The organism is Vibrio sp. YQ_11 (genome assembly GCF_043103065.1).
Taxonomy (GTDB): Bacteria; Pseudomonadota; Gammaproteobacteria; order Enterobacterales; family Vibrionaceae; genus Vibrio; species Vibrio parahaemolyticus.
Map to the genome: position 1 here is coordinate 171910 of NZ_JBICJM010000011.1, position 57671 is coordinate 229580.

General features: G+C 44.2%; 58 protein-coding genes (2 of these 58 only partly in view). 31 read left to right on the top strand and 27 right to left on the bottom strand.

The genetic code is table 11. The features are described from left to right. The 3 genes from ACF8EG_RS09140 to ACF8EG_RS09150 form a co-directional block, all read right to left on the bottom strand. Positions 1–111: the start of a Wzz/FepE/Etk N-terminal domain-containing protein gene (locus ACF8EG_RS09140; RefSeq protein WP_140278276.1), read on the bottom strand. Its footprint begins 864 nt before the window's first position; the window shows 111 of its 975 coding nt (coding positions 1–111); its start codon is at positions 109–111; its stop codon lies off the left edge, out of view. A gap of 446 nt (positions 112–557) precedes the next feature. Continuing rightward, positions 558–3326 carry an SLBB domain-containing protein gene (locus ACF8EG_RS09145; RefSeq protein WP_140278277.1) on the bottom strand — a complete coding sequence of 923 codons (2769 nt, stop codon included), beginning with the start codon at positions 3324–3326 and terminating at the stop codon, positions 558–560. A 65-nt stretch (positions 3327–3391) separates the two neighbouring features. Further along, a complete protein-coding gene (locus ACF8EG_RS09150) occupies positions 3392–3910 on the bottom strand; it encodes a porin family protein (RefSeq protein ID WP_025503632.1) in 519 nt (172 codons plus the stop codon). A 395-nt stretch (positions 3911–4305) separates the two neighbouring features. Between ACF8EG_RS09150 and ACF8EG_RS09155 the strand changes: the two genes are divergently transcribed. The 10 genes from ACF8EG_RS09155 (at position 4306) to ACF8EG_RS09200 (ending at position 14636) form a co-directional block, all read left to right on the top strand. Continuing rightward, a complete protein-coding gene (locus tag ACF8EG_RS09155) occupies positions 4306–4530 on the top strand; it encodes a hypothetical protein (RefSeq protein WP_025503633.1) in 225 nt (74 codons plus the stop codon). A 69-nt stretch (positions 4531–4599) separates the two neighbouring features. Continuing rightward, entirely contained in the window at positions 4600–5280 is a 681-nt protein-coding gene (locus tag ACF8EG_RS09160) for a YjbF family lipoprotein (RefSeq protein ID WP_140278278.1), read from the top strand. Next, entirely contained in the window at positions 5277–6035 is a 759-nt protein-coding gene (locus ACF8EG_RS09165) for a capsule biosynthesis GfcC family protein (RefSeq protein WP_140278279.1), read from the top strand. Before ACF8EG_RS09160 ends, ACF8EG_RS09165 begins: the two co-directional genes overlap by 4 nt. Then, complete coding sequence (locus ACF8EG_RS09170) at positions 6032–8224, top strand: YjbH domain-containing protein (RefSeq protein WP_276419634.1); 2193 nt, start codon at positions 6032–6034, stop codon at positions 8222–8224. Before ACF8EG_RS09165 ends, ACF8EG_RS09170 begins: the two co-directional genes overlap by 4 nt. Positions 8225–8371: 147 nt before the next feature. Continuing rightward, entirely contained in the window at positions 8372–9313 is a 942-nt protein-coding gene (gene rfaD / locus ACF8EG_RS09175) for an ADP-glyceromanno-heptose 6-epimerase (RefSeq protein ID WP_025501525.1), read from the top strand. Between the two features lie 126 nt (positions 9314–9439). Continuing rightward, the gene (lpxM, locus tag ACF8EG_RS09180; protein WP_029832234.1) at positions 9440–10429 is read left to right on the top strand and encodes a lauroyl-Kdo(2)-lipid IV(A) myristoyltransferase; all 990 of its coding nucleotides are present in this window, start codon (positions 9440–9442) and stop codon (positions 10427–10429) included. After that, on the top strand, positions 10426–11484 hold the full coding sequence (gene waaF, locus ACF8EG_RS09185; RefSeq protein ID WP_140278282.1) for a lipopolysaccharide heptosyltransferase II: 1059 nt from the start codon (positions 10426–10428) through the stop codon (positions 11482–11484). The genes lpxM and waaF overlap by 4 nt, the downstream gene beginning before the upstream one ends. After that, a complete protein-coding gene (gene waaA / locus ACF8EG_RS09190; protein WP_140278283.1) occupies positions 11478–12749 on the top strand; it encodes a lipid IV(A) 3-deoxy-D-manno-octulosonic acid transferase in 1272 nt (423 codons plus the stop codon). The genes waaF and waaA overlap by 7 nt, the downstream gene beginning before the upstream one ends. A gap of 14 nt (positions 12750–12763) precedes the next feature. Beyond that, a complete protein-coding gene (locus ACF8EG_RS09195) occupies positions 12764–13480 on the top strand; it encodes a glycosyltransferase family 25 protein (protein WP_020904338.1) in 717 nt (238 codons plus the stop codon). Between the two features lie 52 nt (positions 13481–13532). Beyond that, positions 13533–14636 carry a glycosyltransferase gene (locus ACF8EG_RS09200; protein ID WP_276419630.1) on the top strand — a complete coding sequence of 368 codons (1104 nt, stop codon included), beginning with the start codon at positions 13533–13535 and terminating at the stop codon, positions 14634–14636. On the opposite strand, the gene ACF8EG_RS09205 is transcribed toward ACF8EG_RS09200, so the two are convergent. The 10 genes from ACF8EG_RS09205 to ACF8EG_RS09250 form a co-directional block, all read right to left on the bottom strand. After that, positions 14633–15238, bottom strand: a complete 606-nt coding sequence (locus ACF8EG_RS09205; RefSeq protein ID WP_020839971.1) for a DapH/DapD/GlmU-related protein — start codon at positions 15236–15238, stop codon at positions 14633–14635. The genes ACF8EG_RS09200 and ACF8EG_RS09205 overlap by 4 nt on opposite strands. A 50-nt stretch (positions 15239–15288) precedes the next feature. Further along, positions 15289–16233, bottom strand: a complete 945-nt coding sequence (locus ACF8EG_RS09210; protein ID WP_276419627.1) for a glycosyltransferase — start codon at positions 16231–16233, stop codon at positions 15289–15291. A gap of 9 nt (positions 16234–16242) precedes the next feature. Then, positions 16243–17340 carry a DegT/DnrJ/EryC1/StrS aminotransferase family protein gene (locus ACF8EG_RS09215; RefSeq protein WP_025507485.1) on the bottom strand — a complete coding sequence of 366 codons (1098 nt, stop codon included), beginning with the start codon at positions 17338–17340 and terminating at the stop codon, positions 16243–16245. 1 nt (position 17341) lies between these two features. Then, positions 17342–17752 carry a MaoC family dehydratase gene (locus ACF8EG_RS09220; protein ID WP_020839968.1) on the bottom strand — a complete coding sequence of 137 codons (411 nt, stop codon included), beginning with the start codon at positions 17750–17752 and terminating at the stop codon, positions 17342–17344. After that, positions 17745–18497 carry an N-acetyltransferase gene (locus tag ACF8EG_RS09225; RefSeq protein ID WP_020904340.1) on the bottom strand — a complete coding sequence of 251 codons (753 nt, stop codon included), beginning with the start codon at positions 18495–18497 and terminating at the stop codon, positions 17745–17747. The genes ACF8EG_RS09220 and ACF8EG_RS09225 overlap by 8 nt, the downstream gene beginning before the upstream one ends. Next, on the bottom strand, positions 18466–18894 hold the full coding sequence (locus ACF8EG_RS09230; protein WP_020839966.1) for an FdtA/QdtA family cupin domain-containing protein: 429 nt from the start codon (positions 18892–18894) through the stop codon (positions 18466–18468). The genes ACF8EG_RS09225 and ACF8EG_RS09230 overlap by 32 nt, the downstream gene beginning before the upstream one ends. A gap of 3 nt (positions 18895–18897) precedes the next feature. Continuing rightward, a complete protein-coding gene (rfbA, locus tag ACF8EG_RS09235) occupies positions 18898–19764 on the bottom strand; it encodes a glucose-1-phosphate thymidylyltransferase RfbA (protein ID WP_025573493.1) in 867 nt (288 codons plus the stop codon). After that, entirely contained in the window at positions 19764–20828 is a 1065-nt protein-coding gene (gene rfbB / locus ACF8EG_RS09240; protein WP_047707739.1) for a dTDP-glucose 4,6-dehydratase, read from the bottom strand. Before rfbB ends, rfbA begins: the two co-directional genes overlap by 1 nt. 92 nt (positions 20829–20920) lie before the next feature. After that, positions 20921–21631, bottom strand: a complete 711-nt coding sequence (locus tag ACF8EG_RS09245; protein ID WP_276419625.1) for a 3-deoxy-D-manno-octulosonic acid kinase — start codon at positions 21629–21631, stop codon at positions 20921–20923. Positions 21632–21641: 10 nt separating this feature from the next. Then, entirely contained in the window at positions 21642–22049 is a 408-nt protein-coding gene (locus ACF8EG_RS09250; protein WP_276419624.1) for a diacylglycerol kinase, read from the bottom strand. A 107-nt stretch (positions 22050–22156) separates the two neighbouring features. On the opposite strand from ACF8EG_RS09250, the gene ACF8EG_RS09255 reads away from it, so the two are divergent. Genes ACF8EG_RS09255 through ACF8EG_RS09275 form a run of 5 tightly spaced genes read left to right on the top strand, consistent with a single transcriptional unit; the run spans position 22157 to position 26459 of the window. Continuing rightward, the gene (locus tag ACF8EG_RS09255; protein WP_276419621.1) at positions 22157–23212 is read left to right on the top strand and encodes a glycosyltransferase family 9 protein; all 1056 of its coding nucleotides are present in this window, start codon (positions 22157–22159) and stop codon (positions 23210–23212) included. A gap of 35 nt (positions 23213–23247) precedes the next feature. Further along, positions 23248–24030, top strand: coding sequence for a glycosyltransferase family 2 protein (locus ACF8EG_RS09260; RefSeq protein WP_029829998.1), 783 nt, complete (start codon positions 23248–23250; stop codon positions 24028–24030). Position 24031: 1 nt separating this feature from the next. After that, positions 24032–25063 (top strand): glycosyltransferase family 4 protein, encoded by a 1032-nt coding sequence (locus ACF8EG_RS09265; RefSeq protein WP_025499279.1) that lies wholly within the window; start codon positions 24032–24034, stop codon positions 25061–25063. Then, positions 25060–25539, top strand: coding sequence for a pantetheine-phosphate adenylyltransferase (gene coaD, locus ACF8EG_RS09270; protein WP_029829996.1), 480 nt, complete (start codon positions 25060–25062; stop codon positions 25537–25539). The genes ACF8EG_RS09265 and coaD overlap by 4 nt, the downstream gene beginning before the upstream one ends. Then, the gene (locus tag ACF8EG_RS09275; RefSeq protein ID WP_140277868.1) at positions 25536–26459 is read left to right on the top strand and encodes a glycosyl transferase family 90; all 924 of its coding nucleotides are present in this window, start codon (positions 25536–25538) and stop codon (positions 26457–26459) included. Before coaD ends, ACF8EG_RS09275 begins: the two co-directional genes overlap by 4 nt. Positions 26460–26477: 18 nt before the next feature. Here ACF8EG_RS09275 and mutM read toward each other — a convergent pair whose 3' ends face one another. The 6 genes from mutM to ACF8EG_RS09305 form a co-directional block, all read right to left on the bottom strand. After that, positions 26478–27287, bottom strand: a complete 810-nt coding sequence (gene mutM / locus ACF8EG_RS09280) for a bifunctional DNA-formamidopyrimidine glycosylase/DNA-(apurinic or apyrimidinic site) lyase (protein ID WP_276419620.1) — start codon at positions 27285–27287, stop codon at positions 26478–26480. Between the two features lie 102 nt (positions 27288–27389). After that, positions 27390–27866: a hypothetical protein gene (locus tag ACF8EG_RS09285; RefSeq protein ID WP_021486880.1), complete on the bottom strand. Its 477-nt coding sequence runs from the start codon at positions 27864–27866 to the stop codon at positions 27390–27392. A 175-nt stretch (positions 27867–28041) separates the two neighbouring features. Continuing rightward, positions 28042–28212 (bottom strand): 50S ribosomal protein L33, encoded by a 171-nt coding sequence (gene rpmG, locus ACF8EG_RS09290; protein ID WP_004410866.1) that lies wholly within the window; start codon positions 28210–28212, stop codon positions 28042–28044. A gap of 13 nt (positions 28213–28225) precedes the next feature. Then, positions 28226–28462: a 50S ribosomal protein L28 gene (rpmB, locus tag ACF8EG_RS09295; RefSeq protein WP_005467944.1), complete on the bottom strand. Its 237-nt coding sequence runs from the start codon at positions 28460–28462 to the stop codon at positions 28226–28228. A gap of 303 nt (positions 28463–28765) precedes the next feature. After that, a complete protein-coding gene (radC, locus tag ACF8EG_RS09300) occupies positions 28766–29440 on the bottom strand; it encodes a DNA repair protein RadC (protein ID WP_005482037.1) in 675 nt (224 codons plus the stop codon). A gap of 113 nt (positions 29441–29553) precedes the next feature. After that, positions 29554–31227, bottom strand: coding sequence for a methyl-accepting chemotaxis protein (locus ACF8EG_RS09305; RefSeq protein WP_276419619.1), 1674 nt, complete (start codon positions 31225–31227; stop codon positions 29554–29556). Between the two features lie 184 nt (positions 31228–31411). Here ACF8EG_RS09305 and coaBC point away from each other — a divergent pair, with 184 nt between their 5' ends. The 3 genes from coaBC (at position 31412) to ACF8EG_RS09320 (ending at position 34318) form a co-directional block, all read left to right on the top strand. Further along, positions 31412–32611, top strand: coding sequence for a bifunctional phosphopantothenoylcysteine decarboxylase/phosphopantothenate--cysteine ligase CoaBC (coaBC, locus tag ACF8EG_RS09310; protein ID WP_020839956.1), 1200 nt, complete (start codon positions 31412–31414; stop codon positions 32609–32611). Between the two features lie 160 nt (positions 32612–32771). After that, a complete protein-coding gene (slmA, locus tag ACF8EG_RS09315; RefSeq protein ID WP_005478760.1) occupies positions 32772–33362 on the top strand; it encodes a nucleoid occlusion factor SlmA in 591 nt (196 codons plus the stop codon). 5 nt (positions 33363–33367) lie between these two features. After that, complete coding sequence (locus tag ACF8EG_RS09320; protein ID WP_069506365.1) at positions 33368–34318, top strand: Kdo(2)-lipid IV(A) acyltransferase; 951 nt, start codon at positions 33368–33370, stop codon at positions 34316–34318. A gap of 60 nt (positions 34319–34378) precedes the next feature. Here the strand turns inward: ACF8EG_RS09320 and pyrE are convergent, their stop codons facing one another. Further along, positions 34379–35020 carry an orotate phosphoribosyltransferase gene (pyrE, locus tag ACF8EG_RS09325; RefSeq protein WP_005458955.1) on the bottom strand — a complete coding sequence of 214 codons (642 nt, stop codon included), beginning with the start codon at positions 35018–35020 and terminating at the stop codon, positions 34379–34381. Between the two features lie 104 nt (positions 35021–35124). Continuing rightward, complete coding sequence (gene rph, locus ACF8EG_RS09330) at positions 35125–35841, bottom strand: ribonuclease PH (protein ID WP_005459025.1); 717 nt, start codon at positions 35839–35841, stop codon at positions 35125–35127. A 214-nt stretch (positions 35842–36055) separates the two neighbouring features. Here rph and ACF8EG_RS09335 point away from each other — a divergent pair, with 214 nt between their 5' ends. Next, complete coding sequence (locus ACF8EG_RS09335) at positions 36056–36922, top strand: YicC/YloC family endoribonuclease (protein ID WP_015296114.1); 867 nt, start codon at positions 36056–36058, stop codon at positions 36920–36922. Between the two features lie 54 nt (positions 36923–36976). Here ACF8EG_RS09335 and ACF8EG_RS09340 read toward each other — a convergent pair whose 3' ends face one another. The 6 genes from ACF8EG_RS09340 to ACF8EG_RS09365 all read right to left on the bottom strand — a co-directional run bounded on the left by ACF8EG_RS09340 (position 36977) and on the right by ACF8EG_RS09365 (position 43210). Next, positions 36977–37402 carry a phosphate-starvation-inducible protein PsiE gene (locus ACF8EG_RS09340; RefSeq protein WP_005458957.1) on the bottom strand — a complete coding sequence of 142 codons (426 nt, stop codon included), beginning with the start codon at positions 37400–37402 and terminating at the stop codon, positions 36977–36979. Between the two features lie 129 nt (positions 37403–37531). Beyond that, entirely contained in the window at positions 37532–38371 is an 840-nt protein-coding gene (locus tag ACF8EG_RS09345; protein WP_005458953.1) for an ABC transporter ATP-binding protein, read from the bottom strand. Between the two features lie 36 nt (positions 38372–38407). After that, the gene (locus ACF8EG_RS09350; protein ID WP_005496771.1) at positions 38408–39265 is read right to left on the bottom strand and encodes an ABC transporter ATP-binding protein; all 858 of its coding nucleotides are present in this window, start codon (positions 39263–39265) and stop codon (positions 38408–38410) included. Between the two features lie 9 nt (positions 39266–39274). Continuing rightward, positions 39275–41101 (bottom strand): extracellular solute-binding protein, encoded by a 1827-nt coding sequence (locus tag ACF8EG_RS09355; protein WP_031818734.1) that lies wholly within the window; start codon positions 41099–41101, stop codon positions 39275–39277. Between the two features lie 38 nt (positions 41102–41139). Continuing rightward, on the bottom strand, positions 41140–42183 hold the full coding sequence (locus ACF8EG_RS09360) for an ABC transporter permease (RefSeq protein ID WP_005459031.1): 1044 nt from the start codon (positions 42181–42183) through the stop codon (positions 41140–41142). Between the two features lies 1 nt (position 42184). Then, positions 42185–43210, bottom strand: coding sequence for an ABC transporter permease subunit (locus ACF8EG_RS09365; protein WP_069506363.1), 1026 nt, complete (start codon positions 43208–43210; stop codon positions 42185–42187). A gap of 820 nt (positions 43211–44030) precedes the next feature. Between ACF8EG_RS09365 and ACF8EG_RS09370 the strand changes: the two genes are divergently transcribed. From ACF8EG_RS09370 to recG, 12 genes are all read left to right on the top strand, one after another. Beyond that, positions 44031–46631 (top strand): TonB-dependent siderophore receptor, encoded by a 2601-nt coding sequence (locus ACF8EG_RS09370; protein WP_045605495.1) that lies wholly within the window; start codon positions 44031–44033, stop codon positions 46629–46631. A gap of 62 nt (positions 46632–46693) precedes the next feature. Then, complete coding sequence (locus ACF8EG_RS09375) at positions 46694–47458, top strand: DUF3450 domain-containing protein (RefSeq protein ID WP_017449072.1); 765 nt, start codon at positions 46694–46696, stop codon at positions 47456–47458. 3 nt (positions 47459–47461) lie between these two features. Then, positions 47462–48823, top strand: a complete 1362-nt coding sequence (locus ACF8EG_RS09380; protein ID WP_069506360.1) for a MotA/TolQ/ExbB proton channel family protein — start codon at positions 47462–47464, stop codon at positions 48821–48823. Positions 48824–48832: 9 nt separating this feature from the next. After that, complete coding sequence (locus ACF8EG_RS09385; protein WP_005458945.1) at positions 48833–49360, top strand: MotA/TolQ/ExbB proton channel family protein; 528 nt, start codon at positions 48833–48835, stop codon at positions 49358–49360. A gap of 25 nt (positions 49361–49385) precedes the next feature. Next, entirely contained in the window at positions 49386–49793 is a 408-nt protein-coding gene (locus ACF8EG_RS09390) for a biopolymer transporter ExbD (RefSeq protein ID WP_005458951.1), read from the top strand. Between the two features lie 4 nt (positions 49794–49797). Then, complete coding sequence (locus tag ACF8EG_RS09395) at positions 49798–50430, top strand: energy transducer TonB (RefSeq protein ID WP_024700318.1); 633 nt, start codon at positions 49798–49800, stop codon at positions 50428–50430. 9 nt (positions 50431–50439) lie between these two features. After that, the gene (locus tag ACF8EG_RS09400; RefSeq protein ID WP_021448982.1) at positions 50440–51663 is read left to right on the top strand and encodes a lipopolysaccharide assembly protein LapB; all 1224 of its coding nucleotides are present in this window, start codon (positions 50440–50442) and stop codon (positions 51661–51663) included. A 305-nt stretch (positions 51664–51968) separates the two neighbouring features. Then, positions 51969–52592: a guanylate kinase gene (gene gmk / locus ACF8EG_RS09405; protein WP_005496750.1), complete on the top strand. Its 624-nt coding sequence runs from the start codon at positions 51969–51971 to the stop codon at positions 52590–52592. A 181-nt stretch (positions 52593–52773) separates the two neighbouring features. Next, positions 52774–53046, top strand: coding sequence for a DNA-directed RNA polymerase subunit omega (gene rpoZ / locus ACF8EG_RS09410; protein ID WP_005379346.1), 273 nt, complete (start codon positions 52774–52776; stop codon positions 53044–53046). 39 nt (positions 53047–53085) lie between these two features. After that, on the top strand, positions 53086–55206 hold the full coding sequence (gene spoT, locus ACF8EG_RS09415; protein ID WP_005459012.1) for a bifunctional GTP diphosphokinase/guanosine-3',5'-bis pyrophosphate 3'-pyrophosphohydrolase: 2121 nt from the start codon (positions 53086–53088) through the stop codon (positions 55204–55206). Between the two features lie 57 nt (positions 55207–55263). Continuing rightward, complete coding sequence (gene trmH, locus ACF8EG_RS09420) at positions 55264–55947, top strand: tRNA (guanosine(18)-2'-O)-methyltransferase TrmH (RefSeq protein WP_005478720.1); 684 nt, start codon at positions 55264–55266, stop codon at positions 55945–55947. Positions 55948–56065: 118 nt separating this feature from the next. Next, a protein-coding gene (recG, locus tag ACF8EG_RS09425; RefSeq protein ID WP_025533997.1) for an ATP-dependent DNA helicase RecG crosses the window boundary here: on the top strand, positions 56066–57671 show its 5' portion. 476 nt of this gene lie beyond the right edge of the window; only the first 1606 of its 2082 coding nucleotides appear in the window; it begins with the start codon at positions 56066–56068; its stop codon lies off the right edge, out of view.

Here is a 57671-nt window from a genome sequence, read left to right on the forward strand (position 1 = left end):
TTTCCATAACACCCTAAACAGTTCTCGTAAATCAACCTCATCATCATAATATTCAGGAGAGTGAGGAGAATAAGGCAAGTAATTTGAGTTTGATTTTTTTTGGGATTCCATTGAGTTTAAAACTCCAAGTATGTATAAGTATCCTTAGAGAGGACACCTTTGGAAACTATGTAATATGTATCGAAGTCAAGGCAAGTTTTAATACCGAGAATCAACAAATAGATAGATTACGAAAAATGGGGGTTGCTCGCAGCTAAGGTAACATTAATTTTCGAGTTATTTAAGTTGACTGCTTCACCTCTTAAGTGAATTGCCAAAATGACATTAGATTTTGGTATCTCATTAGGAAGCGTTAAAAGAGGTTAACTGACTTTAATATTGCAAGTGGTTATATATGCAATATATACCTCCATAGTATGTATATGCTGAAGACTACAGAAATCCGTACCTACCGATGATTCTAAATAATACTTTAACACAGTAAGTGATGCCTCAATCACCTATTTAACCAATAGTAGGAAAGCCTAGTAACCTTCATTACTAGGCTAACAATGGTGTTATTTAAGCGCGTTAATCGCAACACCAGTCTGGTAAAGGATCTGCGTTGCAGCTGTCCAGGTACTTAATGCGTCGCGATAATCCGTATCTATCGGCACAACAATCGTGTCACCTGCTTTTAGCCCTTCTTGGTTGTTTCCGAACCAATATCCGGAAGAAGGTTTGTAAACAGAACCGTCTGCACGAACTACAAAAATGCGGTCTTCGTCCGCTTGTTTTTTAGCTCCACCCGCTTTATTTAGGTAATCGTCAACATCGAGTTTGTTGTCCAATAAGTAGGTAATAGGAACCTGAACTTCACCCATGATTGAAACTGTGTTGCGGAAGGTCGGAACAAAGAGGAAGTCGCCGTCTTCTAACATAAAATCTGCTGAGCGATCGCCTTTGAAAATACGGTTTAGCTGCACTACCATTCGTCCAAGCGCCTTACTGCGACTTGCTTCTTCAACAAATGCTAGTGTTTTCTGTGGATCGGTAATTACGGAACCAATATTGCTGTCGGCTCTGAATGTTTTCTTCGCAGTTTCTTTGCGCATATCAGCGGCGTATTGATTTAAGAGCTTCTGCTCTTGTAAGCGCAATGCTTCACGCGTGAATATTGCTCCTTGAGGGTGAGCAAATTCTGTCAGACCGCCAGCTCGGCCCAATAACTCACTTATGGTTTCACCTTGGCGCACTGTATAGGTTCCAGGGAAGCGAACTTCACCCTGTAAAGTTACTGTGCTTTGTAGCTTCACATTTGGCTTTTCTAAGATGTTCAAACGGTCTCGGCCCACGATAACTGCATCGTCTGAGGTACCGCCTTGTATTGCTTTACGTAAATCAATCCGTTCAACATCAATATAAGCACGCTCATCTGCACTATTAATCGCGGTTCGTGCTAACTCTGCACTAATTGTGAATGCGTTATAAGTCAAACCACCAGCGGCTTCAATCAGCGTTGATACCGTCATTCTTGGAGTAATCGGGTAGCGCCCAGGGTGCTTCACTTCACCAAATACTTCTGCAATTTGAGGGGCTAGCCCCAAACGAGACTGTTGTTGGAGTTGTAACAATACTGGTGCAAGCAAAGTGCGACGAGTATTTTGCTTCAGCTTTTCAAAGTCTTCCTCTGTAATCTCTTTACCGCGGAAAATAATTTTTCTTTCTTCTTTTGCTTGCTGGTTCCAGCCAACATAATTCTGTTGGTTATTGAAATTAGTTTGTTGCGGATTATTGCTAGTCATCGCATTGTTACCTGCGATTATCGAACCTGCAGGGTTATTAACCATAGCAGCAGACGAGCTCATCTGTTGCTGTTCTTTCTGTTGCTCCATCTCCGCCTGTTTTTGAGCTTGCTCGAGTGTTTTCGCTTTTGTAATTTCTTCATCATTAGCGAGTGTATCTAAATCTTCGTTATTGAACCGGTTGAAGACTAGAACTCGATCACGAGAACGTAGAGACATATTGTCTTTGCTGTTAGGAGATAAAATCGCGTTCGCGAGGTTTATCTGAAATACTTCGATATCACGTTGAGTATTAACTTCTCGAACAACAACGGCGTAGTTAACATCAGCAGTGGCATTAAATGCAGAGTCGACAGATTTAAACAAATCAGCAATACGCAAACTTTGATGCCACTCTACATAACCAGGGTGTCTTACATCCCCTTCGATTTGAACATATCGAGTAAGCTCTTCGCTTTTTTTCAAGATTTTAATAGCATCGCCATTTTTTACTTTGCTTTGCTTATCTTGGCTCTTACTAAAATCGAGAGTGACCGCTTCACGAGTCCCATGCGTTGCATAGCGTTTGATTTCTAGCTGTTCTTTATACGCGTTGGCAGTAAAACCACCAGCTATTTGAATAAGTTGTTGGTAGGTTTCACCCGGCTTAACCTCATAAATTGCAGGACGATTAATCTCGCCTTCTATAGAGACCGTATCTTTAACAGAGCCGATTAAAACAACATCATCCGGTAGTAAGCGCACATCATCACTCGCATCACCTTTTAGTAACAGATCATACATGTCCAACTTACGAATAATTTTTCCGTCACGCTTTAGCTGAATATCTCTTAGTGCCCCACTTTCACCAAAACCACCGCTGTAGTAGATAGCCTGTGATATTGTCGTTAATGCGCTAACCGTGTACGCTCCTGGCTTATATGCATCGCCCATGACAAATACTTGCATGGTACGTAGTTCACCTAATGAAATATCGCTACGAACACCTATCATTTGCTCTTTTACACGTTGCGTTAGAGAGTCTCTAACATCAGAAAAGTGCATACCTGCAACATTTACTGGCCCAAGAGAAGGAAAGTTGATTGTTCCTGCGCGATTTACACGTAAGCGATGTGTTTCGTTCTCCTTACCAAATAACTGCACGATGATTTCATCGCCTGCACCCACAGTGTAATTAGCCGGAACTGGAACATCACTTATCGGAGCAAAGGTGCTTGGAGAGCCAGCAAAGAGTTCAAGGCCAAAGCGTTGTAACTCATCATCTTCTTTTTTAGTATCCCATATTTTTTCTACTTCAGTAGAACTCGCCCCACTCAATTGAGTTCTAGGTTGAATAACTTGCGGATTTGAGTATGACGTAGACTGGGAAGAAGAGCCTGAAGGGATACTAAAGCCATACTTACTCGCCAGTGCTTGCTGCTGATCTGCTGGTAAGTTCTGAAACATTTTGATTTGTTCTGGAGTAGGTGTTTGCGCAGTCGAGTAAGACGCAAACATGCTTGCCAAGACACAAACGGCAATGGAGAGATATCCTTTAAACATGATATGCCACTATAATAATTGGATAAAAGGTCCTAGCGCTCAAGTTTGAGTTCTAGGTATTTAAATTAGAATCTGTGCTGGAAACCCAGTGTAATCGAGTTAAGGCGAACTTGGTTTTCTGAAACGTTATCAACGAACTCAAACACAACTGCGCTTTGTTTGTTCAAAGCGTAATGCATACCTAACCCAAAACTGAATCCTTGCTCTTTGTCGGAGCCTACATTTTGTAAGTCAAGTTGAACGCTCGAGTACCCTGCTAAACCGTAAAGTGCAACTCGCTCTGAAACAGGCATATTTAGCTTAAAAAAGCCACTCATTGCACTATCAACGGCAAGCCCACTATCACGCTGAACTGACGTTCCATAGCGTCCTTCTAAACCAATATAATCGTTAAAGAAGTACCCTGCTTGCGCACTAAGAAGAAAGGGGCTTCCCTCTTTCACGGACTCAGAAGGCGAGCTTTTCAATTCGGCATTTGAGTAACTCACTAGTGCACCAGCGTAAAAATCGGCAGATGCTGAAAAAGAACTCAGGCTTAAGCCCAGTACACTAAGTATTCCTAAACAATGCTGTTTTCTTATCACGTAAAAGTTCCTAGTACTGGTAATAATGAGTGCTACGGACTTCAACGTACGCCTCGAAGACTCATTAATTATTGATTTTTGGCACGCTACCGCCCGGCGGCGTTGAGCGTTAGCCACTGTATCGCTTTCTTTATATTCAAGCGCCCAGCTCCCTCCAAACACTTAAGCCGTACTGAAGGAACAGGCCGCCAAATTATGCACGCTTGATGGTTTATCAGCAAGTAAGGGAATAAGATAACCGCGCTATGTCACGTTGGTGTTAGGAATGAGATCGGAAGCCTGGCAAAATAAGAAACTATTTACATGCTAACGTTTTTTTATCTAGAATATAGTTTGGAGCATTTTTTATGCTACCAAACATCGATGTTTTTATACCGGATATACAAGGATTAATAATGAAGAATACAGCTCTAGCTATTCTTATGGCTCTAAGCGCATCAACTGCATTTGCAGCAGAAGAAGCAGGTTCAGCAGGCGCAGCTTCTGCATCTGCAACAGGTACAACAGCCGTAGCAGTAGGTGCAGCAGCAGCTGTAACTGTAGTGGCAGTTGCAGCGTCAGATAGTGACTCGTCTACAGCAACAAACTCTAATTCTGGCTCTGGCTCAGTAGCTAAATAATTTAGCTCTAGTATAGTCCAGCTGATCGCCCTGAAATAATCAGGGCGATTTTATTTGCAAGAGGGAACAATGAATATCTTCAAAGCGTCTAAATGGATACGCCCACTTCTCACTCTTCCGTTATTCTTTATAATTCAGGGTTGTACACAAAAATTCAATGATGTTTCAGCAACCGTCCAAGAAGCATATGGTAACTACATCGATGTAGAGATGTCCTCAGACGAAATAAACGCAGTTCCTTATGCCAGTGCCTATTTGAGACTGGGGAATCAAAAACAGGTCTTTGTTGTTTTAGCTTTTGCAGAGCAAAATCCTCTCAATGGAAAAATACAACTGAAATGGGTAAGTGCTGACAAAGCTATGATCGTTACGGAGAATGGGCATATCGTCAAAACGATAGGTCTACAGAATGGGGACTTAGCGGGTGTTTATGGTGATGTGCCAGATTTTTCCTCTGATTCAGCCTCTGTTAACTACGCACTCTCATACGACTGGGCAACACAATATCGTTATGGCTTTCCAGCAAGTGTGACTCGTTCTTACTCAGGTCAAGAAACGTTGACGACACCAATGTCTAGCGCTACGACCAATGTATATAAAGAAACTGTTGAGTTTAGTAGTCTTTCCCACGGTATCGAAAATATTTATTGGGTTGATGAACTAGGTCAGGTTGTTAAAACCTTACAATATTTAGGACCTAACATGATCCCGGTTGAGTTGACCATTTTAAAGGGGTATAGCAAATCATGAGCAAGCAACTAATCACATTATTATGTTTGGTCATGCCACTTTTGAGCTCATATAGTTTAGCTCAAACAGAAACCTCTACAACACAGTCATTAAATGTTGAGTTGCTTCAGGTGGGTAAACAGCTACAATTCCAAGTACCTGCTCGTTTAGAAAGTGTGCTAGCACTCGCTTCAGAACACAACGTCTCACTACAATACCCTCTTGGTACGACTTTGTTTGATAAATCGGATCGTGCTGAGAAAACGTCTACCGCTTTAAAGAACTCGGTACTCAATCAAATGATCCAGCACAATTTGGTTGCACATCCATTCTATAAATTCATTAAGAAGCAAAGCTTTGCGCCACGAGCACTGTCTGCAATTGATGTTGATAAAATTCGACTAAATAAATTCGATAATCCTCTTTTGCACGGTACCTACGCTCTAGCGACTCCTCTACGCGAAGAGAAAGTGTATTACGTAGGAAACCTAAATAATGTGTATTCCGTTAAGGATCAGGCAGGCATCCCTTTACAAAGACAAATAGAGAACTTGGAAAGTAACATTGATACATTATCAAAGGCGCCAGTGTTGATTTACCCAGATGGACACGTAGTTAAGCCGCATCATGGAGCTTGGTTGACAACACAATATTACTTACCACCTCTGACATTGGTATATGTCCCGTTTGGTGATTTTGAAAACTCCGAAATGGATCAAGATATTGTCCGCCTACTCACTCAACTGATACCAAACTCCACAAAGAGACCGCAATGATGCCAATTAGAAAAAGCTTACCCCTTTCTTTAATGGGCCCAGCATTGGTTTGGGCTCAAGACATGCCGTTTGAAGCTCCCTCTTTACAACCTTCCCAATCTGATTTTGGTGGTGTTGGTTTAATGCAGATGCCAACAGGACGTATGGCACCAGAAGGTGAGTTCAACTTTTCTGTCACCGGAAGTGATGAATACCTTTTTTATAATGCAACATTACAAGTTATGCCTTGGTTGGAGACGACTATTCGTTATACGAGAGTAGCATCAATACCCTACGATCCAACTTTTCCTAATGTTGATAATGAGTACACCGATAAAGGTATAGACTTCAAAGTTCGATTGCTAAAAGAGTCTCAGTATATTCCTGAGGTCTCTCTCGGTGTCCGAGACTTTGCTGGAACAGGACTATTTGATGGTGAATTCATCGCAGCAACAAAACGTTGGTCCAATGGCAATATTGGAACATTCGATTTTACACTGGGGATAGGTTGGGGGTATTTAGGAACTAGAAATAACATATCTAATCCAACATGTAAGCTTTCTGAGAGTTTCTGCGAACGCCCTTCAGACACACTTGCCAGTGGAGGCACCACGAACCTAGATCGTGCTTTTAAAGGCTCAGCAGCTTTGTTCGGTGGGATAGAATATCAAACTCTACATTCCCCTCTTCGTTTGAAATTAGAATATGATAGCAACGACTATAGCGAAGACTTTCCAGCTGTAATGGCTGGTGTAGACATGTCCCCGCACACACCGTGGAACTTTGGAGTGCTCTACCGCCTAGGAATGGCCGATTTTCGTTTAAGCTATGAACGTGGAGACACGTTGGTCGCGGGCTTAACGCTAAACACTAATTTCAATGATATGCCATCATTCTGGCGAGACACACCAACCCCTGAAGTGAAAGATAACAAGCCTGAAGAACTATCTGATGTTGACTGGGAACGTGTAACAGAAGATTTAGATAAAATTGCTGGTTACCAAAACACGCGCATTTATGTCGATGATAATACAGTAACTGTCGTTGGTGAGCAGAAGAAATATCGTGACCGTAACGAAGCACACGAAAAAGCCGCAGCTGTACTCCATAATGAAATGCCTGACGGTATTGATATCTATGCGATCAATGAACGTAACCGAGGCTTAATCAGTGAGCAAACTATTATTTCTAAAGAGAAATATCGCGACTTTGCTCAAGTCAATTATATCAACCCGAAAATAGAAGATACCACCTCCATAGCTACTACTAAGCCAACAGGAGAGTCTGTCTATGATGGATTTGAGCGCTTTGATTGGGGCTTTGCACCAAAGTTAGTTCAAACACTGGGAAGCGCAGAAGACTTTTATTTGTTTAGTATTGGCTTGAGTGGCAGTGCTTCTTATTGGTTAGCTGACAACCTAGAGATCGGTGGCTCACTGTACTGGGATTGGTATAACAACTACGATAAGTTTATCTATGTCACTCCACCTGATGGCACTACCGTTCCTCGTGTTCGCACCATGTTCCGAGCTTACCAAAATGAACATGCTGTAACCATGTCAAACCTACAATTAACTTGGTTCCAAGAGTATTCCAATACGATGGATCAGCAATTCTACGCTGGCTATCTGGAGAGCATGTTTGCTGGAGTCGGTACTGAGTTTCTTTACCGACCACATGGAGCTAACTGGGCGCTTGGCGCTGACATCAACTTGATTTCTCAACGTGATCCACAAAGTTACTTCGGTGTTTACGATGAGAAATGGCAAAATGTACCGGAATATGGGCATCCGTTCCCAGTTATTGATAAAGGCTTCACTGGTTTTGTATCTGGTTACTACTACCCTCAATGGGATTTCCTACAAGATTTGATGATCCAAGTCGATGTTGGTCAGTTCCTAGCTGGTGATGTAGGTACACAAATCAATGTATCTAAGCAGTTCAAGAGTGGTGTCATTGCTGGCGCCTTTGCCTCATTTACAGACTTGTCTGCGGATGAATTTGGTGAAGGTAGCTTTACCAAAGGCTTCTACTTGTCTATTCCGTTTGACATCATGACCGTTAAGCCAAGTAACAATCGTGCGAACTTTAGTTGGCAGCCTCTTACTCGTGACGGAGGGCAGAAGCTCGGCCGTAAATACAGCTTAATTGAGTTAACCGACGAACGAAATCCTTGGTACCAAAGACCTAACCGTTCGGATGTGGAATAATAAAGTAATCAAGGGAGCTGCGGCTCCCTTTTCATATCCGGATACTGAGTCATAGAAGACTAAAACCTATCTTCCTGCTTCCAATAGCGCTACTTTTCGTTTCTTGCTAGAATTCCTGAGAAAATTTTAATCTATGGTGGAAGTTCTATGATCATCGTAACTGGTGGAGCTGGCATGATCGGCAGCAACATTGTTAAAGCACTAAACGAAGCTGGTATTAACGATATCCTGGTTGTCGACAACCTAAAAAATGGCAAAAAGTTTAAGAACTTAGTTGATCTGGACATCACAGATTACATGGATCGTGACGACTTTCTGACCCAAATTATGGCTGGTGACGATTTCGGTCCAATCGAAGCAATTTTCCACGAAGGCGCTTGCTCTGCAACGACAGAGTGGGATGGTAAATACATGATGCTAAACAATTACGAGTACTCTAAAGAGCTGCTTCATTACTGTTTAGATCGTGAAATTCCATTTCTATACGCCTCTTCCGCAGCCACTTACGGCGATACAGATACTTTCGTTGAAGAACGCGAATATGAAGGCGCACTGAATGTATACGGTTACTCGAAACAACAGTTTGACAACTACGTTCGTCGTCTATGGCAAGACGCTGAAGAACATGGTGAAACCCTTTCTCAAATCACCGGCTTCCGTTACTTCAACGTATATGGCCCACGTGAAGATCACAAAGGCAGCATGGCATCTGTTGCGTTCCATCTGAACAACCAACTAAACGCAGGTGAAAATCCAAAACTGTTTGCAGGTAGCGAGTCTTTTAAGCGTGATTTCGTTTACGTTGGTGATGTATGTAAAGTAAACCTGTGGTTCCTTGAAAATGGAGTTTCTGGCATCTTCAACTGTGGTACTGGTCGTGCAGAGTCTTTTGAAGAAGTAGCAAAAGCGGTCATTGCCCATCATGGAAAAGGCGAGATTGAAACTATTCCTTTCCCAGAGCATCTAAAAGGTGCCTATCAAGAGTTCACGCAAGCAGACCTTACCAAGCTACGCGCTGCCGGTTGCGATGTTGAGTTCAAGACGGTTGCAGAAGGCGTTGCCGAATACTTAACTATCCAAAACGGTTAAGCACCACAAGGTGGTAGAACCATAACCTGCCACCTTTACTCAAGTGCAATAGCCTGTATCATTCCTAACTATCTTTTTCTCATTTAAACCACTTCGCCAGTACACGAATAGGTAACTAGACACGCCATGACCATTAAACGTGATGACTTCGACCCTAAAGCATATAACCCTGAGTTTAAGCGCCACTTTCTGTCGCCTAAGTACTGGGGCACGTGGTTAGGTGTTATCTTATTTTTACCTTTATCATTAATGCCACTGGGTTTACAAAAGTGGTTGGCGAAAACCATAGCTAAAAAACTGTCTAAATCCCACAAAGGTCCAGCTCACCGAGCTAGGGTTAACTTTGAGCTTTGTTTTCCGGAAAAGTCGTTCCAAGAACGTGAAGCTTTGATAGAAAAAACACTCTACACAGCAGCCATGTTCTTTTTTCGCTTCGGGTTACTAAGTTTACGCTCACCAAAGTGGCTTCAGAACCGTTGCCAAATTCGCGGCCTAGACATTTTACGACAGCACATTGATAACAACGAAAATGTGATTTTAATGGTTCCCCACTCTTGGGCTATTGATGTGCCTGCTATCTTGCTCGCTTCAATGGGAATGCCAGTTTCTGCAATGGCGAAGAAACAAAAGAATGATGTTGCTGACTGGTTAATGCACAAGCAAAGAGTTCAGTATGGCGGCCGAGTTTACGAGCGCTCTGGTGGAATTAAGCCTTTTCTAAAATCTATTCGAGACGGCTACATTGGGTATTACCTACCCGATCAAGATCATGGCCCTGAACACAGCGTATTTGTCGACTTTTTCGCCACACGTAAAGCAACGCTCCCTGGATTGGGTAAAATTGCTAAACTATCACGTTCCAAAGTATTACCTCTGTTCGCTTCAATGAACACCGAAGATGGCACATTCGATATCGAAATTTTGCCTGCATTTGATTTAGACAAAGGTGAAGAACAAGACGCCCGCACCTGTAACGAAGCTATTGAATACTTCGTCGGTGATAAACCAGAACAATATATGTGGGTGCTACAGCTATTGCATTCACAAGAAGACGGCAACAATTATTACAATCTCTTTAAGCCGAGATACAACACTGACTGGCAAGTTGAAAAATGAAAAAAATTCTAATTATTGGCCCAGCATGGGTTGGTGATATGGTGATGTCCCAATCTCTTTACATCACACTAAAGCAACTGCACCCGGAAAGCCAAATTGATGTTATTGCACCCGGCTGGTGTAAGCCTATTCTTGAGCGTATGCCAGAAATTCACCAAGCAATCGAGATGCCGATAGGCCATGGTGAGTTTAATTTATTAGGCCGCAGAGAGATTGGTAAATCATTACGTGAAAAGCAATACGACCACGCTTATATTCTGCCAAAATCAGCGAAATCAGCGCTGATTCCTTGGTTTGCGAATATACCTCTGCGTACAGGATGGAAAGGAGAGATTCGCTACGGTCTTCTCAATGACCTGCGTCCAAATATGAAATCCTTCCAATACATGGTTGAGCGTTATGTGGCTCTCGCTTACTCTAAATCAGAAATGGTTGATTCATCTTCTCTTGGAGGATTGGGTACACTGCCTCGCCCTAGCCTGTCGATCAATAAAGAAGAACAGCAAACAACCATCAATAAATTCAATTTAGATCAAAAACGACCAGCTGTTGGTCTATGTCCTGGTGCAGAATTTGGCCCAGCGAAAAAGTGGCCGGAAACACACTATGCCGAAGTTGCTACACAGATGTGCAAAGCCGGCCATCAAGTATGGCTGTTTGGCTCTCAAAAAGACCTAGAGACTTGTAACAATATCCGTACACTTGTTCCAACACAGTTCCATGAACACATTCATGTTCTAGCAGGGCAAACCAGTTTAATTGAAGCGGTCGATCTTCTTGCTGCATGTAAAACGGTGGTCGCAAATGACTCAGGCTTAATGCATGTAGCAGCCGCTGTAGGTTGTAATGTCGTTGCTGTTTATGGCTCAACATCACCAAAGTACACACCACCACTGGCTGAAAAAGTTGAAATGGTTCATACCGATATCGACTGCCGACCATGTTTCAAGCGTGAGTGCCAATACCAACATTTGAAATGCTTGACTGAGCTATCGCCAAAACAAGTCCTAGATAGCATCCAGAAGCTCGAAGCCATTGCGACTAGTTCATGTTAATTCGAATTATTTATACGGCACTGTTAGCGCTTGCCTCACCATTTCTTTTATTGGGCTTATATAAAAGCAAGCCCAATAAACCCAAATTTGGAGGGCGATGGAAAGAACACTTTGGAATAACCCCACAGTTAAAAACGCATCAGCGTCCAATTTGGATTCATGCTGTTTCTGTAGGCGAAAGCATCGCGGCAACACCTCTAATCAAGGAACTCAAACAGCAATATCCAGAGCAACCTATCGTTGTCACAACAACCACGAGCACTGGTGCGGAACAAATAGCCAAGTTGGGTGATTTAGTTGAACACCGCTATATGCCAATAGACTTTGGCTTTGCTGTAAAAAGCTTCCTAAAGGCAATACAACCAAAGAAAATGCTAATTATAGAGACAGAACTGTGGCCAAATACGCTCAACGTCGTCAAACAAGCCAATGTTCCGATCACCGTAGTTAACGCTAGGCTATCAGAAAAATCCTGTCAAAATTACGCAAAAGTCCAATGGCTTTTTAACCAACTTCATCCATGCTTGACGCAAGTACTTTGTCAAACGGATTCTGATGCAGAGCGATTTGAACGCTTAGGCGTCAATAAAGAGAAGCTATCGGTCACGGGCTCGATTAAATTTGATATTCAAATTTCAGATCACGTGAAGCAACAAGGCAAAGCACTTCGAGCGCAACTTGGAAAAGACCGCCCAGTATGGATTGCAGCGAGTACGCATAAAGGCGAGGATGAACAGGTATTAGAGGCACATAAACAGATTTTAGAATCTCATCCCCATACTCTACTCATTTTAGTACCTCGGCATCCGGAACGATTTGACGATGTTTTCGCTCTTTGTAAAAAACAAGGTTTTGAAACTGTCCGTCGCACAGAAAAGCAACCTGCAGAAAACACGACTCAGATTTACCTAGGCGATACAATGGGTGAAATGCTCGTATTGATTGGTGCAGCAGACATCTGCTTTATGGGTGGTAGCCTAGTTGGAAATAAGGTCGGTGGGCACAACGTTTTAGAGCCAGCCGCTTTAGGCATACCTGTTGTTATCGGTTCAAGTTACTATAACTTCACAGAAATCGTGAAAGCAATGCGCCACCAAGATGCAATCATGCTCATCGAGAACAGCCAGCAGCTTTCTTTGTTCATCACCTCGCTACTCCGTGACGATAACCACCGTTTTGCTATCAGTAAAAAAACAACCGCGTTTGTTGCCGGTAACGCGGGAGCTTTGAACAAGACTCTAAAAGGGATAGAAGAGCACTCATAACCATGTCCATAACCATGAAAACATACGTAATAAATCTCAAAGAATCTGTTGAGCGTCGAGAGCATATGACCCAAGTGCTATCATCTATTAACTTTGAGTTTTTTGACGCCGAAAACATAAAGAAAGATCCGAACCACTTTATATACACCCTTTACGATGCGCAGAAAACGCGCAAGTACAAAGGCTATCAGCTAACCGTTCCGGAGTTAGGTTGCTGGGCAAGCCATATTGCTCTTTGGCGACATTGTGTAAAAATACAAGAACCAATTTTAATTCTTGAAGATAATATTGAACTACTTGGTCACCTGCATGAGCAGCTGGAAAACATAGAAAAGCTTACAGAGCAATATGGTTTAGTGAAGCTTGGTAATATTTTTGAGCGAAAACACGTAGATATAGCCAAGATAGATGGAAAATACAAACTAATAGCAAACCTGAAAGGTGCTTGTGGAACCTCTGCTTACGCTATAACGCCCACAACAGCAGAAAGATACCTCAAACAGATCGATGGTTTTTTCGAACCGGTTGATGACTTCATGGATAATGAGTGGCGAACAAATCAAACCATTTACAGTTACTTTCCTCCTTTAGTATCACGCAGCAATACGGCTTCGACTATAGGTAAGAGAAAAGTTAAATCAAATATAAGCTGGATAAACAAAATATATATCGAATGGTATAGGGTTTTCAAACAATGGAAACAAAAAGAATACAATCAACGAGCCAAATAATTTCAATATATACATTTTTCCACTTTAACATTTTACTCGTTATGGAACGGTTATGAGAAAAAAAACCATCATATCTATCATGCCACACTTAAAAGGCGGTGGTGTTGAAAAAGTAGTGTGCCAATTAAGCGATGGCTTGAGTCAATATGATGACTGTGATGTACATATCATTACAATCAAACCGTACGAAAGCCTTATACCAATTTCAAATAGTGTTAAGATACACCATGTAGACACAACTATTAGAAACTCTTTAAACCTTCGAATTAGCGAAAAGTCAAAATCAAAACTGATTGTTGATTATATTAAAAACAACATAACCACGTCTGAACCAGAACTGATACTGTGTCATCAAGATACAGTATCAAAGATCATGAGACACAGTGAATTTAATAATACTTTTCATGTCATTCACAGTACTCTATCCCACGATAAGCTTAGCAACTCAACGGGTTTAAAGCGTTTACTTAGAAGAAATAAGCTGCGCTCTCTGTACAAAGGTTTAAATATTATCTGTGTATCAAAAGGGGTTGAAGAAGACTTAAAAACAAACTTTAAGCTAACCAACACAAGTGTGATCTATAATGCGGTATGCCAACAGGCGCTTGAGCGTTACGCACAGGAACCCACTCAATTGCCAAGTAAAAAATACTTCATCAATGTGGGCAACTTTAGCCGTGCAAAACGACAAGATCGTTTAGTACGCGCATACTTGGAGGCAAACATCAAAGACGTAGATTTGGTTCTACTCGGTGAGTATTCGCACCGAACTAATGAAATACACGATCTGATGGCGCAGATGGAAGGTGCCGACAAGCGAATCCATATACCCGGCTTTGTGAGCAACCCTTATCCATGGATAGCAAACTCGAGTGGTTTTATCCTATCATCAGATTATGAGGGGCTACCGACAGTATTATTAGAATCCATCGCCTTAGGAACGCCGGTGATTTCAACCGATTGTAATAGCGGCCCCAGAGAGATCTTCGGAGAAAATTTTAAACACTGCCTCAGTGAAGTAAGCACATCAAGTCTGAGAGATAAAATCCTTGAGCTTTATAACTCTCCCAAGGATTTTACCATCCCGCTACGAGAAGAATTTTCTCTTAATTTTATGAGCCGCCAATACTATAAACTAATTAAACAACACCGCTAATCAATATTAAGAGTTTCTATTATGGGGGCATTTGCCCTCACTATTTTGTTCTTTTCAACATTCTGTGATATCAAACAACCAGCGCCAATAACACTGTTATCTCCGATCTCAACGCCTTGCAGAATAGTCACATTTGCACCAATGAAAACATTTCGACCGATTATGATTGGCTTACATGTGTAATCTGATGTCTTTCTTTTATCAGGAGAAAGTGGATGAAAATTACTCCCCAAACACATAAAACCGGGACCAATTAATGTTTCATCACCTATATGTATAGAGGATTTATCGGCAATAACGGCACTACCATTGTTAATCATCACATTTCGACCGATTTCAATAGTACTTTCTTCGCCTCGGGCTTCTATATATACTTCTGAAAGTCGCAATTGTGGAGATGTGTCATAACCCAAACAAACACCATCACCAATACTAACCCTTCCTTTACCCACAATCTTGACAGGCTGACTAATAGAAATATCCCTCCCAATTTCTGTCTGACCTTCCCTAAATAACGCATAAAATAAGAACTTTCTCCGGTATATACACAAAGCAAACTTTCTGTATTTGGCTATTATTTTTTTAATAATTAGATATCTCATACCAACATTACCACCTAAAGCTCAATGACAGAAGTAACTAGCAATCCCGCTCAACAACTAGAGTTTCTGAAATACTTCTTTACTCTTCTATTGAATTTAAACAATCGACTTAACTTAACACCTCGGGAAAAGTAAGCCTTCCATGCTTGAGCTTTACTATCAAATTCTCCACTAAAGAGAGCTCTTAATATTTCCACAAACAGATGTTTTTCATCTAGAGCTTTAACTACCTCTGTATTTCCTACAGTCTTAGCATCTTTTATATTCATCCGTAAATCAATTAACTCTCTTTCATACATCACTTTCCATTTATTGATGAATTCTTCTTTTGTTCTTTGTTTTAAGGCACTAATTCCAACATCATATCGATAGTCAATTAATGACTCCATTAACTTAATGCTTTTTCCTTTTAATCGGCTTCTGAAGATAAATACTCGATCTTCGTTAATAACTTCTTTATCAATTTCCGGAAAATCATTAAACAATGATGAGTCAATCGCTGCGGTACAGCCTGCTGGTAAAACTTGACGCTCGATAATTGATTGATAAGAGTCATCAAAAACTTCACCTTCATCTCTGCCAGAAACAAAGTTGCCATGTTCATCAATCTTGTCAAACTGCGACAAAATGAGCTTAACATCTCTCTGCTCTTTCCAGGCTTGATACTGTTTTTCAAGTCGTTGTGGCTTAGACATATCATCACCGGCCTGAACAACTATCAGCGTATCATTAAACATCCCTTTCAATTTATTAAATTGAGAGACGAGGCCAACATTACATTCATTTTTAATAAACTCAATATTAAGCCCTTCTGGCTTTTCCATGAGTGTTTTTTCAATCACCGTCTCGGTATCATCGGGGGAACAATCATCAAAAATGTACAACTTTTTAGGCCAAACCGTCTGATTAAATATAGATTTGATAGCACCTTCAATATACGCAGATTGCTTATAGCAAAATATTGCCACAATCATATCATCAATAATTTTCTTCATTTAATTATCCTAATATTGATTAATAATCCGAACAATTTTTTCTGCGTCTTCAACCGAAAGAGTTGGTCCCATTGGCAGGCTTAGCACTTCTTGGTGAATTCTCTCCGTCAAGGGCAATGTGTTTTCCGATAAACAGCGATAAGCCTCTTGTTGATGAGGAGGGGTTGGGTAATGTACCAGCGTTTGCACCCCCTCTTGGTGTAGATAACGAGCCAAATCTTCTCTATGCTCTGTTCTCACCACAAATAGGTGCCACACATGCTCTTCAGCCGAGTCAACTGTTGGTAAAATAATTTTGGAATTCGATATATTCTGTAAATATACGTTTGCGATCATTCGGCGGCGATCAGTTTCCTCATCCAGATGCTTTAGTTTTACTCTTAACATTGCCGCTTGAATTTCGTCCAAACGCGAATTAACACCCTGGTATTTGTTCTCATACTTTTTATGAGAACCATAATTTCTTAACGCTATCAGCGTCTCAAATAGCTCTTTGTCATCAGTCGTAATAGCGCCGGCATCACCAAGTGCACCCAGGTTTTTTCCAGGGTAGAAGCTAAATCCAGCAGCATGCCCCCAGGCGCCACATTTTTTCTTGTCGATTAACGCACCATGAGATTGCGCGCAGTCTTCCAGAACCAATAGTTGGTTCTTCTCAGCAATCCCCATAATTTCACGCATTGGTGATATTTGACCATAGAGGTGAACAGGCAATATGGCTTTTGTCTTCGAAGTGATTGCCGCCTCAATATTTGCCGCACTTAAGTTAAAAGAGTGTTCATCAGGTTCAACCAAAACCGGGACCAAACCATTTTCAGTAATCGCTAAAACAGATGCAATATAAGTATTTGCGGGCACAATTACTTCATCGCCGAGCTCAAGCTTCCCTAGCTCCTTCCATGCTCTTAAAGTCAGGGTCAAGGCATCTAGGCCATTTGCTACACCGATGCAGTACTTAGTTCCACAGTAAGCGGCAAAATCTGTTTCAAATTGACCCAGCTCCTTACCCATAATATACCAGCCAGAATCAATAACTCGGGCACAAGCTTCTTTCAGCTCAGCTTGATATTGCTGATTAATGCTTTTTAAATCTAAAAATGGAATCATTTTATTTCTCTGGGATATAAATCTCGGCGTCGCCTGTTATAACTTTCTTACGACCCACTTTACAGTATGTCTTAAAATAAACTCTTCGTTTATCTTTATCTATTTTTTCAATAATTACCGTCGCTGTTACTGTATCGTTGATATAAACTGGCATTCTGAACTTAAGAGATTGTGAAACATATACACATCCCTTACCCGGTAATTTAGTGCCAAAAAGTGCGGAAAAAAAACTAGCACTATTCATTCCGTGAGCAATTCTTTTTCCATACCTTGATTGACTTGCATATTCTTCATCTAGATGCACTGGGTTTCTATCTCCAGAGATCCCCGCAAATTGCTTGATATCAGCATCAGTGATTGTCTGTGAATATGACGCAGACATACCTACTTCCAGCTCCTCAATGTCATACATTTTCGATTTGCTCCTTATTCCAAGTTGCTACAACATCCTCTGGATAACCTCTGTGAAAATGCTTACGCCATGGATAAGCTGGCTTTCTGGAGCCATCTTTAAGTTTTATCTTTGATGTTGGACAGATTTTTTTTGCTGGAGAACCGGAATAAAGCATATCCTTTTCAGTTCGCCCACCAACGCAAGAATGAGCACCAACAAACACCCCTTCGGAAATTATTGAACCCGGCAATATAACTGACATCGTAGCCAGAACTGCAAAATCTTCAATTGTAGCACCCTGCATCACATTGCTAGGCGGGTGCGGATCGTTTGTAATGACAACATATGGAAAGATCCAAACAAAATTACCAATATGACTATGTTGACCTATATGTACATTACTGTGAGTTCTAACGTAATCACCTATAGTACAGTGTCCTTGAATATCACTTAAAGTACCAAGCTGAAAGTTTTCACCTACTATTGTTTTTTCTCGAACCGTAACATTGTGCCCTGTCGTCAACTTCGCACCAAATGTAGACCCTTCATAGAAAGTGCTCCGAGAGCGAATATATGAATCCGGACCAATAACCAACTTTTCACCGCCTGAAAGGTGATTGGATACACCTAACTCACAGTACGATTCAACGATCGTATTGTCACCAATTACAACATTCTCATGAATAATTGAATAAGCACCAATGGTAACGTTTTTACCTAACTCTGCGTTCTCAGAAACAATCGCTGTTGGATGTATGTTCATTTTTCATCTCTTCAAGGAATTTGCTATAATCACGAATATAATCTGCTTCATTATATACATCGCTTGCCAATACCAGCAGTACACAGTCTTCAGAAAAGTCTCTCATTTCATGCCACTGCATCACATCAATCATCAATCCCTTTTCCGGTGAATCTAATGTCACGGTCTCTTTATTTTTACCGTCATCCATTAAAATATCACAACGTCCTTTTAAACAGACTGCCAGTTGTACCAGCTCTTTGTGTGCATGAAAGCCACGGGGTAAGTCAGGCTGCATACCAAATAAGTAATAAACACGCTTAATATCAAACGGAATATTAATACTTCCCTCTAACGCAACAAGACTACCTCGTTCATCTCCAATAACTGGAAAATCAACCCATTTTATTAGTGCCAAAACTTATTCTTCCAATAATGCTAATAGATACTGACCATATTCGTTCTTTGCCAATGCGTCACCAGCCTGAAGTAATTGTTCTTTAGACAACCATCCTTGACGGTAAGCAATCTCTTCAAGGCAAGCAACTTTAAGACCTTGTACATTCTCAATGGTTTGAACAAATGAAGATGCTTCATGCAGACTCTCGTGCGTACCTGTATCTAGCCAAGCAAAACCACGCCCTAGTAGCTCGACATTAAGGTGACCTTGATCTAGGTACATCTGATTCAGAGTAGAGATTTCTAATTCCCCTCGTTCTGATGGCTGTACTTGTTTTGCCAACTTAACGACTTGATTATCATAAAAATACAGACCTGTAACCGCGTAGTTAGACTTAGGCGCCACCGGTTTCTCTTCAATAGAAACAGCATGCATATCAGAATCAAATTCCACCACACCAAAACGCTCAGGATCTTTCACTTTATAACCAAAGACCGTCGCACCTTCTGTTAATGCTGCGGCTTGCTGTAGCTTCGGCGAAAAACCTTGCCCATAAAAGATGTTGTCACCCAGCACCAAACATACTGAATCATCGCCAATGAATTCTTCACCAATGATGAAGGCTTGAGCTAAGCCATCTGGACTTGGTTGAATCGCGTATTGCAACTCAATACCAAACTCTGAGCCATCACCCAATAGACGCTGAAATCCTTCCTGGTCTTCTGGCGTGGTGATGATCAAGATTTCACGAATGCCAGCAAGCATGAGTACCGACAACGGGTAGTAAATCATTGGTTTGTCATACACCGGCAGTAACTGCTTAGAGACACCGCGTGTAATAGGGTAAAGGCGAGTACCCGAGCCACCTGCTAAAATAATGCCTTTCATTATTCGCCCGCTCCTAATCGCTCTAAACTGTATGAACCATCAAGCACGCGTTGCCACCATTGCGGATTATTGAGGTACCATTCCACGGTTTTGCGAATGCCGCTTTCAAAGGTTTCTTCTGGCGTCCAGTTAAGCTCTTGAGCAATCTTGGTCGCATCAATTGCGTAGCGCACATCATGACCTGGGCGGTCTTTGACATAAGTGATCAAAGATTCATAAGACTCAACACCTGCCGGCTTGTCTGGTCGCAGCTCTTCAAGCAAAGCACAAATGGTTTTCACTACTTCGATGTTTGCTTTTTCGTTATGGCCACCGATGTTGTAGGTCTCACCGATTTCACCTTCCGTCACGACTTTGTAAAGCGCGCGAGCATGGTCTTCCACAAACAGCCAATCTCGGATTTGCATGCCATCACCATACACAGGTAAAGGCTTGCCATCGAGGGCATTCAGAATCATCAGTGGGATCAACTTCTCTGGGAAGTGGTATGGGCCATAGTTGTTTGAGCAATTGGTTACGAGTGTTGGGAGACCATAAGTACGCTGCCAAGCGCGTACAAGGTGATCGCTCGACGCTTTAGACGCCGAGTATGGGCTACTCGGCGCGTATGAGGTGGTTTCGGTGAACAAATCATCCGTCCCCTCTAAATCGCCATACACTTCATCCGTAGAAATATGATGAAAACGAAACGCCGATTTGTTCGCTTCCTTAAGGCTTGACCAATATTGACGCGCCGCTTCAAGAAGATGGTAAGTGCCCATGACGTTGGTCTCAATAAAAGCAGCAGGACCATCAATAGAGCGATCGACATGCGACTCAGCCGCTAAATGCATCACCATATCGGGTTGATGCTCTGAAAACACGCGGTCTAGTTCAGTTCGGTCACAGATATCCACTTGCTCGAAGTAATAACGGTCACTGTCCGCGACATCTACCAACGACTCCAAGTTTCCTGCGTAGGTGAGCTTGTCTAAATTAACGACGCTATCTTGGGTGTCACGAATAATGTGTCGAACGACAGCTGAGCCAATGAAGCCTGCCCCGCCTGTTACTAGTATTTTCATTGCAAATGTTACCTACTTTAATGGGTACTTTTAGTGGGTGTACCGAAATGCGCTATTGGATTGTCTCACGAATAACTGACAAAAAGCTCACTTTACGTATTTTCAGTATAACCTTTTTGTACATGATCAAAATCGGACGCTTGCCAAATGATTTGGCGTTTGAGCAGTTCTTTTTTGAATGAGCGAAGAAGCCTTTCTAAGTTTTGCTTTTTCCAGTCGCCATGCTCTTGTTTGCGGCACTTATCAAAATCAATAATCCACACTTTATCTTTGTCATCGATCAAGATGTTGTGGATATTCAGGTCTGTGTGATTAACGCCAGCGTTGTGCATTTTGGCAATTTCTTGCCCTATTTTTTGATACATTCCTTCCGGTAACGGTTTTTCCTGCAAGATACTGACCAGGTCTCTTGCGTTAGGAATGCGCTCACTCAATAAATCGGCCTGATATGTCAATCCAGATTTCACAGCTCTCGCAGCAATTGGCCTTGGCACATGAACGCCAGCATTAATCAGTGTAAGTAATAGTTGGAACTCTTGCGCACAACGCGTTTGCTCCCAACCTGAAAACCAATAATTGTCTTTAACTAACTTACCAAATAAACCCCCGCGTCGATAATGACGCAGAGCGGCTTGCATCGTATCAAGCTGAACAAACCAAGTCGTACCACGCCCTGAAGCACTGCCAGTTACTTTGTTGGTGGATTGCCAATACTCGGCATCAAAAATAGGCTGACTAGGATCCTCAATAAGCTCCTCATCAAACCAAATGACTTGGTTGCTATCTCGATACTGATGAATCATGTTGTAACCTCTAGCCTAGGTAGCGACTGGCCAATATGTATAGCCAAGTAAAAGCTGCGAACGCTAACGCAACCATAACGGCTGCCGATCCTATATCTTTAGCGCGACCACTTAATTCATGGAGTTCAACACCAATGCGATCCACCACTGCTTCTATCGCAGAGTTAATCAGTTCGACAATCAGAACTAATACCACAACACCGATCAATAAGATGCGCTCAATCATCCCGACATCAACCATGCACGCTAAAATCACAGCAATGCTTAGCAAAGCGAGCTCTTGTCGAACAGCAGCTTCATGTTTAAAAGCGGCTTTTAATCCCTGTATAGAATAACCTGTCGCTTTGATAATGCGCTTTACCCCAGTATTGCCTGGCTTTCCAGATTCTTGCGATTGATGCGGTGTTGTCTTTGACATTGCAGAACACTTATCGGTACTTCGTTATATTGGAGCCGTGTATTTTACATTTATTCGGGATGTCTGCATAATTTACCTGCCTCTATTCATCTAGTCAGACAATAATTATGTTCACTTCTGCCCCATCGTCATTATGCATCTTGCGTTTATCCGCTATTGGAGATGTGTGTAATACCATCGCTACTGTGCAAGCAATCCAGAAACAGTGGCCAACCACGCAAATAACTTGGATTACTGGCAAGTTAGAAGCTCAGTTGCTAGCAGCTATTGAGGGGGTCGAAGTCATTGTATTCGATAAAAAAGCTGGTTTAGATGGCTATAAAGCCTTGTGGAAACAGTTAAAGGGCCGAGAATTTGATGCTCTGTTACATATGCAATATGCGATTCGAGCGAGCGTCGCGACTTTGGGCATTAAGGCAAAATACAAACTTGGTTTTTCGTCTGACAGAAGCCAAGATTTTCAAACACTATTCACTAATGTCAAAGTTCCCTCACCACAATCTCTGCACGTGGCGGATGGTTTGATGGCTTTTGCTCATCAAATTGGTATCCCTAACAATGAGTTAGACTGGGCACTTTCCTACTCCACACAAGACCAAGAGTGGGCAGAGAGTCATATTTCTTGCGACAAACTCAACCTACTGATTGTGCCAGGAGCCAGTAAAGCATATAAAAACTGGAATGCTGAAGGGTACATAGACGTCATCCACCATGCGAGAGCACAAGGTTGGAATGTAATTCTGGCTGGCAGCCCAGCTCAAGTCGAACTGGATTTGGCAGATGCCATTCAATCTCGACTGGAAGAGCCATGTCTAAATTTAGTTGGGCAAAGCTCAATCCTGCAAATGCTGGCTCTGATTGACAAAGTAGACATGGTCATCGCGCCTGATACCGGACCAGCTCACATGGCAAGCGCCATGAACACACCGATCATTGGTTTATACGCCCACCATAATCCAGTTCGAGTGGGCCCATATCGCTATCTACAGTATGCCGTCTCAGTTTATGAGGAAGTCATCTTGGCTGAAACAGGCAAAACCAGCCAACAACTAAGCTGGAGAACTCGTGCGAAAGATGAAAAAGCAATGAATCGCATCACAAGCAAGCAAGTGATTACAATGTTCAATCAAGTCGTAGAAGATTTGTACCCGCAATACCAGTAAACTCCCTGTATAGATTTGTTAAGAAGGAAGTCAATTTGTCCAAGCCAACTTTAGCCGTTGCCTTAATCGTCAAAAATGAAGAGAAGCATTTAAAAGCTTGTCTAGACACCGTAAAAGGTTGGGTTGATGAGATTGTCATCCTCGACTCGGGCAGTACCGACCGCACTGAAGAAATTGCCCGACAATACACCGATAAGTTCTATACCAACTTAGACTGGCCGGGGTTTGGAAAACAACGCCAACTTGCGCAAACTTATATCGAGTCCGATTTCGTTCTTTGGCTAGATGCCGATGAACGCGTGACTGACGAACTGCGCCAAGACATTCTGAATGCTATTAGTCAGCACAACGACGCAAATGTCTACCAAGTGAATCGCCTAACCACCGCTTTTGCCAAAGAGATTCGTCACTCGGGCTGGTCTCCTGACTGGGTAGTCCGTTTGTATAAAACTTCACAAACTCAATACAATGATGCATTAGTGCACGAAAGCGTGGTAATTCCAGATGGATTTAACATCGTGTCATTGAACGGACGCCTCAAGCACTTTACCTATGAAAGACTGGGTGAATACACACGAAAAACTCAACTGTATATGCAGTCTTGGGCTGACCAGCGAGAAGGAAAGAAATCCGCTTCTCTATCGAGTGCGTTTACGCACGGTTTTTTCCGATTCTTTAAGATGTATATCATCAAGCGTGGTTTCTTAGATGGACGACACGGCTTTTTGTTAGCAGTGTTAAGCGCAAACACCACTTTTACCCGTTATGCCGATCTGTGGCTGCGTGACTATGTGAAAAAACACAACAAAGAGCAATAATATGAATATTTGCCATGTGAATTTGGCTTCTGGCTACCATGGAGGAGAAAACCAAACCCTTCAACTCATCCAGCAACAAGTCAAATTGGGTTATAACCTTACGGTAGTCGCTAACCCTAAAAGCCCTTTTGCCGATGCCATCCGTAAACTGAACGTTAAGCTAGTGCTGGCGACTCACTTTACCAAGGCACACTCTAAAGCTGTAACTCAAAATTGTTCACTCATTCATGTTCATGAAGGACGCGCAATTTATTGGGCTCTTATTCAACACATGCTTTATGATAAGCCCTATATCATAACGCGCCGTATCGATAACCCTTTGAAGAAAAAATGGTTAGCAAATTTAGCCTACTCTAAAGCAAGTGCGGTGGTTGGCCTGAGCACAGCCATTGTTCAGAGAGTCAAAGACGCTTACCCAACGTCTACCACTTACAAAATACCAAGCTCCCCAGTGGTATACTCTGTAGATAAACAAGCAGTTAAAGTCCTAAGAGAGCGCTTTGCGGGTAAGTTTTTGGTGATTCATGCCGCAAACATGCTCAAACATAAAGGCTTCAATGTCACTATCGAAGCGGCAAGGCTACTAAAAGACATTGCGCCCTCTGTTCACATCTGTTTATTGGGCGATGGTCCAGAGCGACAAGCGCTTGAAGCACAAGCAGAAGGTCTAACTAACATTAGCTTTGAAGGTAAACAGAACAACATGGGTGATTGGTTTGAGGCAGCAGACTTACAAGTACACCCATCGTATACCGAAGGGCTTGGCTCTGTCATTTTGGAAGGTATGGGCTCTGGTTTACCTGTTATTGGTACCAACGCAGGAGGTATTCCTGACATCATCGACCACAACTCAAATGGATTATTGGTTGAGCCAGGTAATTCACAAGAACTGGCAGATGCAATAGTGAAGGTTTCCCAAGATGATGAATTGAAGCAACACTTCATCGCTCAGGGGCAAGAGAAATTGAAATTGTTTGATATCAACTACACTGCTAATCAATATGTAGACATTTACGAGACAGTTTTACGATGAAAAAAGTCATATACCCAGGTACTTTCGATCCAATCACAAATGGTCACCTTGATATCATCACTCGTGCTGCAGACATGTTTGACCAAATTATCATCGGTGTCGCAGCTAGCCCTTCCAAAAACACGCTTTTTAGCTTAGAAGAACGCGTAAAACTAGTCGAAGAATCAACGGCACATTTAAGTAATGTATCGACAGCTGGTTTTAGTGGGCTACTAGTTGATTTTGCCAGAGAGCAAAAAGCGAATGTGTTGGTCCGCGGCCTTAGAACAACGGTAGACTTTGAATACGAGTTCGGCCTTACCAGCATGTACCGCAAGCTGCTACCGGGAATGGAAAGCGTGTTCCTTACCCCAGCCGATGAATATGCTTTTCTCTCTTCCACCATTGTTCGTGAGGTTGCCATTCATGGTGGAGATGTAAAACAGTTTGTACCTGAATGTGTTTATACCGCTATCAATAAAAAGGTAGCACAATGAGTTTCAGGAAATTTAAGTATTACGCTGCAAATGGTCTGCAAGTCTTAGTTCCTAACGCTATTAGAAGTAAGTCAGCTCGTCATCTTATCGATAAATACCCGATGGATTCCTATATCCAAGAGCGAGTTGACTACTACAACAAGGTTAACGAGTCATTTGAACTTCCTGAAAACGAGTCGACACGTGTTGGCGAATACAAAAAGACAGGCGGTACAACATACTACTTCGACCTACACAAAGTGGTTAAGTCCTTCCCAGCTCAATACTTTTTCCAGTTTTTGAACGGTGATATTCGTTATGTCCCAGAATATCCATGCTTTCTTAAAAGTCGACCGATTGGGGAAAACAATCACAACTCCGTCTTACTAAAGTTAAATGAGATTCGTCACTTCCAGTTTATTTCTGATAAACAGTCATTTAGAAACAAGAAAGACATGGCAGCGTGGCGTGGTGTTGGATACCAACCACACCGTAAAAAAGTGATAGAGCAGTACTATAACCACCCACAATGTAACATTGGTCAGACACAGCCAAGCAACGGCGATCCTTGGGAAAAAGGATTTATGTCGATTGAAGAACAGCTTAATTACAAATTTTTGCTCGCCATTGAAGGTAATGATGTTGCAACTAACCTCAAATGGGCGATGTCATCAAACTCGCTGGTGATCATGTCTAAGCCTAGATATGAAACTTGGTTTATGGAGGGTCGCTTGCAAGCAGGTATTCACTATGTAGAGGTGAAAACTGATTACTCTGACTTGATAGAGAAAATGGAGTACTACATCGCTCATCCTGAAGAGGCAGAAGCCATCATCCAAAATGCACACGAATGGGTAGAACAGTTTAAAAACCCTCAACGAGAAAAATTAATCTCTCTGTTAGTAGCAAAGAAGTACTTTGAAAAATCAGGGCAAATATAATTTGCCCTGATCCATATTTCACTTCTGACACTCATTGCAGAAGAAGGTATTACGTTGGCCAATTTTTAGCTCTTGAAGCGGCTCTCCACATTCTGGGCAAGGCTCACCCGCTTTTCCATACACTAAAAGTTCTTGAGCAAAATAACCCGGCTTGCCATCGGCTTGAGTGAAGTCTTTTAAAGTCGTACCACCTTGGTTAATGGCAATTTTTAGCGTGGCTTTGATGTTTTCCACTAACAGCACCCACTCTTGGGGTGTCACTTGACCTGCTTGTCGGGTTGGGAGAATACGAGACTTAAACAGAGATTCATTGGCGTAAATATTCCCCACACCGACCACGACTTTGTTGTCCATGATGAACTGCTTTACCGCGACACGCTTACCTTGCGCTTTATCGGCAATGTACTCGCTATTAAACGAATCAGTTAGAGGCTCTGGTCCCATATGATCAAGTACCGCATGGGACTCACCAGGAGCGCACCATAGCCAAGCACCAAAGCGTCGAGGATCGTTATAACGCAGCACTTTACCATTTGTAAGTTTGAGATCGACATGATCGTGCTTAGCCGCAGGAAAATCAGCATCCAACACACGTAACGAGCCGGACATTCCAAGGTGCACAATAGCAGTTCCTGCATCCGTTTCTATGAGCAAATACTTTGCGCGACGATGAATGGCTCGAATCACTTGCCCTTCAAGCAATTTCAGCTCTTGCGGGATATCCCAGCGCAGTTTGGGGGTGCGAAAAACAAATGCCTTAATCGTTTGTCCAACCATATGTGGACTAATACCCATCCGGCTTACTTCAACTTCTGGTAGTTCAGGCATTTATTTCTCCTTAGAACACTCAAAGCCTTACTGAAAGGCAGTTAGAATAATCGAAAAGTACAAGCGTAAACACTGCTTACCTACGAGGTTATTGACCACCTCTCACTTAGGCATGATGTAATTGCTATCAACAGAAATCGCGATCCACTTGTCTTGCCAATTCTTGAACAACCAAAAATCATGAAGACGATAAAGAGTAATTCGCTGCGGTTCTTCGACGCCTTGATACCAGACTTCGATGGTTTCTGGTGTGCCTAACTTATCTTTAAGAGTGTCGTATTGCTGCGCAGATAACTCCGTACCTTCGAGCGCTTGCCAGCGAGCAATAAGTTCAGATAGAGGGAGAGGAACATCTGCATTCGCATGCCATCGCCCATCGCGAAACTCCAATTCAAGACTATTGGAATAAATAGCGCTAACCGAATGATCAGTTCGAAGTAAATGCGGATAAGGATCAACGTTCTCTGACAACAAGTACGTTTTGATCCACATCGGTGCATTTAAGATCACGATAAACGCGATAATGCCCAATATTAGAATATTGTTCCAACGGCGACGGCGAGTCGGACTAATACGCATAACGGTTCCTACTATCTTAGTTCTAGTGACAAACTAACAAAGGTTACAGGAATTGACTAGAGCATCAGCATGTAAACATGGTGAAGGTGGATTTGAAGGAATAGTGAGGATTTCAGATAATAAAAAACCCAACTCGAAAGTTGGGTTTTTCAAATCGTCAAAGAGACAAAACCAATTATTTGATTTTAGCTTCTTTGTACATAACGTGCTGGCGTACAACTGGATCAAATTTCTTGATCTCAAATTTGCCTGGCATGTTACGCTTGTTCTTATCAGTTGTGTAGAAGTGGCCTGTACCTGCTGAAGATACTAGACGGATTTTCTCACGAACGCCTTTCTTTGCCATTGCCTATTTCCTCTTAAACGTTTTCGCCACGTGCACGGATATCAGCAAGAACAGTATCGATACCTTTCTTGTCGATGATGCGCATACCTTTTGCAGTAAGGCGTAGTTTAACAAAACGTTTTTCGCTCTCTACCCAGAAACGATGAGTTTGTAGGTTCGGCAGAAAACGACGCTTAGTAGCATTTCGTGCGTGTGAACGGTTGTTACCCGTTACTGGACGCTTACCAGTTACTTGGCATACTCGTGACATGAATGTCTTCTCCAAAATCGTTTCAGCTCGATATCAACCTTGGTGGCCGAACCTCTCTATCTCTCGAAAAGAAGTTAGAGGTTAAGAACCGCTATGGAAAATCCATACAAGGCTATCAAAGGTCGCGCATTATACTAACTTGATATGCATTGCTCAAGACCCGAACAGATCCTTTTTACAGGTTTTCGTGATCTTTTTTTAGACAGCAGGTTTTTTCTAGCAGTCCAAGCTGAATTCAGTTAAAAATTTAGTGGCGAGGATGATAGCAGATTTTTAGCAACTAACAACCTAAAAAACGCACAGTTATATCCATCCTCTTTCAGCAAAAGAGACACTTTCCCCATCGCCAATAACGAAATGGTCCAAAATGCGAATATCCACCAGCGCCAACGCATCAATTAATCGCCTTGTAATCCTGCGGTCTGCCTGGCTTGGCTCGGCGACACCGGACGGGTGGTTATGCGCCAAAATCAAAGCAGCCGCGTTGTGGTGCAGGGCTCTTTTTACTACTTCTCTAGGGTAAACTGATGCGGCATCCAAGGTTCCTTCGAATAAAATCTCATCTTTTATTACTCGGTGTTGGTTATCGAGGAAAAGAATGTAAAAAGCCTCTCTTTGGCGGTCTCTTAATATAGAGGAAAGATATAATTTAGTTTGCTCAGGGCTGGTTAAGGCGTCGCCACGCTTGAGGGTTTCCGCCAAATATCGCTGAGTCATTTCTAACACCGCTTGCAATTGCACATATTTGGCCTGCCCTAACCCTTTATGCTGACAAAACTCCTGTTCTGAAGCGGAGAACAACTGCCTAAGCGAACCAAAATCTTGAATAAGGAAATCGGCCAACTCAATCACGTTCATGCCTTGCGTACCCGTACGGAGGAATATCGCCAGTAATTCGGCATCGGTTAACGCCTGCGGCCCACGTTGCAGAAGTTTCTCTCGTGGCATCGACTCATTTGGCAAAGCTTTGAGTATCATCGGAACTCTCTTTGAAGGTAAGAATCCCTATTCCACAAAACAGAAAGCGAAAGTCGAGGGTGACTTTCGCTTTCTTCGTTCCACACTGATTTTATGTGCAATTTAATGGTTCATCAGAGTTTAAAGTTACCGACCAGATCGTGAATTTCCGTGCCGGATTGTGACAACTGAGTGCTGATCGTTTCTGCGTGTTGTAAGGTGTCATTGATGTTGTTGACGATCTGTTGAATCGCCACCAAGTTCTGGTTGATGTCTTCCGCCACCGCACTTTGTTCTTCTGCCGCTGATGCGGTTTGAATTCCCATATCGCGAATTGTACCAATAGAATGGTGAACACCAGACAAAGACTGTTGAATCAGTGCCGCCTCTTCAGCCGTTTTTACGCCGCGTTCTTGACTGGCGGACATAGTCGTGACGGCTCGAGATACACCACTTTGTAGCTGTTTAAGCATATCGCCAATTTCATGAGTGCTATTTTGCGTACGGCTCGCTAGTGAACGCACTTCATCGGCCACCACTGCAAATCCACGCCCTTGCTCGCCCGCTCGCGCGGCTTCAATTGCCGCATTGAGCGCCAATAAGTTGGTCTGCTCAGCAATCTCGCCAATCACATCCAATACTTTGGTAATCTGCTCCGTTTGCTGACTCAACTCAGAGATAGCATCCGATGTGCTGTTGATCTCTGTAACCAACTCAGTAATGCCTAGAATCGCTTGTTCAACCTCTCGCTGGGCTTCGGTGACCTGATCGTTCGCATCGTCAATGGCCTGCGCAGTGGCATTTGTATTGCTCGCGACTTCTTTTGCCGTCATGCTCATTTCTGTTACGGCTGTCACCACTTTATCCGTTTCCAAACAGTGACTCTGCATTTGACCGCTCGCTGTGCGCGTTTGATCATTCAGTTCTTCAGAAACTGTTTGAACGGCAGAAGCAGATCGATGAATGTCCTGCATCAGTGGGTGAAGTTTATCCATAAATTCATTAAAGGCAGCCGCGACTTCGCCAACTTCGTCTTTACTTTCCACTTTTAGACGCGCAGTTAAGTCACCGCCACCCGCAGCAACATCTTTGAGAGAATCGGCGACGTGCTGAAGTGGTTTAATGCCTTTCGAAACAGCAATGCTGGTTAAGATGCTGGTAATAATCAGGCCAATCACCGAGATTGTCACCGCAGATAAAGTGTGTTGATTTAACTCTTGCGTGCGCAATTCACGCTGCATGGCAACTTGTTGGTCGATGTCATCAATGTAGATCCCGGTACCAAGCACCCAGTCCCATTTTTGTAGATACTCGGCGTAACCCAATTTCGGTGCCTGAGCGTTGATGGTTGGTTTGTGCCAAGAGAAATACAAAAAGCCATCGCCTTTTTGCGACGCATCAATCAAGCCAGCAATCACCGCTACGCCATTTTCATCTTTAAGGTCATACAGATTTTTACCTTCCAGCGACGGTTTGATGGCATGTAAGGTATTGATGCCTTGAGAATCATACGCGAAAAAGTAACCGTCACTTTCAAAGCGCATCGCTTTTAAGATTTCTTTCGCCGCTTGTTTATTACTGCCATTAACGTCAGAGTCATACAGCGGCTTAATCGCCGTTACACCCATCATCATGTAGGCTTTTAGCTCTTTCTTACGCGCATCAATCAGCTCCTGTCTGTCTCGGACGAGCTCCGCCTCCAAACTCTTACTGCTGTTGATGTAATACACCACAGAGATCAATGTCGTGATCAACAACAGAGGAATTAAGGTTATCAGCAGCAATTTGTTTCGACTTTTCAACACCATGTTTGTACCACCTCTTTTTTCTTTTCAATCTTGCAAAATCAGCTCAAATTGTCTGTGAGATAGGCGGGAGTTTTTTCTCCACTTGCGTAACTAATGCCGCGGAGTTTGATGTGGATTTGATTTGCTTGGGTGCTGAAACAGTCCGTTATGCTAAACTCGCTGCCAGAAAAATTGGAGATCTCACATGCAAACACTAGCAGGAAAGAAAATTCTACTCGGCATCAGTGGCGGTATTGCCGCGTATAAATGTGCGGAGCTAACCCGTCGCCTAATAGAGAGAGGGGCACAAGTTCAAGTCGTCATGACGAAAGCTGCAAAAGAGTTTATTACTCCGTTAACCATGCAGGCCGTCTCAGGACGACCAGTATCCGATAGCTTGCTCGATCCGGCAGCTGAAGCGTCAATGGGTCACATCGAGTTAGCTAAATGGGCGGATTTAGTGCTGCTTGCTCCTGCTACGGCAGACCTCATTGCTCGTATGTCAGCTGGCATGGGCAATGACTTATTGACGACGTTAGTGTTGGCAACGGATTCGCCTGTTGCGGTATCTCCAGCAATGAATCAGCAGATGTATCGCAACATCGCGACGCAAGAGAACATTGCGACTTTAGCTCGCCGCGGTATGCACATTTGGGGTCCAGCAGCAGGTGAACAAGCCTGTGGTGATGTTGGTCCGGGTCGAATGCTTGAACCAATGCAATTGGTGCATCTGTGTGAGCAGTTTTTCCAACCTAAAGTCTTGGAAGGCAAGTCCATTCTGATCTCAGCAGGCCCAACGCGAGAAGCCATCGACCCAGTGCGTTACATTACGAACCACAGCTCTGGGAAAATGGGGTATGCACTAGCAAACGCTGCCGCGCAGTTAGGCGCAAAAGTCACGCTAGTGAGCGGCCCTGTCAACCTGAGCACACCGATGGGAGTGGAGCGCATTAACGTGTCTAGCGCACAAGAAATGTATGAGGCCGTGATGGCTCAAGCCATCAGTCACGACGCGTTCATCAGCTGCGCAGCAGTAGCGGATTATCGACCAGAGGCCATTGCGTCTCAAAAGTTGAAAAAGACGGCAGACAACGATCAGATGACCATCAAAATGGTGAAAAACCCTGATATTGTAGCGTCCGTCGCAGCACTGACTGACAAGCGCCCATTTACGGTAGGTTTTGCAGCAGAAACCAACGATGTCGAAACATATGCCCGAGGAAAGTTAGCGAAGAAAAACCTCAATATGATCTGCGCTAACGATGTGTCAGTCGAAGGCCAAGGCTTCAATAGTAATGACAACGCCATCACCCTATTTTGGCCTGATGGTGAGCTTGCATTAGCTCTAGAGTCAAAAGAAGCCCTGAGCTTCAAAATCCTCGAGAAAATGCGTGAATTGATGTAATTCGCACTTATTTTCTAATTAAGAACTGGCACAAATTTAGTCTAAACATGACAACTGAGGGTGTTAAATCTCCCATTCCGCCCTCAGCAGTCTAGTGTGATGCGACTTAGCATCTTATAATCCCCTCCGCTCAACTTTGTATTTTGAAAGGAAGTAACTAATGGCCGGCAGTAAAAAATCCAATCGTCGTGAAGAGATCTTGCAAGCATTAGCACAAATGCTTGAATCTGCAGAAGGCGCTTCACGCATTACTACGGCAAAATTGGCAAAACAAGTCGGCGTCTCCGAAGCCGCGTTGTACCGTCATTTCCCAAGTAAAGCTCGCATGTTTGAAGGTTTGATTGAGTTCATCGAAGAAGCCTTGATGACTCGCATCAACCGCATTTTAGATGACGAGAAAGATACACTAGAGCGTATTCGTATGGTAATGCACCTGATTCTTGCATTTTCAGAACGTAACCCTGGCTTGACACGTATTCTGTCTGGTCATGCTTTAATGTTTGAAAACGAACGTCTACGTGAACGCATCAACCAGCTGTTTGAACGTATCGAGACCCAACTACGTCAGATTCTGCGTGAGCGTAAAATTCGTGAAGGTAAATCTTTCCCTGTAGAAGAGCGTATTCTTGCTGCGCAAATTCTTGGACAAGTTGAAGGCAGCCTGAACCGTTTTGTGCGCAGCGATTTCAAGTACCAACCTACTGCAAACTTTGACGAGTATTGGGCACTACTCAGTGCACAAATTAAGTAGAGATTATGAGTAAAGACAAATACACGCAGCCCGAGTTTTCTCTTTCCCTTCTCCATCCTCGTAACTGGGGAGTTTGGCTTGGGTTTGGTCTACTGGCTATCATCGTCAATATTCTTCCTTATCGCCTATTACTGTCTTTGGGGCGCTCACTTGGCAAGCTAGGCATGCGCTATGGCAAAAAGCGCGTGCATATCGCGAAGCGCAACCTTGAACTGGCATTCCCCGCGAAAACGCCAGAAGAAGTGCAACATATCGTGGAAGAAAACTTCAAGAATACCGGGATGGCACTGATCGAAACCGGTATTACATGGTTTTGGCCTACATGGCGCTTCAAAACGCTCATTGTCGAGAAAGACATCCACGCTCTAAAAGAAAAAGGCGCGGAAGGGAAAGGCGTATTGTTGTGTTGTGTGCACGCTCTTAACTTAGAAATTACCGCGCGAGCTTTTGCTGTTTTAGGTGTTGCGGGTTACGGCGCATTTCGTCCTCACAACAACCCAGCGTACAACTTCATCCAATATTGGGGGCGCACGCACAACGGCAACAAACTGATTGATCGCAAAAATGTGAAAAAGATGATTCGTGTACTGCGCAGCGGCGAGCGTTTGTTCTACTTACCTGACCACGATTACGGCCGCAATAAATCGGTCTTCGTGCCGTTTTTTGCCATTGATGACGCTTGTACAACAACCGGCACCAGCATTTTAGCCTACACATCAAAATGCGCGATCATTCCAGGTTCTGGTTTCCGCAATGACGAAGGCAAATACGAAATCATCGCTGATAAGTGCATTGAAGCCGATTACCCACAAAAAGATGAAGTGGCTGCGGCGGCTTATATGAACAAATACGTGGAAGAAGTGATTTTGCGAGCACCTGAGCAATGGATGTGGCTACACAAACGCTACAAAACCATGCAAGATGAAAACGAGCCCAAAGGCATTCGCTACAAATAAATCGCAAAAGAAAAGGTATCCGATTGGATACCTTTTTTATTGAATTCGAAAAGTGGGAAATTAGATGCCGTATTCCGCGCGGTATGCTTTCACCGCTTCAAGATGCTCGGTCGCGTTACCTTTTTCTTCAAGGTAAGTGATTAGGTCACCCAAACTCACGATAGAAATCACCGCACAACCGAAGTCGCGCTCAACTTCCTGAATCGCAGAAAGTTCGCCTTTGCCTTTCTCTTGGCGGTCGATAGCCACTAATACGCCAGCCAGATCTGCACCATTCGCCTTGATGATTTCCATCGATTCACGAATCGCGGTACCCGCTGTAATCACGTCATCCACCAGCATGATACGACCTTCTAAAGCAGAACCTACCAGATTACCGCCTTCGCCGTGATTTTTTGCTTCTTTACGGTTGAAACAGTAAGGCGTGTCGATATCGTGGTGATCCGCAAGTGCTACTGCTGTTGTAGTCGCGATTGGGATACCTTTGTACGCAGGGCCGAATAGAACATCGAATTCGATACCAGAATCCGCAAGTGCTGCCGCGTAAAAACGACCAAGACGCGCTAGGTCACGGCCTGTATTGAAAAGACCAGCGTTAAAGAAGTACGGGCTTTTACGGCCAGATTTCAAAGTAAACTCACCAAACTTAAGAACTTCTTTCTCAAGTGCAAACTCAATAAATTCACGCTGGTATGCTTTCATTATTTTCTCTCTATTTCCTTGGTTTCTTTTATCTCTTCTCGGCAATCATTCAATTCTCTATTCCCGAGATAAAAAAATAGCCCCCATAATGGGAGCTATCTAAATCAATTGGCTAACGCCGCCTTCTGCGCCGCGACGATTTCCGTAATGCCGACTTTCGCCGATTCGAGTAATGCCATCAGTTGTTCATGACTGAACGGTTCACCTTCTGCGGTGCCCTGAATCTCAATCATCTTGCCTTCTTCTGTCATTACAACGTTCATGTCGGTGTCTGCTGCTGAATCTTCAACGTACTCAAGGTCACACAGCACTTCGTCACCAAGCAAACCAACTGATACTGCCGCTACGTGGCCTTTCATTGGGTTTGCTTTTAGCTTGCCGCTATCGACAAGGTGTTGGAATGCATCCGCCATTGCAACGCTTGCACCACTGATTGATGCGGTACGTGTGCCGCCGTCAGCTTGAATTACATCACAGTCAACCGTGATCATGAATTCACCCATTGCTTGCAAATCGACAACTGCACGTAGGCTACGCGCGATAAGGCGTTGGATTTCCATTGTACGGCCACCCTGCTTACCGTTTGCCGCTTCACGGCGAGTACGCGAGTGAGTCGCACGAGGTAGCATGCCGTATTCAGCGGTCACCCAGCCTTTACCTTGGCCTTTTAACCAACGTGGCACTGATTCTTCGACGGTCGCATTACACAACACTTTGGTGTTACCGAACTCAACTAACACTGAACCTTCAGCGTAAGCCGTGTAGTTACGAGTAATTTTGATTGGGCGAACTTGGTCCGCCTTGCGATCGTTTGGACGCATGGGCATCTACCTTAAATAATGAGGAGAAGACGATTTGGTTGGGCGAAGATTATAGCGGAATCGATTTCGGATTCCTAGGTCACAGCTTCACTCCCTCTAAACATTTCCTGGGAGCATATTTGCGATACACTGATGTAAGACAGCCCGCGCACCTCTTGCCGCTCCGTGATACACTCTCTAGGTAATTTTCAAAAAATGAAGACAGGAAAATTCGATGATTTACAGTATGACTGCGTATGCGCGCAAAGAAGTAAAAGGCGATTGGGGCTCAGCGGTATGGGAAATCCGCAGTGTAAACCAGCGTTACCTAGAAACCTATTTCCGCATGCCAGAACAATTCCGAGCTTTAGAACCAGTTCTACGCGAGCGTTTTCGTAAACGTCTAGCGCGAGGAAAAGTGGAATGTAGCCTTCGTTTCGAAGCGAACCCTGCAGCAAAAGCCGAGCTTAGCATCAACGAAGCGTTGGCAACCCAAGTGATTAAAGCTGCTGAACAAGTTATGCACATGACTGGTGAGCTTAGCCGCATCAATCCATTTCAAGTCATGCAATGGCCTGGTGTGATGGAAACTCCTGAGCAAAACATGGATGAGGTCAACAAAGAGCTGCTTGCTGCATTTGATGAAGCAATTAGTGAATTTATTGAAGCGCGTGGCCGTGAAGGCGACAACATGAAAGCGCTGATCGAACAACGCCTAGACGCGATTACCGCAGAAGTGGTGAAAGTTCGTGCTCGCATGCCTGAAATCCTAGAATGGCAACGTGAGCGTCTATTCTCAAAATTTGAAGATGCGAAAATTGAACTGGATGCTTCTCGTGTAGAACAAGAGCTTATCTTGCTAGCGCAAAAGTCAGACGTTGCAGAAGAGCTAGATCGTCTGGATTCTCACGTGAAAGAAACGACCAACATCCTGAAAAAAGGTGGCGCAGTCGGTCGTCGTCTGGATTTCATGATGCAAGAATTCAACCGTGAGTCAAACACGCTCGCTTCTAAATCGATCAGCACCGACATCACTGCGTCGGGCGTTGAACTGAAAGTTCTGATCGAGCAAATGCGCGAACAGATCCAAAACATCGAATAATCTAAAAACATTTAGATTACATATTGAAAGCCCCGCTTAATGCGGGGCTTTATTTTATTCGTCTTTTTCCAAGGTTCGGTTGTCAACATACGGCCAATAGTGGTGTCCAACGCGAATCACCAAGGTCGCTGCCGCCAAGATAAACGCCGCTATAGAAAGCCAAACCACCAAAGTGGCATCCAACTCTTTCATACCTAAGGTGATGTAGCGAGCAATGGCCATCATCGCGATATAGATAGGATAGCGAACGGGGATCTTACCGTTCATCACAAACTGCTGCACCATCGCTAAAACCTCAAGATAGATGAACATCAATAAGATGTCCGTCAACAGCACTCGCTTCTCAACAAAGACGTGAATGAACTCTTGAGCCATGGCATAAATAGTTGCCAAGGTAATAGCGACCAACAGAACCGCTTCTAAGATGTGGAACATCTTTAAAAATGGGCGACTGAACGATTTAGGTAAATTTGATGGCATAGCCAATTATCCAAGCAAAACCAAAGAGATAAGCTTTGAGTTTAGCATGCAAGATAAAAAAGGATACATAAGAAAAACGCCCCGTTTATTTAACGGAGCGTGTTTTCTTGAATGCGATGGTGGCACGGCTTACGCCACTTGCTGCTTTTTTTCTGCCACACGCTTTTTCTTGCGATATTTAGGATGGGTAATCGGAATCGCTGAGAGCAGTTTCTTGGTGTAATCATTTTGTGGGTTCGCGTAAATTTCTTTCGCATTCCCCGCTTCCACCACTTTACCAAAGTACATCACCGCGACTTTATCGGAGACATGCTTAACCACCGACAAATCGTGAGAGATGAAGATAATGGCAAGGTTCATTTCTTGTTGAAGTTGCAGCAGCAAGTTGAGAATTTGCGCCTGAACCGATACATCCAGTGCAGATACTGATTCATCACAAATCAACAGTTTTGGCTTCAGTGCTATCGCACGAGCAATACCAATACGCTGACGCTGGCCACCAGAGAATTCGTGCGGATAACGGTTCACAGCCGTTTCAGGCAAGCCAACTTTCACCAACAGCTCTTTCACCCATTGTTTACGCTCTGCAGGAGTGCCTATTTTATGGATGATATACGGCTCTTCCAAAATCATACCAATGGTGTGACGCTGGTTAAGTGACTCCATTGGGTCCTGAAAGACAATCTGCATGTCTTTACGCAACGAGCGCATCTCTTTGACAGAGAACTTTGTGATGTCTTTGCCTTCAAAGAAAATCTTACCTTCCGTTGGCTCGTACAATTTTAGAATCGTACGTCCTAAGGTACTTTTACCACAGCCAGATTCACCAACGAGTCCCAATGTTTCTCCTTCTGAAACCGACAAGGAAACGCCGTCTACAGCTTTGATCGTGTAGCCCTTCTTAAACAGTCCTTTACCAGATACAAAGTGCTGCTTAAGATTTTCAATTCTTAATACTTCTTTGGCCATAACATCCTCTTTTATGACTTGTTCACTTTGCACCAGTTAGCTAGCAAACATGCTGGCATCGATTGGTTTGATATCAATCATCTGCTTAGGTTCGTTGTCCAAGCTTGGCATTAAGCCCATCAAACGTTCCGTGTAAGGGTGCTGCGGATTGTCAAACAGCTCAAAAATCTCCGCTTTTTCGACAATACGACCACCATACATTACCGCAACGTCATCACACACTTCAGCGACTACGCCTAAATCATGGGTAATGAAGATCATTGCCATGCCCGTTTCTTCTTGAAGTTCATTCATTAGTTCAAGGATAGACGCCTGTACCGTTACATCCAGTGCCGTCGTTGGCTCATCACAAATCAAAATATCTGGTTTACATGCGAGTGCCATTGCGATCATCACGCGCTGGCGCATACCACCAGATAGGTTGTGCGGGTATTCGTTGAGGCGCTTTTCTGGCATTGGAATTTTCACTTTAGCCAGCATTTCTACCGCGTAGGATTCGCGCTCTTTTTTACCTAACTCAGGACGGTGTAATTCCAACACTTCGCACAGTTGGCGGCCAATGGTATGCACTGGATTCAACGCCGTCATTGGGTCTTGGAAAATGATCGAAATGCGGTCGCCGCGCATGGCGTACATTTCTTCCGCTGGTAGCGACACCAGATTGGTACCTCGATAGTTAACCTCACCATTGACAATATTTCCGTAAGGCTTTGGCAACAGTCCCATGATGGACATGGAGGTCACGCTCTTACCACTGCCAGACTCACCAACGAGACCGAGCGTTCGTCCTGCGCGAACATCAAAGTTCACGCCATGGAGTACTTTTACCGGGCCATCATCCGTGATGAATTCCACTTCGAGATCTTTTACACTCAAAATTACATCGTTTTCCATAACACATCCTTACAGCTTATACGTGTCATCAACGACAACAACCGGTTCAAAGGTTTTACCCGACTTCATCGCTTTCTGGGTTTCTTTCTTCACGTCTTTGTCGATCCAATACGTGCCATCACCGATAATTCCGCCACTGAACAACGCTTCTGTCATTCGATTCATTGGTTTCTCTGGCAATTTCAACCAACGCCAGTGTCCATAACGAACGTAAGGCACCATGTAGCCAGTGACAATCACGTGCGCATCAATAATGTCTCGCTGAATCTCATGACCTAGTTGGATCTTCTTATCCATGTCCATGTTAAAGCGATACGCAATGATCTTTTCATCTAGCTCTGGCGTGCTGTAGTTAGTGAATGAGTTCGTTTGTGGTTTGTTCGCGTTCACGGAATGGAAGTATTCCCAATAAGTTGGGATTTCTGAAGTCCCCATATCAAAGAAAGCAAGTTCGTGTTTTTTCTCACGCACATACTTAAACATCGATGAACCATCAATCAGCTTCAGCTCAATGTCCAACCCTGCCAATTTTGCCTGTTCACGCAAGAAAGCAATACGCGGTGTATGAACTGGAGATGAGTACGTCAATTCAAAGCTCAAACGCTGACCTTTATCATTCACGCGAATACCATCGGAACCAATCTTATCGAAGCCCGCAGCTTCAAACGCTGCCGCCGCTTTTTCTGGTTCAAACTTTGGCGCTTTCACATCTGGTAACGTGTACTTACCATGCCCAAAGCCCGTTGGGTTGGGTTTACGACTGTAGTCTCCACGCATAACATTCTCGATCATGCCGTCGAAATCTGTCGCGTAAGTAATCCCTTTGCGAATGTTTAAGTCATCGAGTAGAGGCATGGCCGTGTTTATCCACACGCCACCAGCACCAACTGGATATTGGTTGTAACCCCAGAACTTCTCAATGTAACCCTTTTGATAAGGGGCAGTATTGGATTTGTCATGCCATAAACTTGGCAAAACCAATCCAAATGCGTCCAACTTACCTTTTTCGAAGTGCTTCATCGCAATATCACTATCGCGGATAACCGTGATACGAATTTTGTCGACGTTATAGCGATGCTCGTAGTACTTATTGGTATAACCCCACCAGTCCTCACCTACGTGCTTAAAGGTAACGCTTTTACCTTTTTTGACGTCGGCTAAGTAATAAGCGCTGGTGGTTGGTTCACTTTTAAAGTTGTAGTAGCGCACAAAATCATCATGAATGCCGTCACCGTTCTCGTCTTTCTTCGGATTCGCATAGAAATGAGCAGGACGAGGACGTAGCGCCCCCATTCTCAACAACAACTCTTCTGGATTGAGCTCTTTCGCGGCCTTCACGGCGAAGGTGTGATCGTCAAATTTGATAACATCAGCAACCGTTTTGTTGTAATAGTCGTTGTACCAAGGCTCTAAAATGTCTTTCGAGCGGTAAAACTTAAGCATAAAAACAAAATCGTCTGCCGTGACTGGCTTGCCATCCGACCATTTAGCTTGTGGGTTCAGTTTGAAATAAACCGTTTTATTGTCACCCGCTAATGCCCACTCATTGGCTAGCTCAGGGATGAATTCAAGCGTATCTGGGTGGCGAACCACCAACCCTGGCGTTTCATCCAAGATGAAAGAACGTAAACCAGAGTTTGCATCAGGACCAACACTGCGTAGAGTCTGAGGAAAGCTCGACATGAAAGTGCGGTAAGTCCCGCCACGCTTTGCTTCAGGAGAGCCATATTGAGGCTCATCCCAGTTCGTTTGCCAGTTTAAGTCAGTCGGAAGCGTCGCTGACATCACACCAAAACTTAGGGCGCTTAGCGTGGACGCTAAAATTATTCTTTTCATAAAACTTCCCTTTTTTATGTTTTGTTCACAATGCATGCTTAAACATAGCGTGTGAATTTTTTCGGGTCGAATGCCGCTCGAATCGCTTCACCGATAAAGGTGACCATCACCAGTACCAGTACAATGGAAGTCACAACAGACGCCACAATCCATGGCGAGTCCAAGTTGGACTTACCTTGCTGCAGTAACTCACCCCAGCTTGGTGTTGGTGGCATCAAGCCTAAACCAAGATAATCAAGCGCTGTCAGTGCGGTGATATTGGCTGCAATAGTAAATGGCGCTAAGGTGACAATCATGACCATGGTATTTGGCAGAATATGGTTAAACAGGATTCGGCCTGTCGAGGCACCCAACGCACGAGCTGCCATTACGTATTCGCGTGCAGATTCTTTATAAGTCATGGTACGCATGTACCATGTCATCCCCATCCATCCAAACAACACGTTGATGGCGACAAAGAGCGTGAAAGTCGGTTGAACGATGGACACCAAAATCATAATGACGTACAGGAATGGCACCATTGACCAAACCTCAATCAAACGTTGAACAAATAGGTCGAACTTGCCGCCCCAGAAGCCCATGGCACAGCCTACAGCGGTACCAATAGCGTAGGACACCGCCATCGTTAACAACGCAAACCCCATCGCAGTACGGAAGCCATACACCAAGCGCGCTAAAATATCGCGACCAATAACGTCAGTACCTAGATAGTGTTTATTCTCAGCGCTTGGCGCGGTCGGAGGGAAATCGCCACTGAAGTCTTGTTCGTATGGGTTCCAAGGAACGATAGGTAGAATCACAAAGTTGTCCCCCCCCTCTTCCTCAAAGACTTGTTGGAGAACTCGGTAATCAGCTTCACTTGAAGAATCTTGACCAAACTCGCTACCTAAACGAACGTCACTGACAACCGGAAAGTAGTAACTACCATCGTACTTCACGATCAACGCTTTACTGTTGATTAACAGCTCAGCAAATAGTGAAAGAATCAACATGATAGATAAGATCACAAACGACCAATAACCACGTTTAATTTCTTTAAAGTGACGGATTTTCTTTTGAGTTAATGGACTTACTTTAATCATATTACGCTCCAAACTTCACACGTGGGTCGACTAAAGCAACACAGATATCCGAAATAATATTGCCGATCAGCAGCAATACCGCGTTGATAGCAACGATGCCCATCACTACTGGGTAATCACGTTCCATAATGGATTCGTAACCTAATAAACCAATGCCGTCGATGTTGAAGATAACTTCGATCAAAAACGCCCCTGTCATGAAGAACAACAGTGAGTTGCCAAAGTGAGAAGCAATTGGAATTAAGCTATTGCGTAGCGCGTGTTTGCGTACCGCTTTCTTAAACGGCAAGCCTTTTGCGATCGCAGTACGGATATAATCCGATGATAAGTTTTCCATCAGGTTATTTTTCATCGTCATGGTGAGCGTTGCGAAATCACCAATCAAGTAACAGATCAGCGGAAGCACTGCATGCCACATCACGTCTTTTGCACGTTCAAAGAAGGTTTCATAGTCATCGAAATCATCACCGACAAAGCCCCCCATAGGGAACCATTCCAAGTGATAACTAAACAAAGTAATCAATAACACGCCAACCACATAGCCAGGCAAGGCATAACCGACGAATATCAAAATGGAGGAGGTAGAATCAAACACAGAACCGTGCTTGAGGGCTTTGTAATAGCCAAGCGGTATCGAGATGAAGTAGCTGATAAAGAAAGTCATGCCACCATAGAACAGCGAAACAGGCAGACGCTCTGCAATCATATCCGATACTGGTTCGTAATAACGCGTTGATTCACCCAAGTCCAACGTCACTAATCGACCCAACCAATCAACGTAAGCTTCCATCACAGGTTTATCCAACCCGTAGAATGCGTTTAGCTCAGCGATTTGCTCATCAGACAGTGCAGTATTGCCACCCGCTGACGTCATCGATGCTGCGCCGTCTCCCTGAGACTGCATTTGTGACAGCATGCGTTCAACTGGCCCACCCGGTACAAATCGAGTGATGGCAAAGATAAGAATGGTGATACCGAGAAACGTCGGAATGACTAACGCTAAACGGCGTAAAAAGTACGACAGCATATACAACTTGCTCCTTGTCTACTGTCCAAATTAGGCGGGTTTGGTGGGAAGTTTCCGGCCCAAAATGGTGCATATCTATCCGCGTAGTAACTAAAGCTGTTGAAACACACTCCCTGCGATTCAATAACTAGTTTTTTCTTCTACGGCAATAATTTCAGCGTCATATTTATCTTGAATCCACATCAGCTTCAAGTGTTTGAAACCAAAACATGACAAACTTCCTCCGATGTCGAAAAACAGAAATGTTTTTGTAAAAAATTATAAAAAACCACAAAAAGAATTCCTGCAGAATATCAATCTAGGCACTTTAGAGCCAAAACCCTATATAAAAATGCACATAGCAAGAATAAATAGACATATAAGCTGTGGTTACATTTGACTGAAAAATACGAGTGAGCCCTTTTACAGCAATGGGTATCATATTTTGATACCACCCAGTGCAACCAAGTCAACATGGTTAGCATTCGATAAAATTCCACCTTTAGAATAATTCACTGGATAAATGAGTATTTACAGATTCAATTACCCGCTTAAAAACCATAGGCAATATATGTCATTAAAGTTTACAAGAAACACAAAATACGGTGTTTTATTAAAATTTGATCTCGATTTATAGAACCTACACAGTAAATTATTCCGTGATTTAAATCACTTTTAGTTGTTTACATCTTTTTTACATTTCCACATCTCCGTTTACCACTGGTTTGACTTCCTTTTTTCTTCTCGGTTATACATTGGCCGACCGTTAACGAAATATTAACGTCACATTTGGTCGCTATGCGACCAGACATAGGAAATAATAATAATCGGAGCAACAAGGATGTATAAAAACACAACCGCTTTATCTGTTGCGATCAGTCTTGCTTTGGGGACAGCGGCAGCAGTGGCCCCTCTAACAGCACAGGCAGAAGAGCAACAAGTTGAAAAACTTCAAAAGATGAAAGTTACTGGTTCGCGTATCTCCACGACGGATATGGAAGGTCCTTCACCAGTTACAGTTATTAATAGTAAAGATATTGAATCTAAAGGCTTTAATAGCGCTCAAGACGTGCTAAACAGTTTGACTCAAAACACCGGTGGTGTGATGGCTCAAACCAACTCTTTCTCATTTACTCCTGCAGCACAGTCAGTAAACTTACGCGGTCTTGGCGCATCTCGTACGTTAATTTTGATCGACGGTCGTCGTTTGCCACAATACCCTCTAGCGCAAAACGGCACATCAAACTTCCAAGACATTGGTCAAATCCCAGTAGCAGCAATTGAACGTGTCGAAGTGATGACTGACTCTGGCTCTGCAATCTACGGTTCTGATGCAATCGGCGGCGTTGTAAACTTCATTTTGAAGAAAGACTTCGACGGCGTTTCAGTAAAAGTACGCGCGGGCGATGCAACTGACGGTGACTACCAAAACGGCCGTTTGGATGTGGTAGCTGGCAAAGACTTTGAAGACAAACGCATTCTGTTCGTTGGTCAGTTTGCGGGCAACGAAATGCTTAAACAGTCAGATCGTGATGACTGGGCAGGCAATGATGCATCTAAACGTTCTCAAATTAGTGGTTACTCAAGCTACGGTGCAAACTTCTACGGTGATAACGGTACCCACTTAACACCTGCGGATGTAGGCTCTTCATGTAAAGAGGTTGTAGGTGAAGCAGGTGTCGACCGTGCTGATGGTAAATGCGGATATAACCGTTCAGCAGATCGAACACTAAAACCAGAAAACAAGCAAGTTGACCTTCTTCTACGTGGTGAGATGGACATCAACGACAACGTTACTGCAATGGCAGAAGCTCGTTTCGGTTACAAATCGACTGAGTCTCAGTTCGAGCCAAACCCGTACAGCGTAATCGTAGATGACACTCACTTCCGTGGCGCGGGTGAATACACGCGTCGTATGGTTGAGTTTGGCCCTCGTGAAAGTAACACTGAAGCAGATTCTTTCGGTTTAACCTTTGGTTTAAACGGTCTTCTAGCTGACGCTTACGACTGGGATGTTTCAGCAGGATACTCTGAGCAAACCGTTGAAACTAGTAACCCAGCAATTTATCTAACTCTTGATGAAGCCGTTCAAAATGGCACCGTAGACCTTCTCGGTCCAATTTCTCAAGATGTCGTAAACCAATACAGTGGCACTTCAACCAAAGAAGCCTACTCAAAACTTTACTCGCTAAATGGCTCTCTCTCTGGAGACTTGATTGAATTGCCAGCAGGTATGTCAGGCTTCGCTGTGTATGGTGAGTGGAACCGTACTGATTACAATGAAAGCATTGATGCTACAACTGCAGCGGGTGGTTTCTCCGGTCTTGGTGGAACTTCAGGCGGTGGTGACCGAGATCAAATCGGCCTGGGTGTAGAAGCGCTTATTCCGATCATTGAAGATTTAGAAATGACCATCGCAGGTCGTTATGACCACTACTTTGATGACTCCGCAACTGGTGGTGCATTCACACCTAAAGTGGCTCTTGCGTATCGTCCTATCGACACTCTTTTACTACGTGGTAGCTACGGCCTAGGTTTCCGAGCTCCAGATTTGAAGCGTCTATTCGGTGAACAAACTCGTGGCTTTGGCTCTGGTTTTGACCCTGTTCTTTGTGCACAAGCTGGCGGTAGTGGCCCACAAGACAAAGATAAGTACCCAGAGTGTGATACTCAGTACTTTGACACGCTAAATGGTCCAAACTCTGAACTGAAAGAAGAGACTAGTACGAACATCAACTTAGGACTTGCTTGGGAACCAGTCGATGATCTTGGTCTGACGGTGGATTGGTACCACATCAAGATGGAAGATGTAGTAACTGCACCGAGTTACCAAGATGTTATCAACGATCCGGGTAAATACCCTGGCACTGAAGTTGTTCGTAATGCAGATGGAACAATCAAGTCTGTTTCTTACGGCCCTGTAAACCAATCATATGAAGAGCGTTCAGGTATCGACCTTGCAGTAACTTATGCTTACGACACTAACGAGTTTGGTTCATTCAATACTCGCGTTGCCGTAACTAAGATTCTGATCGCAGAATACCAAGAGAACGACAGTGAACCAGTGACTGATGAAACAGATTTCATGCCTGAGTACACTGCAACTCTAAACCTAGGTTGGGCTTACGAGGACGTAGCAGTCAACCTATTTGGTAAGTACCGTGACCGTATGTGTTCTAGCTATGCAAACCGCTACTACTTCGATGATTGTGATGCGGCTAAAAAGGCAGGTTACAAAGCTGAAATTGCAAGCATGACAACATGGAACCTAACGGCTTCATACCAATTCAACGAAAGTGGTCGTGTGACAGTTGGTGCAATCAACATGTTTGACAAAACTCCACCAGCAGATCCTCTAAGTGATACTTCACCGTTCTACGCGAATGGTTATGACGACCCAATCGGCCGTCAACTTTACATCGAAGCGTCATACGACTTCTAAAAATATTTGGCGCGGATTTTCCGCGCCCTTTTGACTGACTTAAACACTGACAAGGATGCACCATGAAATTCAAGGAATTTGGTCTCAGTGCCATTGCTACAGCATTACTTGCTATAGGTAGCAACGCCGTTGCTGCCGACTCCGGCACCGTAGTTTCAACCCAAGCAAAATCGAATCAATCCTCTGAAGCTTCTCAGCAAAAAATCGATACTTACGCTGAAAGCACAGAAGGTATGTTGGCAGAATATAAGGGCTTACTTCGTCAAATCGATAGTATGAAAGTCTACAACGAGCAAATTAATCGAATGGTTCAATCGCAACAAGGCGAACTGGACTCATTGAATAACCAAATTGCTCAAATCGATCAAACGGCAACAGAAGTTGTTCCTCTAACACTAAAAATGATCGATGCGCTAGATGAGTTCGTTACACTCGATTTGCCTTTCCAAAAAGAAGAACGCAACAAACGCGTTCAAGAGTTACGCCGCCTGATGGATCGCGCAGACGTAACGACTTCTGAGAAATTCCGTAAAGTGATGGAAGCGTACCAAATTGAAGAAGGCTTCTCTCGCTCAATTGAGTCTTACAAAGCGAGCTTAGATCGTAACGGCGAAATCGTAACGTACGATTTCTTACGTATTGGTCGCACAGCACTTCTATTCCAATCTCCAGACGGCGGTGAAACAGGTATGTGGAACCAACAAACACGTCAATGGGAGACACTACCTGAAAGCTACCGTATTGCGGTACAGCAAGGCCTTCGTATTGCGAAGAAGCAAGCGCCACCAGCGCTAATCAAATTGCCTGTATTTGCTGGGGAGGAATAAGAGATGAAAGGATTCAAAACTCTAGCCGCTGGTCTACTAGCCAGCTTATTTATGGTTTCTGGCGTTCAAGCTGAAACCCCACAAACACTTTCTGAACTACTAAAAAACGTAAAATCAGAAAGCATTGTTGAATCAAAAGAAAACAAAGAACGCGAAGCTGTGTTCAAACGCGATCGTGACCAACAAGCCGTATTACTGCAACAAGCGCGCGATGAGCTTGCCGCACAACAAGCACTGGGTGATCAGCTAAAAGCAACGTTCGACGAAAACGACAAACAACTGACTGAACTAACCGAAACACTGCGTGTTCGTTCAGGTACTCTAGGTGAGATGTTTGGTGTAGTTCGTCAGTACGCAGGTGAATTTAAAGGCCTATTTGCAGCTTCACAAAACGCCGTTCAGTTCCCAGAGCGTGATGCGCTGCTAACTAAATTAGCAGAAAGTAAAGAACTACCATCAACTCAAGAGCTAGAAGCATTCTGGCACACTATTCTTCAACAAGTTGTCGTATCTGGTGATACATCAACAACACAAGCAACGGTTGTTTACGGTGAAGGTAAAGAAGCCGTTCGCGACGTAACGCTAGTAGGTGAATTTAACGCAATTGCAGATGGCAAATACGTCATTTACGTACCTCAAACTGGCAAGTTCGAAGAACTATCACGTCAGCCAAGCAAGAACATCACAAGCCAAGTGGCTGGTTTTGAATCAGCAAAAGGCAATTATGAGCCGCTATTCCTTGATCCATCTCGTGGCGTAATTCTATCGCTACTAGTACAGAGCCCTACCGTTCAGGAGCGTATTGACCAAGGCGGTATCGTTGGTTACGTCATCCTAGCAATGGGCGCTGTTGGTGTCATCATCGCGCTATTGTGCTTCCTACGCCTTCAGATCATCGGTGGCAAAATGCGTAAACAGGCGAAATCAGACACAGTTATCCCTGGCAACCCTCTGGGTGAAGTTATCCAAGCTTACCAAGATCACAAGGGCGACAACCTTGAAGATCTGGAAGCGAAGTTGGACGAAATCATCCTACGCAATGCACCAAGCATTGAACGCTTTATCAGCTCAATCAAACTGTTTGCTTCTGTAGCACCACTACTGGGTCTACTAGGTACAGTAATGGGTATGATCGGTACCTTCCAGGCAATCACGCTATTTGGTACCGGCGATCCGAAACTAATGGCTGGCGGTATTTCTGAAGCATTGGTAACCACCATGCTAGGTCTGGTTGTCGCAATTCCTCTACTGTTCCTTTACACCATCGTACACAGTAAAGGTCGTCGTTTGGTTCAAACTCTTGAAGAACAGAGTGCAGGTTTCATCGCTCGCTATCAGGAAAAACTACATAAAGCCGAAAGCTAAGGAGGCGTTATGTGGTGGTTAGTTGGAGAACTTGAATCAATTAGGCGCTTCTTGGGAATGGGTGGCGATGTACTCGTCGCTATCTTCATCCTCAGCTTCATGTTGTGGGCAGTGTTGCTAGAACGCTGGTTCTACTTTGCCGCCGTCGCTCCAAGAGCCGCGAAAAAAGCCGTGACTCTTTGGAGTGAGCGTTCAGAACATCAAAGCTGGAACGCAAAGATGATCCGACAAGAAATTGTATCTCGTCAGGATATTGAGAATAAAAAGGGGCTACCAATCGTCAAAGTACTGATTGCGCTTTGTCCCCTACTTGGCCTGCTCGGCACCGTAGTCGGCATGATCCAAGTATTCGACATCTTAGCGGTAACCGGAACAGGAAGCCCTCGAGCAATGGCCTCGGGGATCTCAAAGGCAACAATCCCAACTTTAGCCGGGATGGTGGCTTCTCTGTCAGGACTGTTCTTTAGTTCACGTCTTGATCATTTAGCCAAAGTCACAACGCAAAAGCTGGAAGATAAGTTAAAGCATATTGCCTGAGTAAATGGAATTAGAGGTATAGGTCATGAAAAGACGCTATAGCAGTGATAGCAGTGACGAAACAGCTATCGATATGACACCGATGCTCGACATCGTATTCATCATGTTGATCTTCTTTATCGTAACAACATCGTTCGTTAAAGAAGCAGGTTTGGAAGTAAACCGCCCAACAGCAAGCTCAGCACAAACCGTGAAGAAAGGGAACATTATGGTTGCCATCGGTGCCGCTGGAGACGTATGGGTTGATAAACGACGCATTGAAGTCGACGCTGTTCGCGCCAACATCGAACGTCTTCGCGCAGAAAGCCCTGATGGCGCTGTTGTTATCCAAGCGGATACCGAGGCCAATGCAGGGGTAGTCGTGAAGGTTATGGACCAGATTAAGATGGCAGGTGTCGAAAGCATCTCCATTGCCGCAACGAATAAGGATTAAGCTTATGCGGTATCTGGCCTCAATTGCACTGGCGCTCATTGTCTCCCTCGGATTGTTCTGGGGGATGGACAAGCTGGTAAACAAAGAGCGCCACGAGCTAGTGTCGAATGATGATCAGCGTATGGTCGATTTCATTCGCATTAAACCGGACGAAAAAGTACAGGAGAAAAAACGCGAACTCCCGAAACCTCCACCACCTAAGCGTCCGCCGCCGCCACCAGAAATGAAGGTGACGTCGACAGTAAAACCGGTGATGGACCAAGTTCCAATGGATATGCCAAAACTCGATCTACCAGTTAACGTCACTGGTGGCTCAGTTCTCGGTCACTATAGCCAAGGTGGCGGAGCTCAAATGGTCGGAAGTGGCGGTCCTACACCACTGGCAACATTCCAACCTCAAATGCCAAGAAAAGCGGCGAAAGCTGGTATAGAAAAAGGCGTCGTATTATTGGAATTTACGGTTAATGCTCGAGGAGCTGTTGAAGACATAAAAGTTCTAAAAGAAACACCTCGCCGATTAGGACTGGGTCAAGCAGCGAGAAAAACCGTATCGAAATGGACATTCAAACCTAAATTGGTTGATGGAAAACCTGTTAGTGCGCGCTTATCGCAAGAAATAGAGTTTTCAACCAACTAAGGAGTCGCTATGAAAAGTTTATGGAAAAGCAGAGTGGCTTCTTTAATTCTCCTTGTTGGGGTGGCATCCGCCGCTCCTTCATTGGCGAAAGAAGCTCCTCAGTTATCAGACCGTACATTTCGTACAGTCAACAAAGTTCAAGAGTTAATCGCAACCGAAAAGTACTCTGCAGCGAAAGAGAAACTCGCTGATGCATTGGACAGCAGCGGTTCAAAGAAATACGACCGAGCTGTGCTATTGCAACAAACTGGTTTTTTATATTCTTTGCAAGACAACTATGTTCAAGCTGCCAAATACTTTGCAGAAGCTTTAAAACTCGACGCGCTGCCAGTACCAGTCGCTCAGCAAGTACGTTATAGCCTAGCGCAATTGTACCTTGCTGAAGAAAAGTACAAGCAATCTGTAAACACGATGAACGAATGGTTCAAAGTCGCAGAGACAACTCAAGAAAAACCTCAAGCTCATGCGTACATCACTCTTGCAAGTGCTTACGTTCAGTTGGAGGACTATCGCAAGGCGATCCCTCCGACAAAGAAAGCGATCGAAATGAGCAAAAATCCAAGTGAATCTTGGTATCTCATCCTCGTCGCATCTCACTACGAGTTGGGGCAACTAAAAAGTGTGGCAAGCGTTTTAAAAACTCTAACTTCGAAGTACCCAGAGAAAAAACGCTACTGGATGCAACTGTCTGGTATTTACATGGAGTTAGGCCAAGAGCGCAATTCTTTAGCGACTCTGGAAATGGTTTACAAAATGGGGAAACTAGAGGGTGAGAAAGAGTATCTTCGCTTTGTAAACTTCTTGGCATATCAAGGAATTCCTTACAAAGCTGCGAAAACTTTAGAAAAGGAAATGGCCGCGGGTAATATCGAGAAGTCCAAAGAGAATTTAGATAGACTAGCAAGTTTTTGGCAACAAGCTAAAGAACTAGACGATTCTATCATCGCTTACAAAAAATCGTATGACATGAATCCTACAGCGAAAACTCAAATTCAGATTGCACGGCTAATGATTCAGGATAAGCAGTACTCTCAAGCAACTCAGTTCACCCGCAATGCTGCATCTAATGCAACTAGGGATCAAAAAGCTGAGCTCGATTATATTCGGGGGATGGCGTATTTTGAACTACAACAACCTGAAAAAGCTTTGCAAGCAATGAAAGGGGCAGCAGAGTCGCCAACATTTAGACCTACAGTGGGCCCTTGGATTAATTTCCTAGAGTCACAAGGGTAAGTCATGCATTTAGCATGGCGCGAAAATTAAGTGTGAGTCAGTCGCACGCCTGGGGAAGTGAAAGCTTCCCCTTTTTTCGTCGTTTTTCAGTTCTCAATCCGTTGTCATTGAAGGGTATGCAAACCAAAAGATCAACTGGTAACCACATAGAGATCATGATACTCTTCGCCTCCATTTTTCTGGCGGGATTATCACCAATCACCATTTCCATAATGGCTGATTCCTTGCCGCCAGTGCTATCGTTATAAGACTGTCGAAACTTTCCTTCGGCACTCAATCAATCCAATCAAAAGTGGAACAGTACAATGGGCAAAGGTACTCTCTATATCGTATCTGCACCTAGCGGCGCAGGTAAATCTAGCTTGATCTCAGCAATGTTGGAACGTAATCCAACATACGCAATGAAAGTGTCTGTGTCTCACACTACTCGCAACATGCGTCCTGGTGAAGAAGACGGTGTCCACTACCACTTCGTCGCAAAAGAAGAGTTTGAAACTCTGATTGCTAAAGGCGACTTCCTAGAATACGCCGAAGTGTTTGGCAACTATTACGGTACGTCTCGCGTATGGATTGAAGAAACGCTAGAGAAAGGCATCGATGTATTCCTAGATATCGACTGGCAAGGTGCTCGCCAAATTCGTGAGCAAATGCCAGAAGCGAAAAGCATCTTCATTCTTCCACCTTCAAACGGTGAGCTTGAACGTCGTTTAAATACTCGTGGTCAAGACAGCGCAGAAGTCATCGCCAAGCGCATGGCTGAAGCAAAATCGGAAATCTCACATTACAGCGAATATGACTACGTCATCGTGAATGATGATTTCGACACAGCATTAATGGACTTTAAAGCTATCCTTCGTGCAGAAAGATTGAAGGAAGAAAAACAAGCTGCTAAATATAAAGGTATGCTTGACGCGTTATTAGCAGAATAGCTCTCACCAAAGAGTCAGTCTGTTTAACCAGAATTTCCGCTACTTTGTATTGTGCAAAGTAGCCATAATAAACAAGAGAGAAAGCCCACACATTGTGGCTTGTCTAATTGCTAGTAAATAAAGTAGTTAGGTTGTATACTTTCTCGTCATTCTAAAATTTAGTTAACTATTTGGAGTCCTCATGGCACGCGTAACTGTTCAAGACGCTGTTGAAAAAGTTGGCAACCGTTTCGACCTAGTACTGATTGCGGCTCGCCGCGCTCGTCAAATGCAAACTGGCGGTAAAGATGCACTAGTGCCAGAAGAGAACGATAAGCCAACGGTTATCGCTCTACGCGAAATCGAAGAAGGTTTAATTACTAAAGAAGTTCTAGACGCTCGTGAACGTCAAGAACAGCAAGAGCAAGAAGCGGCAGAGCTAGCGGCAGTAAGCAGCATCGCTCACAACCGTTAATTCTGTCTTTAGAATTCAACAACCTCCCGGGCCTATAATTTGTATCTATTCGATAGCCTCAAAGACGTTGCCCAAGAATACCTAACAGAGCCTCAAATTGAGGCTCTGCGTCAATCTTATGTGGTAGCGAGAGATGCCCATGAAGGGCAAACCCGCTCTAGCGGTGAACCATACATCATCCACCCTGTCGCTGTGGCTCGTATCTTGGCCGAAATGCGCCTCGATATTGAAACCCTCCAAGCTGCTTTGCTGCATGACGTCATTGAAGACTGTGACGTTACAAAAGAAGATCTCGAAGAGAAATTCGGCAACACCGTCGCTGAGTTGGTTGATGGTGTATCTAAACTGGACAAACTCAAATTCCGTGACAGGAAAGAGGCTCAAGCTGAGAACTTTCGCAAGATGGTTCTGGCAATGGTGCAAGATATCCGCGTTATCCTGATCAAACTGGCTGACCGTACGCACAACATGCGCACGTTAGGTGCACTTCGACCAGACAAAAAACGTCGCATCGCTCGTGAAACATTAGAAATCTATGCCCCATTAGCTCATCGTCTTGGTATTCACAATATCAAAACTGAGTTAGAAGAGCTGGGTTTCGAAGCGCTGTACCCAAACCGTTATCGCGTACTCAAAGAAGTCGTGAGAGCGGCTCGCGGGAATCGCAAAGAGATGATTCAGCGTATTCACAGTGAAATCGAAGGCAGACTGCAAGATGTTGGTTTGAATGCACGCGTCGTAGGTCGTGAAAAGAACCTGTTCTCCATCTACAACAAGATGAAAACCAAAGAACAGCGTTTTCACACCATCATGGATATCTACGCTTTCCGAGTGGTTGTTGATACTGCCGATACTTGTTATCGCGTTCTAGGCCAAGTGCACAGCTTGTATAAGCCGCGCCCAGGTCGCATGAAAGACTACATCGCGGTACCAAAAGCAAACGGCTACCAATCGCTTCACACTTCCATGGTTGGCCCACACGGTGTGCCTGTTGAAGTGCAGATCCGTACTGAAGATATGGATCAAATGGCGGACAAAGGTGTCGCAGCGCACTGGTCTTATAAAGACAAGGGCGATAAGTCGGGCACGACCGCACAAGTGAAAGCGCAGCGTTGGATGCAAAGCTTGCTTGAGCTACAACAAAGTGCCGGTAACTCATTCGAATTCATTGAAAACGTAAAATCGGATCTATTTCCAGATGAGATTTACGTCTTCACACCAAAAGGTCGTATTGTTGAACTGCCACTTGGCGCGACAGCCGTAGATTTTGCTTACGCGGTACATACCGATGTAGGTAATTCCTGTGTTGGTGCTCGTGTTGACCGTAACCCTTACCCACTAAGTAAGGCGCTGAAGAACGGCCAGACAGTAGAAATCATCAGTGCGCCAGGTGCGCGTCCAAATGCCGCTTGGTTGAACTATGTCGTGACTTCTCGCGCTCGCACTAAGATTCGTCAAGTACTGAAAACCATGCGCCGTGAAGAATCCATCACGCTCGGCCGCCGCCTATTGAATCACGCTTTGGGTCGTCACTCGATTGACTCCATCTACCCAGAGAATATTCAAGAAGTACTGACCGATCTGCGCTTAGAAAGCACAGACGATTTGCTCGCAGCAATTGGCTTAGGCGAACTCATGAGTATTGTGATTGCTCGTCGTTTGCTGGGCGATACTGAAGAGCTAACGACAACCAGTTCCATTCCAACCGACTCGAAGAAGAAACTTCCAATTCGTGGCGCGGAAGGTTTGCTGCTGACGTTTGCTAACTGCTGTCACCCAATTCCAGATGACCACATCATTGCGCATGTGTCTCCTGGCCGTGGCTTGGTTGTTCACCGTGAAACGTGTCCAAATGTGCGCGGTTACCAAAAAGAGCCGGACAAATACATGGCCGTTGCGTGGTCTGACGATTACGACAAAGAGTTTATCGCAGAACTGAAAGTAGACATGCTCAACCACCAAGGTGCTCTGGCAGAATTGACCAACGTGATTTCGAAAACAGGCTCCAATATCCATGGCCTGTCGACCGAAGAACGTGATGGCCGACTGTATACTGTCACCGTTCTGCTGACCACCAAAGATCGTGTCCACCTTGCAGGTATCATGCGAAAAATCAAAGCTATGCCGCAGGCGACCCGAGTCAGACGAAGAAAGAACTAAACTCATCGCCACCCACTCACACTGGGTGGCGATTTTTTTATACCCTATTTATTTACTATGAATTTAGAACGTTACCACCGTATCCATCAGGTGCTGAAAGCACGCCAAACCGACCTTACTTTGTGCCTAGAAGAAGTTCACAAACCTAACAACGTCTCTGCCGTTATTCGTACGGCTGACGCCACGGGTTTGCACAAAGTACATGCTATCTGGCCTGATAAAATGCGCACTTTAACCCACACTTCTGCAGGTGCTCGTAACTGGGTTGAAGTAGAAACTCACAACTCGATTGAAACCGCCATTACCGAGCTAAAAGCCCAAGGCATGCAAGTATTGGTGACCAACTTATCGGACACCGCAGTCGATTTTCGTGAAATCGACTACACCAAACCGACCGCAATCATCCTGGGCAGTGAAAAAATTGGCGCGTCTGAACAAGCGAAAAAGCTCGCCGATCAAGACATCATTATCCCAATGATCGGTATGGTGCAGTCTTTGAATGTCTCAGTCGCCAGTGCTGTGATTCTTTACGAAGCACAACGCCAACGTGAAGCGGCAGGCATGTATGATCGAGAAGAAAGCGCACTACCAAAAGAAACCATTCATCGCATCTTATTTGAACGTGGTCACCCAGTGCTTGCCAAAGTAGCGAAACGCAAGAAACTGGAATACCCGCCACTCGACGATGAAGGTCAAATCATCGCAGATGAGGCATGGTGGCAAGAGATGCAAAAAGCTTAAGCTGAAACATAACGTCGAAAGCCCTCGCTTTCTACGCCACTTCTTATAGTTTTTCCTGTACAAAAACACAGCTCAATGGTTAACATACTGCTATGTTAACCATTTTCTTGAGCTTTCTATGTCTGCCCAAATGCTATCTGCTGTTCCTTTAACTTCTCTATCAGGAGTTGGCGCCAAAGTCGCAGAAAAACTCGCTAAAGTCGGCTTGCATAGCGTTCAAGATTTGTTGTTCCACCTGCCTCTACGCTACGAAGATCGCACCCGCATTTATCCTATTGCCAAACTGCACGCAGGCCTTTGGGCTGCAGTACAAGGCAAAGTCATGACCGTCGATACCATTTTTGGTAAACGCAAAATGCTGACAGTCAAAATCAGTGACGGCAATGGCACCATCACGCTGCGTTTTTTCAACTTTACTGCAGCGATGAAGAACAATTTTTCACAGGGTAAGTTAGTACACGCTTACGGAGAAATTAAGCGTGGTGGTATGGGGCTGGAAATTGTGCACCCTGACTACAAATTTTACGCCAGTGAACAAAAGCCAGATGTGGAACAAAGCTTAACCCCGGTTTATCCAACCACAGATGGCCTGCGTCAAATCACCTTACGTAATCTTACTGAGCAAGCATTGGTGCTACTCGATAAAGCAGCAGTGCAAGAATTGCTACCTTCTGGCTTGTATAACCATCAGATTACTATGTCGCAGGCGTTGCACACCATTCATCGCCCGCCGCCAACCATTAATTTAGATGAATTTGATGAAGGTAAGCACCCCGCTCAAATCCGTTTGATCATGGAAGAATTGCTCGCTCAGAACTTGTCGATGTTGGCGGTTCGCAGCAAAGGCCAGCAAGATATCGCCTTACCGCTCGCACCATGTGACAAACTGAAAAAACAGCTGTTGGCGCAACTGCCATTTTCTCCGACCAATGCTCAAGCACGCGTGGTGAAAGAGATTGAATCCGACCTCGAAAAGCCGCATCCAATGATGCGTCTTGTCCAAGGTGACGTAGGCTCAGGGAAAACCCTCGTCGCGGCACTGGCTGCGGTTCGAGCTATCGAGCACGGTTATCAGGTCGCACTAATGGCACCAACTGAGCTGCTCGCCGAACAACACGCCATCAATTTCGCCAACTGGTTTGAAGCCATGGGCATTCAAGTGGGCTGGCTTGCTGGTAAGCTCAAGGGCAAAGCCAAAGAGACGGAACTGGCTCGCATTGCCAGCGGTGAAGCGCAAATGATAGTGGGCACTCACGCCCTCTTCCAAGAACATGTGGAATTTCATCACCTAGCTTTAGTCATCATTGATGAGCAGCACCGCTTCGGCGTCCATCAGCGATTAGAGTTACGTGAGAAAGGGGCAAAACAAGGCGCGTATCCGCATCAGCTCATCATGACGGCGACTCCGATTCCTCGCACGCTAGCAATGACAGCGTATGCTGATTTGGAAACGTCGGTGATAGACGAATTACCACCAGGCCGAACGCCGATTCAAACCGTCGCCATTCCAGATACCAAACGTGACGACATTGTCGAGCGGGTACGAAACGCTTGTCTTAACGAAGGCAAGCAAGCGTATTGGGTGTGTACGCTGATCGATGAATCAGAAGTGTTAGAAGCGCAAGCCGCAGCAGACACCGCTGAAGAGCTGCAGCGCAAACTGCCAGATGTAAAAATTGGCCTAGTTCATGGCCGTATGAAACCCGCCGAAAAGCAAGCTGTCA

Bases quoted from the DNA above. Each gene is read 5' to 3' on its own strand.
- ACF8EG_RS09145 (WP_140278277.1), bottom strand. From the start codon at position 3,326: ATGTTTAAAGGATATCTCTCCATTGCCGTTTGTGTCTTGGCAAGCATG.
- ACF8EG_RS09155 (WP_025503633.1), top strand. From the start codon at position 4,306: ATGAAGAATACAGCTCTAGCTATTCTTATGGCTCTAAGCGCATCAACT.
- ACF8EG_RS09160 (WP_140278278.1), top strand. From the start codon at position 4,600: ATGAATATCTTCAAAGCGTCTAAATGGATACGCCCACTTCTCACTCTT.
- ACF8EG_RS09165 (WP_140278279.1), top strand. From the start codon at position 5,277: ATGAGCAAGCAACTAATCACATTATTATGTTTGGTCATGCCACTTTTG.
- ACF8EG_RS09170 (WP_276419634.1), top strand. From the start codon at position 6,032: ATGATGCCAATTAGAAAAAGCTTACCCCTTTCTTTAATGGGCCCAGCA.
- rfaD (WP_025501525.1), top strand. From the start codon at position 8,372: ATGATCATCGTAACTGGTGGAGCTGGCATGATCGGCAGCAACATTGTT.
- lpxM (WP_029832234.1), top strand. From the start codon at position 9,440: ATGACCATTAAACGTGATGACTTCGACCCTAAAGCATATAACCCTGAG.
- waaF (WP_140278282.1), top strand. From the start codon at position 10,426: ATGAAAAAAATTCTAATTATTGGCCCAGCATGGGTTGGTGATATGGTG.
- waaA (WP_140278283.1), top strand. From the start codon at position 11,478: ATGTTAATTCGAATTATTTATACGGCACTGTTAGCGCTTGCCTCACCA.
- ACF8EG_RS09195 (WP_020904338.1), top strand. From the start codon at position 12,764: ATGAAAACATACGTAATAAATCTCAAAGAATCTGTTGAGCGTCGAGAG.
- ACF8EG_RS09200 (WP_276419630.1), top strand. From the start codon at position 13,533: ATGAGAAAAAAAACCATCATATCTATCATGCCACACTTAAAAGGCGGT.
- ACF8EG_RS09205 (WP_020839971.1), bottom strand. From the start codon at position 15,238: ATGAGATATCTAATTATTAAAAAAATAATAGCCAAATACAGAAAGTTT.
- ACF8EG_RS09210 (WP_276419627.1), bottom strand. From the start codon at position 16,233: ATGAAGAAAATTATTGATGATATGATTGTGGCAATATTTTGCTATAAG.
- ACF8EG_RS09215 (WP_025507485.1), bottom strand. From the start codon at position 17,340: ATGATTCCATTTTTAGATTTAAAAAGCATTAATCAGCAATATCAAGCT.
- ACF8EG_RS09220 (WP_020839968.1), bottom strand. From the start codon at position 17,752: ATGTATGACATTGAGGAGCTGGAAGTAGGTATGTCTGCGTCATATTCA.
- ACF8EG_RS09225 (WP_020904340.1), bottom strand. From the start codon at position 18,497: ATGAACATACATCCAACAGCGATTGTTTCTGAGAACGCAGAGTTAGGT.
- rfbA (WP_025573493.1), bottom strand. From the start codon at position 19,764: ATGAAAGGCATTATTTTAGCAGGTGGCTCGGGTACTCGCCTTTACCCT.
- rfbB (WP_047707739.1), bottom strand. From the start codon at position 20,828: ATGAAAATACTAGTAACAGGCGGGGCAGGCTTCATTGGCTCAGCTGTC.
- ACF8EG_RS09245 (WP_276419625.1), bottom strand. From the start codon at position 21,631: ATGATTCATCAGTATCGAGATAGCAACCAAGTCATTTGGTTTGATGAG.
- ACF8EG_RS09250 (WP_276419624.1), bottom strand. From the start codon at position 22,049: ATGTCAAAGACAACACCGCATCAATCGCAAGAATCTGGAAAGCCAGGC.
- ACF8EG_RS09255 (WP_276419621.1), top strand. From the start codon at position 22,157: ATGTTCACTTCTGCCCCATCGTCATTATGCATCTTGCGTTTATCCGCT.
- ACF8EG_RS09265 (WP_025499279.1), top strand. From the start codon at position 24,032: ATGAATATTTGCCATGTGAATTTGGCTTCTGGCTACCATGGAGGAGAA.
- coaD (WP_029829996.1), top strand. From the start codon at position 25,060: ATGAAAAAAGTCATATACCCAGGTACTTTCGATCCAATCACAAATGGT.
- ACF8EG_RS09275 (WP_140277868.1), top strand. From the start codon at position 25,536: ATGAGTTTCAGGAAATTTAAGTATTACGCTGCAAATGGTCTGCAAGTC.
- mutM (WP_276419620.1), bottom strand. From the start codon at position 27,287: ATGCCTGAACTACCAGAAGTTGAAGTAAGCCGGATGGGTATTAGTCCA.
- ACF8EG_RS09285 (WP_021486880.1), bottom strand. From the start codon at position 27,866: ATGCGTATTAGTCCGACTCGCCGTCGCCGTTGGAACAATATTCTAATA.
- rpmG (WP_004410866.1), bottom strand. From the start codon at position 28,212: ATGGCAAAGAAAGGCGTTCGTGAGAAAATCCGTCTAGTATCTTCAGCA.
- rpmB (WP_005467944.1), bottom strand. From the start codon at position 28,462: ATGTCACGAGTATGCCAAGTAACTGGTAAGCGTCCAGTAACGGGTAAC.
- radC (WP_005482037.1), bottom strand. From the start codon at position 29,440: ATGATACTCAAAGCTTTGCCAAATGAGTCGATGCCACGAGAGAAACTT.
- ACF8EG_RS09305 (WP_276419619.1), bottom strand. From the start codon at position 31,227: ATGGTGTTGAAAAGTCGAAACAAATTGCTGCTGATAACCTTAATTCCT.
- coaBC (WP_020839956.1), top strand. From the start codon at position 31,412: ATGCAAACACTAGCAGGAAAGAAAATTCTACTCGGCATCAGTGGCGGT.
- slmA (WP_005478760.1), top strand. From the start codon at position 32,772: ATGGCCGGCAGTAAAAAATCCAATCGTCGTGAAGAGATCTTGCAAGCA.
- ACF8EG_RS09320 (WP_069506365.1), top strand. From the start codon at position 33,368: ATGAGTAAAGACAAATACACGCAGCCCGAGTTTTCTCTTTCCCTTCTC.
- pyrE (WP_005458955.1), bottom strand. From the start codon at position 35,020: ATGAAAGCATACCAGCGTGAATTTATTGAGTTTGCACTTGAGAAAGAA.
- rph (WP_005459025.1), bottom strand. From the start codon at position 35,841: ATGCGTCCAAACGATCGCAAGGCGGACCAAGTTCGCCCAATCAAAATT.
- ACF8EG_RS09335 (WP_015296114.1), top strand. From the start codon at position 36,056: ATGATTTACAGTATGACTGCGTATGCGCGCAAAGAAGTAAAAGGCGAT.
- ACF8EG_RS09340 (WP_005458957.1), bottom strand. From the start codon at position 37,402: ATGCCATCAAATTTACCTAAATCGTTCAGTCGCCCATTTTTAAAGATG.
- ACF8EG_RS09345 (WP_005458953.1), bottom strand. From the start codon at position 38,371: ATGGCCAAAGAAGTATTAAGAATTGAAAATCTTAAGCAGCACTTTGTA.
- ACF8EG_RS09350 (WP_005496771.1), bottom strand. From the start codon at position 39,265: ATGGAAAACGATGTAATTTTGAGTGTAAAAGATCTCGAAGTGGAATTC.
- ACF8EG_RS09355 (WP_031818734.1), bottom strand. From the start codon at position 41,101: ATGAAAAGAATAATTTTAGCGTCCACGCTAAGCGCCCTAAGTTTTGGT.
- ACF8EG_RS09360 (WP_005459031.1), bottom strand. From the start codon at position 42,183: ATGATTAAAGTAAGTCCATTAACTCAAAAGAAAATCCGTCACTTTAAA.
- ACF8EG_RS09365 (WP_069506363.1), bottom strand. From the start codon at position 43,210: ATGCTGTCGTACTTTTTACGCCGTTTAGCGTTAGTCATTCCGACGTTT.
- ACF8EG_RS09370 (WP_045605495.1), top strand. From the start codon at position 44,031: ATGTATAAAAACACAACCGCTTTATCTGTTGCGATCAGTCTTGCTTTG.
- ACF8EG_RS09375 (WP_017449072.1), top strand. From the start codon at position 46,694: ATGAAATTCAAGGAATTTGGTCTCAGTGCCATTGCTACAGCATTACTT.
- ACF8EG_RS09380 (WP_069506360.1), top strand. From the start codon at position 47,462: ATGAAAGGATTCAAAACTCTAGCCGCTGGTCTACTAGCCAGCTTATTT.
- ACF8EG_RS09385 (WP_005458945.1), top strand. From the start codon at position 48,833: ATGTGGTGGTTAGTTGGAGAACTTGAATCAATTAGGCGCTTCTTGGGA.
- ACF8EG_RS09390 (WP_005458951.1), top strand. From the start codon at position 49,386: ATGAAAAGACGCTATAGCAGTGATAGCAGTGACGAAACAGCTATCGAT.
- ACF8EG_RS09395 (WP_024700318.1), top strand. From the start codon at position 49,798: ATGCGGTATCTGGCCTCAATTGCACTGGCGCTCATTGTCTCCCTCGGA.
- ACF8EG_RS09400 (WP_021448982.1), top strand. From the start codon at position 50,440: ATGAAAAGTTTATGGAAAAGCAGAGTGGCTTCTTTAATTCTCCTTGTT.
- gmk (WP_005496750.1), top strand. From the start codon at position 51,969: ATGGGCAAAGGTACTCTCTATATCGTATCTGCACCTAGCGGCGCAGGT.
- rpoZ (WP_005379346.1), top strand. From the start codon at position 52,774: ATGGCACGCGTAACTGTTCAAGACGCTGTTGAAAAAGTTGGCAACCGT.
- trmH (WP_005478720.1), top strand. From the start codon at position 55,264: ATGAATTTAGAACGTTACCACCGTATCCATCAGGTGCTGAAAGCACGC.